Below are 57671 nucleotides of genomic sequence, written 5' to 3' on the forward strand. Positions count from 1 at the left end.
CTTACGTCTACTCTCTAAATATAGTAAACCTAATGTAAGAACAAAAATTGCTCCTACAATGCCAAGTATCGGTGCAGCATAAATATTCGTTTTAAAAAATGTTGTAGGTATTACATTTTGAATTTGTGGTGATCCAGGTAGCGCATCCATTGTAAACGTTACTGCTCCAAGAACAATCGTTCCAGGGATTAAACGCTTTGGAATATTAGCTTGTCGAAACAACTTAGCTGCGAACGGATAAACAGCAAACACTACTACATACACACTAACACCACTATACGTTAAAATAGCCCCCATTAATACAATCGCTAATATAGTACGTTTTTCACCAACTAACTCAATAATCGTTTTTGCGATAGAATCTGCAATTCCTGACATTTCCACTACTTTTCCAAATATTGCTCCTAATAAAAACACAGGAAAATATAACTTTATAAATCCAACCATTTTCTCCATAAAGATATTAGAAAAGAAAGGTAATACATAACTAGGTTCTGTCAAAAATACTGCAAATAATGCAAATATCGGTGCGAATAAAATAACAGAAAAGCCTCTGTATGCTACGAACATAAGTAAACTTAGTGCTAATAATATAATAACTAACTCCAATTTTACCCCTCCATTAAACAGAATATTCTAAAATTTATTGATAAACTTCTACTAATCTTTTAATTCTGACATCCCTCCTCTTATTCATACAATTTTTTCATGCTAAAAATGTCTAATTATAAATATTCGATTACATATGAAAAATCCCTTTAAACAGAAACGAATTCCTCATCATACGTTATAAAGGGATTGTTAGTACCTATATTTACTGATTTATTAAAATTTTCCCTACACAAAAATGATACAGTTCTTCAACATCTTTCACTATGTAAGTCGCACTAACTTCAGTCAGTTCTTTCTCACAGCCATAGCCATATAAAACACCAATTGAAACAATTCCATTCTGATTCGCACCTATTATATCGTGCTTTCTATCACCAATCATTATCATTTCTTCTTTATTTAGTTCTTCATTTGTTTGTAAAATATGAGCAATTATTTCTTCTTTTTTTATTCTCGTACCATCTAAATTACTTCCAATGATATCTTCGAAATAATTCGTTAATTGAAAATGCTCTATAACTTGTTTCGCAAATACAGTGGGCTTTGAAGTAGCTACGAATATGCGATTTCCTGAACTTTTTAATTGTTGCAAGAGCTTCAGAATCCCCTCGTATACATTATTTTCAAACAATCCACGCTGCTTTAAATACTCACGGAAGTAAAAAACTGCACGTTCAACCTCTCCTTCACTCATATTATATCTCTCTACGAATGATTGCTGAATAGGAGGACCTATAAATGAATCTAACTCACTTATATGTACTTCTTCAATTCCTACTTTTTTTAACGCATACAAAACCGAATTTACAATCCCTTCTTTCGGATCCGTTAAAGTTCCATCTAAATCAAATAGAAATGTTTTATACATGTTTCATTCCTCCACTTAATTTGCTGTATAAATAACTGCTAACATCTCTTCCACTTCTCCTTATTATACTATCATTATCTATTTTTTCGAAAAATCAATTTCCATATGTCACATACTTTCAGTTACAAAATACGATAGATATGATAAAGTAAAAAAGTTACAATTATTTTAATAGAAACTGGTGAAACAAATGTCAATTACGTTAATTTTTATAATGGCTTTCACAATTGTAATCCACGCAGTTGAAACAAGCTCTTATAGTATTCGATTAGCGGGGGTTCGTTTAAAGAAGATTGCTGTCGCATTATCCGTCGTAGGAATCGTATTACTCATTTCAAGAACGTCAAACTTACTACAAGCCTTTTTACTTGGCGGGATTGTGGACGAAGCAAAACTAGATCCTTCTATTGATTTAGAGCATATTATACGTCTTGTACTATTATCTGCTTCTATCGGTACATTGCTTGCGATTATACTGTATCCAACTTTGACAAAACTATTTGGATATGTCATTCAAAACTTTGAAACAGACGGTTCTTTCATTCGAATGATGAAAACGAATAACATTCAAAAATTAAAGTACACAAAAAAATATGTCCGCTTTCCAAAGTTAGAAATGATTCATAGACTGCGTATCGGTGGTATTCCAAAGCGTATTATGCTTATTAACATGTTTGCTACTGCTATTTATACAGCGGGAGTTCTTTCCGCACTATATGCTTCTTTTTTAATTCCAGCTTTCGCAACAAAAGCCACTACAGCTTCCGGTCTTATTAATGGTTTTGCTACTATTTTATTAACAGTGCTACTAGATCCACGTATTGCTCTTTTAACAGAGCGAGCTCTTCAATCAGAAGAAGGTGCTGAAGCAATGAGTAAAATGTATGCTTGGCTAATGATTTCTAGACTTTTTGGTACATTACTAGCTCAACTGTTATTCATACCAGGTGCTTACTGGATTACATGGATTATAAAGCTTATGAATTAAATTTACTCTCTAAAAAAAAGCAGGTGAGATAACAAATGACTATACAAACAGAACAAGATATCATTCGCTTAATAGAAAACGACGAATGGATGATGAATGTATTACAAATGGCAAAATCACTAGAGTTACCTGATTGGTGGGTTTGTGCCGGCTTTGTTCGTTCTAAAATTTGGGATACTTTACATGACTATGAAGCTAAAACGGCTATGCCTGATGTTGATGTGATTTATTATGATAGTCTACATCAAGATGAGATATACGAACAATCATTAGAAACGAAATTAATGAATATTGATGCTACTATCCCTTGGTCTGTAAAAAATCAAGCTCGTATGCATGTAGTGAATAATATGCCACCATATTCTTCTTCTGTTAATGCTATTTCTAAATTCCCTGAAACAGCAACGGCTTTAGGAGTTACACTTGATGAACTAAACAATGTTATATTAACAGCCCCATGTGGTATTGAAGATGTCCTTTCGTTACAAGTGAGACCAACAGCTCATTTTCTTAAATCGAAAGAACGATTACATATGTACAAAAACAGAGTTATAAAAAAGAATTGGCAAAGTAAGTGGCCTAACATCACAATCACATATCCAGAAATTTAGAAAGAGTGCCTCTCATTTATAGAAGCACCCTTTTCTTCATTTCAAAAAATGTATGACTGTTTCTGCAAATCTATCTGCTTCCTCATAATGAGGTGAATGACCGCTCTCTTCAAATACGATATACTTGCCGTTTCGGGCATCTTTATTAAATGTTTTGATTTGTTCTTCACACGTTACTACATCATGTTTTCCTACTATTAATAACATTAGATTTTGTACATCTTTTATTTTTGATAATAATGATGTATGACATGCTCCCTCTAATTTTAATCTATCAAAGTGCATTTTGGAGCGATTTGAAAATATTTCCCACTCTTCATCACTGTATAAACTCTCATCTGTCCTATCTTCCTTATTATTGTAAATCTCCATTCTTTTTTCTTCTAATTCAGCGCTTAATCTTATATAAGCTTCTAACAACTCTTCTGAACTAGCATCGCTAGATGAATAAGCAAAGCACTCTTTTGCTACTTCTTCTTTTCCATACTTTTTTAATAAATGCCCTGTCTTTTGCAACAAAGCTCTACTTGTTAATGCAAAATCAAAAGTTGGTCCTTCAAATATTATTTTCTCTATTGAACTTGGATATATCGACGCATAAAGCAATGCTACATATCCACCGAAAGAATGTCCAATTATAGACCACTTCTCAATTTGTAATACTTTTTTTAATTCCTCACAGTCTTCAATCAAATCATTTAATCCAAAAGCTTCGTCTTCAGTAATTTTTTCTGAACGACCAACACCTCTTTGATCTATCATAATTACATGTAGAGAATCTTTTAAACGTTCCGCTTGATGAAATGAAAAATCATAACAACTCTCTCCTGGTCCACCATGCAAGTATAAGACTGGCTTATTTTTAGGATTTCCATGTGTTTCAACGTATAGCTTTTTCCTTCTAATATTCATATACTCTCCTGTTTCTATCAAATTCGCCATAAACATCACCATCTTCTTTTTTTACTGAATATTATAACATTTATTGTTAAATAATCCCTATTACATTTAAAAAGACGATAATGATTGCGAGCGGTGCTACAAATCGAAGTAAAAATGCCCAACAAGTAAATACTTTCTTTCCATAATTTCCACCTACAAAAAACTCTGCTTCTAGTACCTTCTTTTCCATTTTGAATGAAACGAAAATACTAATAAATAGTGCTCCAAGTGGCATTAATATATTACTAGATAAGAAGTCTACTGCATCAAAAATATTCTTTCCGAAAATCGTAATATCACTCCATACTCCAAATGATAACGCTGATGGTATACCTACTAAGAAAATGCCGAAACCGATCAGCCATGATAATTTCGTTCTCTTTTCTTGTTCACCATTTGCTAATGCTGAAACAACAGTTTCTAGTAGAGAAAATGCCGATGTTAATGTCGCAAATGTAAATAGTGCAAGGAATACTGTTAAGAAAAATCCACCGAATGGGATTTGACTAAATACAGATGGTAATACGATAAATAGTAATCCAGGTCCTTCTGTCGGCTCCATTCCTAATGAAAATACGGCCGGAAAAATGGCAAGACCTGCAAATAAAGAAACAAATAAATTCAATCCAACAATTGTTATTGCTGATTTTGGTAAACTTTCTTTTTTATTTAAATAGGAACTATAGGTAACCATAATTGAAATCCCGATACTAATTGCAAAGAATGATTGCCCCATTGCGAACAAAATACTTTCCGAAGTAATCTTTGAGAAATCTGGTTGTAAGAAAAACTTCACACCTTTCATAGCATCATCAAGTGTTAACGAACGAATAATAAGAGCGACAAATAAAACGAACAATGCTGGCAACATATATTTACTTGCTTTTTCAATTCCGTTTTGTACACCCTTTGATACAACCCATATCGTAATGAACATAAAAGCGAAATGTCCCATAATAGCCCAAGTGGGATTCCCAATTGTTTCAGTAAATAATGCTCCGTAATTTTGTCCCGGTGCAATTAGTTGTCCAGTAATTCCTCTGAATAAATAAATTAACACCCATCCACCTACAACACTATAAAATGAAAGTAGTATAAAACACGTTCCAACACCAAGGCGTCCAATCCAGTGCCACCCTGTATTTGGTGCAATACTTTTAAATGCGCCAACTGCTTGTTTCTGCGTACTACGTCCAATCATAAATTCAGCTATAAGTAGTGGTAATCCAATTAATATAGTAAATAATATAAAGATTAAAAAGAATGCTCCTCCCCCGCTCTTCCCGGCGATATAAGGAAACTTCCATATTGCGCCAAGTCCAATTGCTGATCCTGCTGCAGCCATTATAAAACCTAATTTCGAAGTCCATTGCTCCGTTTGTTTCATCTCATTTTCCTCCTAATTAAATCTTTTTATATAGATAAATAAATTTTATAGACCTATCCAAATAAACCCTCCACTTCTTTTTCCATATAATAAAAAAATGGCCTAGCATCTCTATATAAAGAGACGCTAAGCCATTTACTTAACGCGGTACCACCCTTATTGATTCCATTATGAATCCACCTTAGTAGTAATCGTTTGATTACAAACCTAATATCGAAGGTTAACCGTTAAGATTTACTAAGAATGTGATTCCGTTCCACCTTACTGCTCCTAGGCGAGTTCAGGATGTCATTTGACTATGTCGCACCAACCCATAGCTCTCTGTACAAATACATGACCTTACTACTCCTATTCAACACATTGTAATATTTAGAATATATTTTCTTTTGAAATTAATATGAAGTATATCGGTTATATTTGTAACTGTCAAGGGGTATATTAATTTTTTGTCGAAATGGTTCATATTGATAACTCACTTTTACTAAGCTTATTAGCAAAAGAAAGAGTCTATATTTTCATCTTTTCAAACGAACTATAAAAAGAATCTTCGCGATAATCGCGAAGATTCTTTTTACGGTATAAGACGAGTACAATCTCTCGGAAAAGCACTCGCCTCTCGTACATTTGTTAATTCTAATAGTTTATATACAATCCTTTCTAACCCAATTCCGAAACCTCCATGCGGGGGACAACCGTATCGGAATGTATTTAAATAAGATTGAAATTTCTCTGGGTGTAATCCTTTTTCTTTAAACGAAGCGAGTAACATTTCATAATTATGAATTCGCTGTGCCCCTGACGTTATTTCTAACCCTTTATATAATAAGTCGAATGAATCAGTAATAGCTGGATTCTCTTTATTTTGCATCGTATACATCGGTCTCGCTTCTTTCGGATAATGTGTAATGAAAACAAATTCACTATTATATGTTTCCTTTACATATTTCCCTAGTAACTTTTCACCTTCTGTATCTAAATCCCCTACAGGAGATTCTTTACGATACTTACTTTTCAAAATTTCTTGTGCTTCTAACAATGTAATTTTAGGTATTTCAGTAATAACAGGTACTTCTATTTGTAATAGTTGTAGTTCTATTTCACATTTTTTCGCTACTTGTTGAAACATATATCGTAAAACATCCGTTTCTAGTTGCATCACTTCATAAAAATCATGAATAAAACCAAGTTCTACGTCTAACGATATATATTCATTCAAATGACGGGAAGAATTATGATGTTCCGCTCTATATACAGGTGCAATTTCAAAAACTCGTTCTAACCCACCTGCCACCATCATTTGCTTATAGAACTGTGGTGATTGTGCTAAATAAGCTTCTTTTTGGAAGTATGGAAGCTTAAAAACATTTGCTCCTCCTTCTGCCCCTTGCGAAACAATTTTCGGCGTAAAGATCCGTGTGAAATCGTTCTCTATAAGAATTTCACTAAAGCTCTGAACGAGTGTAGATTTCACTTTAAAAATCGCTGCGGTTCGCTCATGCCTTAATGATATTACTCGCTCATTAAGTAGTTGATCTAAGCCCACTTGTAACTTCTTTTTATTTATTTCAAATGGAAGTGGTTCTGCACCGTTTATTACTTTCACTTCATGAGCAAGTACTTCAACACCCAATTCTGTTTTCGACGTCTCGACTATTTCACCGATTACATGGACAACACTTTCTACATCAACTTTATATCCAGCCAATCCATTCTCTAATACACATTGAATTACTCCTGTTCTGTCCCGTAATAATAAAAAACTAACATTTCCAAGATGCCGAATTTTTTTTACCCATCCTTGAAGTAATACAACCTTTCCACTTTGTTCCATACATTCTTTTGTGAGTGAACGCTTCATTATTGAATTCATTATTTTTCCCTCCAGTAATTTTATATTTGTTTACGTTATTGTTGTCATCGTCATCATCCACGGTCACTCACCCCCTTTCAAAGAATACAAAAATCCGCCCCTATAAATAGGGACGGATTTTTTTCCGCGGTACCACCCAAATTGTCATACTGACCATCTTAGCCCTGATAACGGTAGGTACCGTTTGCTTTTACTAATAATCACGTTCAAAGCAACACTCACAGGTGTCTTTCCATCATGCGGTATCACAACCTTCTCAGCAACCGGCTGCTCTCTGTAGACCTTTGCACCATGTACTTTTCCTGATCATCACTTTTTATATTTACAGAGTATTCTAACTTCTCTCTTTATAAAATGCAAGAATTTTTTTGAAACATTCTGATTTTCTAACTCCTAACTGCTTCTAAAACGGGAAAAGTTAATTTTGTAATACATATTCTTATGTATCAAATCCGAAATTACACATCTAATATTTTCCTAATTTTTACATAAAAACCGTATTTTTCACGCATATTAATAAACAAATTTAAAGCGAGGTGTGCATATGCAAAAAGCAATTAGTTTCTTTCTCCTATTGTTTTGCCTAATTGTAGTAAACGAAACATACGCCTATTCACCAAAATCTTTACCAATCTCTCAAAACTCTGGTCAATGGCTAGTGAATATTGATAAACCGAAAAAAACAAACAAAAATATGCTTCAAGCTAAAAAAAATGAATTTCAAACATATCATTTTTCAGTAAAGAATATCGGGAATAGTGAAGTATATAACGTAAACGTCGAAGTATTCCGCAACGAACTAAATAAGAAAACGAAATATGAACTCTTTTCCCTAAAGGAAAGTCGTTTAGCAAGTGGAAAAACTGGATTTGAACACGCTAATTTACCTGTTGCTACAAAAGCGGATGAGGTTGATGTTATTATTACATGGCAAGAACACCCATTCCGATTGATGCGAAATGGTCAAAAAGTTGAATCTAGAAAATTTAAAGAACATTTTGTTTTTAAAGAAGCTAAAAAGTAAATGGGATACGGATATATTCACACTATCATTGATATAGCTTTATTTACTAGTACCAGTTCGTAAGCAAATTAAAAAGTCGTGGCTTATAATGCCACGACTTTTTATATTAATTCGTACTAATGCCTCTCGCTGCCCAAATACGATCGATATCAGCAGCATGTTGTCCGCCATATAAAAGAGCATCTGCTTGCTTAATCGCTTTTGCTCCATCACTGAATTTAGAGTTTGGTGTTAATGACCAGTGTGATTGTAAAATGATTTTTGTTGCTACATCACGGCCAAAAGCTTGTGCCATTTCGTATTGACCTTGTGCCCAAATTTCACCATCATCATGCACTTCATTCGTTATATCTTTCGGATATACTTTATTCGTATCTAATCGGCGTAAGCATGTTGGATCTGAACTAGAGTAAGCTGTCGCATCCCATTCTCCAACACATGCTTTTCCGTATCCTGTAGTCGATACTGCATCTTCATATGTAGCACCTAAGAAGTCGCCAAATCCTTCTCCCATCGCTCCGCCTTCTGCTGAACTACCAAAGCCAGGAACTTGGTTATCTTGAATCGAATGCCCATACTCATGTGCGATAATACCAGCATCTTCTGCATCATCAACACCGCCAGTACCGAAAGTTAAAGCTTTTGTTGATGGAGAATAGAATGAATTATCATCAGTTGTACCATTAACATTCACTTTTATCGAACGGTTATTAATATTTTTAAAACCTAACCCTTGAATGTAACGCTGTAATGTATCGATATGATAATACGACATCACATCTTCAAAGCTATCATTTGCACGTGTATAGTTAAATTGTAAATTCGTAGATTTTGTTTTCGCTTTTGAAGAAATCGTTACATATTCTCCAATTAAAAATCCTGTTCCATCTAAACCTTTTAACGTAACAGTTTTCAGTTGGTTCGTTAGAGCTGTTGAATCTGCATCGTTATTATCTTTTAAGCCTACTTTACTACCGCTAGATACTACTGGGTTAGGTAAAAATACTTTTCCTGATCCTTCAGCTTTTCGGTTTATATCAACCTTTTTAATTAACTTTCCATTTTCTGCATCAATAAATGTTTCCCATGCACCAAATGGATTATTAGAATGGACTACAACTTTATATACTGGACGAGCCATTCCTTCTTCAACAATATATCCGAATTCTTTCTCTGTAGGAGCCCATAAGTTTTGCTCACTTGCTTCTCCAACATACGCCATTGATTTTTGTATTGCATCTTTTTCACTAATTTTTGTCGTTACTTCCTTCACACCTGTAACAGGCTGATAATCAGAAACAGCGAGTACTCCCTTTCCTTCTCCGTTAAGAGTAACTGTAATTTGTTTTGAAAATACAGGAGCACCGTTAACAACTTGTTGGAACCTAACATATGAAGCTACTGACGTTTCTGTTGTAGAAATATATTGCAAGTCTGAAAGGTCTGCCTTCAATCCATACTGCGCAGCATTTTCTTTTAAATATTCAGTTGCTTTTTTCTGTGGCGAATAAGCTTCTAACTTTACTTGCTGTTGTTTTTCCAATGCCGAAACCGTAGAAATCGTCCCCATTACTAACGGCACAGTCATTGCCATTGCCACCATTTTTTTATTAAACATAGAACCACTCCCCCTAATAAAGTAGCTCAACCTTATCCCGTTACCACTCAGCAATCATTCTCCACAAAATGGAGGGATAAAAATTGAATCTAGGAGTAATTCTCTATGGACAATTCTATTACCTTTCCATTTGAGGTAAGTGAAATTTTCTCAATATTTATGTGTAAAGTGAAAACAATACTGTAGAAATATATTTCTACAGTATTGTTTTCGGTACGCTATGAAAAAAGAAAATTGCTAGTAATCCTATCGAATGTATAGTCAAATAAATTCTAATCATACAAAAAAGGAAGTTGGAATCATTCCAACTTCCTTTTTTCTTTAATTAGCCGCACTTAATTTAATTCTAAGTTTTGTCTCACCTAAAGAAAGTTCATCGTCTTCGTTCGTTAAGTGACCAAATGTAAATTGTTTAACGAGTAAGTTTTCTTCCAATAAATCTTTATGGTTCGTTAACGTTCGCTGTAGCTCTACTTCTGTATCGAGAATAACATCGACTCGTAAATTAACTGGTAAATTCAACTGTTTACGATATTCTTGAACCGCACGAATGAATTCACGCGCTACTCCTTCTTGTAACAATTCTTCCGTTACATTCGTATCTAACATAACTGTGTATTGTCCGTTAGTCGTATTAGAAAATCCTGATTTTGCAACTTTCTCAACTAACACATCTTCAGCAGTTACAACTACTTCTTCTCTTGGTGTTGCTTCGTAAACTGCTCTTCCTGTTGATACAAAGTTTTGCACTTCTTCTTGTGATAATTGTTTTAGCCAACCATTCACTGCATTCACATTTTTACCGAACTTCGGCCCCGCTGTTTTAAAATTAAGCTTCAATTGATATGATGTGTATTTTGTTTCATCGAGTTCAACATGGAACGCTTTTACATTTAACTCATCCATAACGATATCACGATAAGATTCCCAATCCATATCATTCTCGTTATGCTCAAGTAATACAAGTTCTGCTAGCGGCTGTTTTACTTTTAAAGAATGCTGATTACGGTTACTTCTTCCAAGTTCAACAACTTGTAAAACAGCATCCATTTCCGCTTCTAATTTCGGCTGAAGTAGTAATTCATTTACAACTGGATAATCAGCTAAATGAACACTACTTCCTTCTAAATTAAGATGAATGTCTTCCGCGACAAACGGTGTGAATGGTGCAATTAATTTACTAATTGTTACAAGTACTTCATGAAGTGTCTCATACGCAGCAGCTTTTTCAGCGTTCATACCAGATTCCCAGAAACGATTACGTGAGCGTCTTACATACCAGTTACTCACTTCATCTACAAGTGCTGCAATTTCACGAGCTGCATTCGTAAATTGATAATCATCAAGTGCTGTTCTCACTTTTTTCGTTGTACTATGCAATCTTGATAATACCCATTCGTCTAATTTCGTAAGCTTTACATTATACGTTTCTTTCGGATTATACTCATCTAAATTTGCATATAAAACGTAGAAGCTATACACATTGACTAATGTATCTACAAATTTAGATTTCGCTTCCAGTACTGTTCTTTCAGAAAAACGCTTCGCATTCCACGGGGCACTATCAACAAGTAAAGCCCATCTTAGCGCATCTGCACCAAACTTATCTACTAAATCAACTGGGTCTAGTGCATTCCCTTTACTTTTAGACATTTTCTGTCCTTCTTCATCTAAGACATGCCCTAATGATAACACTCGTTTATACGGTACTTTTCCTGTATACAGTGCTGAGACTGCTAATAAACTATAAAACCAGCCGCGTGTTTGATCAATTCCTTCTGCAATAACATCCGCTGGAAACTGCTCTTCAAATAACTCTTTATTTTCAAATGGGTAATGATATTGTGCAAATGGCATAGAACCACTATCAAACCAAACATCAATTACTTCTGGTGTACGATTCATTGTTCCTCCGCATTTCCCGCAGCAGACTTGCACTTCATCTACATAAGGCTTATGCAATTCCAAATCTTCTGGTGTTTCGTTCGTACTATGCTTTCTTAATTCAGCAATGCTTTTCGGTGCGAACTGATGATTACAACTTTCACATTCCCATACGTTTAATGGCGTTCCCCAATATCTATTTCGGCTAATATTCCAGTCCACCATATTTTCTAAAAACTTACCAAATCGTCCATGTTTCATATGATCCGGATACCAAGTAACAGAATCATTATTTTGTAAAAATGTATCTTTAATTGCAGTTGTTCGGATTAACCAACTTTCTCCTGCATAATAAAGTAGTGGTGAATCACAACGCCAGCAATGCGGATAGCTATGTTCATATTTTTCTTTATGATACAGTAAACCTTCCTTCGCTAAATAACGAACGATATCCACGTCACAATCTTTTACAAATTTTCCTTTCAAAAATGGTACTGCTTCTGTATACTCACCTTTTTCATCTACAACGTGCAAGAATGACAATCCTTCACTTTGAACGACTCTATAATCATCCTCTCCATATGCTGGAGCAATATGAACAAGTCCTGTACCACTATCTGCTGTTACAAAATCTGCTGCGATAACGCGGTAACCATTTGTAACTTCTTTCATCGGAAATGGGGCTGCATAAGATGTGTTTAATAATTCTTCGCCTTTATGAACAGATAATACTTCATAATTCTCTTTTAATACTTCTTGTACACGTTCTTTCGCAACAATGTATACATGACTTTCTTGTTTTGCTTTAACGTATTCCATATTTGGATGGACAGCAAGCGCAACGTTTGCTGGAAGTGTCCAAGGTGTTGTGGTCCAACCTAAGAAATACTCATTTTCACTATCTTTCACTTTAAACTTCACAGTTGCACTTAAATCTTTTACTGTTTTATACCCTTGTGCAACCTCATGTGAGCTCAATGAGGTTTGGCAGCTTGGGCAGTATGGTGAAACTCTATGTCCTTTATATAACAATCCTTTTTCATGGATTGTCCCCAATATATGCCATACACTTTCGATATATGGATTCTTTAAAGTTACATATGGATCATCCATATCTACCCAATAACCAATACTTTCAGTGAATTCACGCCACTGCTTCTCATATGTGAAAACACTCTCTTTACACTTTTGAATAAATGGTTCAATGCCATATTCTTCGATCTCATGTTTACCAGAAATACCAAGTTGCTTCTCAACGCCTAATTCTACAGGTAAACCATGTGTATCCCATCCCGCTTTTCTTAACACTTTATAACCAGCCATCGTTTTATATCTTGCTACTAAGTCTTTAATTGTTCGTCCAAGTGCATGACCTACATGCGGTAGTCCGTTCGCCGTTGGTGGTCCTTCATAAAATACGAAAGACTGTGCGCCTTCTCGATTCTGAATTGATTGTTCGAAAATATTTTGTTCGTTCCACTGTTTGCGAATTCGCATTTCTCTTCCTACAGCTGATTCTTTTACATCTACTTTTTCCATATACAATCACTCCTTTGAATATTTTAAAGCACACAAAAAACCCGTCCCTATAAAGTAGGGACGGGTTTACCCGCGATACCACCCTAATTCTATTAGCTTTTTCACTAATAGCACTTAGCAACGTACTATCATACGTGTTCTTTGTAACGGTAGACATCCGTCCGGGCTTACTTACTTTCAGCCTCGGCTCCTCGGAGATGATTTTCAAATAACGTCTGCACACCGGCTTTCAGCAATATACCGGCTCTCTGGAGAACAGCTCACTATTTTACTCTTTCTCGTCTTCAGATTTGTATACTTTGTTAAAAGTTATTTTATGCCATTTAGCAACTAATTGTCAACTAATTCAAAATATATCCTTATCTTTTTCCCCTATTCTTATACAATTACTTTTCAAATTCTCGCAATGCTGCTAAATTTTCATCATCCTCAATAAGTTCAGCAAAGAATCCCGATTCATCCTCACGAAGGACAAATTCAAGCTCTTCCTTCGCCTCTTCATTTCTATTTAACTGTGCTAAATAACAAGCTCGATCATATCTTGCTAACAAATCACTCGCGTCAATTATTAATACTTCATTTGTTATTTTTTCTGCCTTTATCGTTTGGCCGGCACCATGATATGAAGATGCTAAAGAAAGAAGAATTGCTGTTTCATTTGGATGATGTATAGAAGCATTTTCTAATACATGAATTGCCTCTTCAAACCTTTCTTGACTTTGATATATTTCTCCTAAAGCAAGAAATGCTCTACTTACGAACGGTGTTTGCTCCGTTAATTGTAAGGTAATCTTTTCTGCTTTTCTTTCTTCCCCTGCTTTAAAGAATACTTGTGCTTGCAGAAGAAGAGTATCATAATCATCTGGTAGTTCTCGAACCATTTGCTTCGTTAATTCCAAAGCATCTCTTAACATATCTTCTTCCTCGCACTCAACGAAAAGATTTACAAGTTGCTTCGCTACTTCATAATCCCATTTATTTTCTAGTGAGGTGTGCAGAATCTCTATCGCTTCTTTATTCATCTCTACATTCTCATAAAATAGCGCAAATCGCTGTGCTGCCATACTATTTTTCGGATTTAACTTTAAAGAGATTTCATATAAATCAATTATCATAGTAACCATTGAAATTTCTTTCGCACGATTTTTCATACGATAAAAAGCTCTCGTAATGATAGATCGTTTCGGCTGTTCATGCAGCTGGCGTTCAATCCATATTTCCGTAACCGCAGCTGCAGCATACATGAATGCTGTACTTCTTTCTGCTTTTTTCACCTTTAACGTATGAAGAAAATCTCGTATGTTAGACAATTTTTTATGTTGCTCTACTGCTTTTACATAAACATCAAATATACGTTCATTATCAAAATCTTTTTGTATTACTTTCATTGCAACTTCAATTGCTTTTACATTTCTTTTTTTCACTAATACTTTTGCATAATGATATAGAACTTCTATATGCTCACCATCTAATTGTAGCGCGTATTCAATCTGTGCTTGTTCTTTATCTATTTCATTCATCGCACCATGCACATATGCAATCGCATCTAAACGCCATATTTCAGGTACTTCTTCCGCTAATTGTTCTAGTTCAGTCAACAATTCTTCCTGAAGATTCATATCTACTGAAAGCTGTGCCAAATATTCCATATTAATATGCAACGGCTCTTCTTTCATCGCCTGAACCATATGACTTTGTTCTTTAAAACGGTTTTCTTCTTTTTCGTATATTTCCGCAAGCTGTAAATGTACACCTACGAAATTCCCATCAAGCTCTAAACATGTTTCATACGCTTGTTTTGCTTCCGTCAATTGTCCTAATGCCATAAGTGTTTCACCAATTCGGTAATACGGTAATGCCGTTTCCTTTTGTTCTATCGCCTTACTATATCTTTTCATCGCTTGGCCGTACTGTCCAATAGATTCATATAAAATACCTGCATAACAACCGTACTCACTTACTTCATTTCTTTCTTTGTGTAACGTTCTTAAAAACGCTATACCTCGTTGTACAAATTCCGTTCCTTTAATTCGATTCACATATTCATCTAACGCACTTGCTACATTATAATCACTTTTCTTTATACCATTTTCTAACTTAGATAGCGCTACTTTAAACCCTTCTTCATTTCCACCAAGTTCAATTTCAGCATCCCATAAAACCATTCCTGCATTCATGAGGAAATCTTGGCTCTTTTCAATTTGCTTCTCAAGACCAAGAATATATTCTTTTGCTTCCTTGTATTGTTCTCTTGCCATATAAACTTGTGTAAGTCCGAAGTGAGAATAAACATCCTCATCATTTTCTTCTAAAGCACGCTTATACAATACTTCTGCTTCTTCCAAGCTATCATTTTGAAAATGATAGTCACCTAATTTTACGTAAAGAGATGCTTTATCATCACAATTCTCAATACCGTTTAATAAAATTTCTTTCGTACTTTCCTCATCCTTCAAATCAGATTCGTATATTTCCGAAAGTTTTGTATAAATGTAAGGTGCATTACTATCCAAATGAATCGCTACTTTAAGCCCTTTTATTGCTAAATATAATTTTCCTAGTTGATGTGCACATCTCGCTCGTTCATACCATACATGTGCTTCATATTTATATTCTTTTAACAAGTCATTAAAGATTTCATATGCTTCTTCATATCTTTCTAAATCTATTAATATTATACCGTGATTCGTTAAAGTAAACCTTTCAGGACTACGCTCTAACGCAACTTGAGAGTATTGCAATGCTTTTTCAGATTGATCAATATACATATAGGATAAAGCGAGAAAACTCCAAGCAATAGGCTGATCTGCGTCTAATTGTAACGATGAACGAAAGCTTGAAATTGCTTCTATATAACTTTCCTGCTCAAAAGCATATCTTCCATTTATCAAATGATATAATGCACGATTATTTTTCTTCTCAACGCTTGTCAGCATTTGCTCGGCTTTGTCTACTTCCTGAAGACGAATAAAACACTGTGCACCATGCAATTTAACAAAGTCCGAGTTCGGAAACTTTTCCATTAACTTATCGATACAATATAAAATAAATTCTTTATCTACTTCAACATCTAAGTGCTTTATCGTATATAACCACGTATTTGGATTATCACTCGTTTCTTTTAAAAATTGTACTAAGTTACTAATTCCCTCTTTGTCATGTTCATCTAAATGATCCGTAAGAGAAAAAATAGATTTAAAATAACGATTTTCTTCTTCACTTAGAAACGCTAGTTGCTCCTTCTTTTCTTTCGGAACAAACGTGATTGCTAAACAGCCTGTATAACGATATTTTTCTTGTAATTTACTATATTCCACAAGAACTGGTTCTATAAAGTTTGGATCTTGAACATAGAAAGCTTGCAATGTATCATCATATCCAGATAGAACTTGTACGTGTGAAGCATGCTCAATATCTATACTTAATAAAACAGGAATTCCTTCGTCAATCAGTCTCTTATAATTCTCTTCATTCCCTTTAAAATAACGATATTCATAACCTAATTCTTCTAAATAAGAAACAGTATCTGAAAACTTCGAACCTGTCATATCAAAAATAAACTCTGCTATTTCATCTTGTGTACGTTTCTCTCCCCATATACGCAACATCATCTCTAAACTTGTCGGAACACAATAATTATCCTTTTGTACAATAGGAACTATCGGCAAGTGAACCTTTTTTCCATCCGGATTTTTTTCTAAATTATGATATAAAGATTCTTTTAAACTCTTTTCTTCTCTTAATAGCTTTTGTAAATCTGCAAACTTATTCATTTTGTACAACGCTTCTGCACGTAAATGTACAAAGTAAGTATTATAGGCATGATATGGCAGCTGAGTATTTATGTTATCTATTACCGCTAACATTTCTTCATATTGCTCTAAATCTAATAAATACTTTACCTTCTCAAAATGAAAATATGGTACTTGTGGAAACTTTACAATCGCATCATCAATTAACTGTATTGCACGTTTTTGTTCCCCTTTATTCGCATACAATTGTGATAATAAATAGGTAGATAACTCTTCACAATCTTCATGCTGTATGCCAGCAATAAATTGTTCTTCCGCTTTCTCCCATTCACCTGTATGCATATAAACGTAGCCCCATTTATCAAAGACTGCACGTGTACTGTACTCCTCTGCTTTTTTCATATACATTAGCGCTTCTTCGTTTCGTTTCATTTCTAAAAGACATCGTACTAACGTAAAATATGTTTTCGCTAAAAAATCTGCATCTATTTCTTCTTTACCTAACTCTTCTAAAGAAGATTTTAACAACTGCTCTGCTTCAAGAATTTTTCGCTCATCAATTAACTCATCACAATATAAAGAGAGCGTTCTCATACTTGGGAATTTTTTATAAGCGTAGCGAATGAGAAATGAACTGTATTGGTGCATAAGCCCTTCATCAGTAAGGCGAATTAATATATCAAACTCCTTATGCGAAGGAATATTGGCAAGCCAATTCTTCACATAGGATAAAGTATTCGTTTCTTTTATATATGCAATTTCATTATTTATTTCCTGTAATCCGTCTACAAATCTCTTATCTTTCAAACACGCTTCTAACTGCTTAAAATCTAGCATGCATTCACCTCGAATTTATATTTAAACTGCTACTTGCTTAGATTTTACACACCATATAGTATGTATTCAACTAAAATCTCTTATAATGGATGGTATTAATTAATATTATTCAAATTTATAACAAAATATAGTAAAAACGATTGCTTTTCTCTGTATTTTGTTTGATTATATGGAATAACGTAACATGCAGTTTTGATCTTGTAAAAGCTGAACTTAGTACATAAAATTATATCGCCGATAATTCAAATATATCAGCGATTATATGTCGAATACCGACTTATCGACATTAAACGACAATTCTTATATATCATACCTTTTAACATACTATGTCACCAAATGTAATTTTCATATTCGGAGCGTACACTAAAGAAGAATGCACATGAAATATTTTGTAAAATCGGAGTTCAGCTTCATATTGAGCTAGCGCATTATCATATGTTAATCCTCTGTCTATTAAACATTCTATAAATTGCTGCTTATCACCCGGATTGCCTGCAATCCCCTCTTCTTTTAATGATTGATACAAATCGTTTTTATCATTGTGATGCATATTTGAATCTAAAAAGTTCACTTTATCGCTTACTCTACACTCAATATTTTTCACACCTAATTCACTTAAATATATCGGTATTTTCATGCCTATATTGCCATCTTTACCATTTCTTTTCGTATCACTTTCAAATAATTTCTGCAAAACACCTAACTGAATAAATTCTGATTGTTTCTCCCCATCTAAAGAGTATGAAGACATATTTGATATCCAATGTGGTTCAAAACAGATTATTTTTCCGCCCTTTTTAATTGAATGTATCATTTTTTGTAGCATCGTTTTTGGCGAACTCATATGTAATAAGAAAGCATGACAGATTGCTATATCGTATTTATCGTTCAGTTCAATTTCTGTAGCATCTTCCTCAATAAATTCTGATTCATACGGGAGGGAACGAAACAACTCTCTCGCTTCAGCTATTAATGCTTCTCCGCTATCAATGCCTGTATATGTTGATCCACCTGGAAGTAACGGCAACAAAACTAACCCTAAATAACCATATCCACAGCCATAATCAACAACATGTACTGGATCAGAAATCTTCCAAACTGAATTCACTAGAAAACTTACATAATCGCTATTGTAATATAAATCTCTCGTGTTTTTTAAATACGCTAGTTTACTGTTCCAATCGTATGTTTCCAACGTCTAACGCCTCCTTTTATATACACCCCTTACAATTCTCCATTTAACAAAAACATTCCTACATTTTAATTCCCCCAGAAATTAGTTTAATAAAGTGAGATTACTACTTACATGGCTCCTATACCAAATAAAAAGGCATACATATCTGTAATGATACATACACCTTTTATGCTACATCTCCTCAGGTGCCTCCACCCCAAGTAAACGTAATCCTTCTTTTAGTACAACCGTCACAGCATAAACCAATGCGAGTCTGCTGTCTTTTTCTTCGCTCTCTTCTAATATACGAACATTACCGTAATATTTATTGAATGATTGTGCTACATCTAATACATATTTCGAAATGATTGATGGCTCATTTTTATTGAAAGCTGCTTCAATTACTTGAGGGAATTTATTAAGTAATTTTACGACACTCCAGCTATGATCATCTTTTAAAGCAAACGTACATGTTTCAAATTCTACACTTTCTTTTCTTAAAATAGAGCAAGCACGTGCATGTGTGTACTGTACGTACGGGCCTGTTTCTCCTTCAAATTTCAGCATGTTTTCTAATGAGAATTCAATATTGTGCATACGCTCATTTTTTAAATCGTGGAAAATAACTGCCCCTACACCGACTTGCTTTGCTACTTCTTCTTTCTGTTTTAAGTTTGGGTTTTTCTCTTCAATATTTTGTTTTGCAAGTTCAATTGCTTCCTCAAGTACTTCTTCGAGTAAAATAACTCTTCCTTTACGTGTCGACATTTTCTTACCATCTTTTAAAATGAAGCCAAACGGTACGTGTTCCATACCATCAACCCAAGTATAGCCAAGTTTTTTTAATACAGTGAAAAATTGATTGAAATGTAAGCTTTGTTCTGGACCAACAACATATAGCGCTTTATCAAACCCATAAGTGTTTTGACGATATAAAGCTGCTGTTAAGTCACGCGTTGCATAAATCGTCGCACCATCTGATTTTCTAATTAAGCAGGGCGGCATTCCTTCTTCTTCTAAATTAACGACTAATGCGCCTTCTGATTCTTCAAGCAAATCATGCTCTTCTAAAATCCCAATAAAATCTTCCATTAAGTTATTATAAAATGCTTCTCCTTGAAAATTAGTAAATTCAACACCGAGAAGTTCATAAATGCGAGAAAATTCTTTAAGGGACTCATGACGGAACCAATTCCAAAGCTCTACCGCTTCTTCATCACCTTCTTCTAATTTCTTAAACCAAGCACGTCCTTCTTCTTCTAGTTCTTCGTCGTCTTTTACCTCTTCATGGAATTGGACATATAACTTAAATAGCTCACGTATTGGATCTTCTTTAACTACTGCTTCATTTCCCCATTTTTTATAAGCCGTAATTAACTTTCCAAACTGTGTTCCCCAATCTCCTATATAATTAATCCCTACAACTTCATAGCCACATTTTTCAGCGATATGTTTCAGCGAATTTCCTATCATTGTAGAACGTAAATGCCCCATCGAAAAAGGTTTCGCGATATTAGGAGAGGAATAATCAATTACTACTGTTTTTTCACAGCCAAAGTGGTTTTGACCGAACTCTTCTTTCTCCGCTAAAACTGTTTTTAATACTGCATCACTTACAGTTTCACGATTGAAAAATACATTTACATAAGGACCAACGGCTTCTACTTTCATAAAAAACGGATTATTTAATTTCTCAGCAACTTCCTTTGCGATAAGAGCTGGTGCTTTTTTATATTGCTTCGCTAATGAAAAGCATGGGAACGCTGCATCTCCAAATTCATCTTGTTTCGGTGTTTCAATTAAATCTAAAATTTGTTTTTGCGTTAATTCATTCGTGAAAATATTAGATAAACTTTCCGCAAACTGCATTTTATAATCCATGATACAACCTCCTTATTTTTTAAAACACAAAAAACTCGTCTCTAAAAAAGAGACGAGTTTTAACCCGTGGTACCACCCTTGTTGTTCGTTACGAACCACTTTCCCGTTTATAACGAGGACAGGGGGCCTCGGCTTTCTCTACTATTCGTTCAAGAAGCATCTCCGAAGTGCGCTTCATCTTTTTCTTCCGTACTAGGCTCACACCATCCCTAGCTCGCTTTCCTTCTAAAAAAGACTACTCTCTTCATCACAGACAGTATATTTAATTAATTATTGCTTATTATACATCTTTTCAAACAATTAGCAAGGGTCAATTACACCAAAGTGAAACTTAGCACTTTTTCTTTTGTATACATAAAAATTGTGTTTTTCAAATCTAGAACTACGAAAATGATCTTTTAAAACGACACGTTTTCTCGCCACTCGTTTTGCCTCCGCAATTGTTTCGTCAGTAATATCATGATACAAAGCGAAGTGTTTTAATCCTTTAATTCCGTCGGATTCTATGACAGTTTCTTCAAACATCGGATCAAGGTAAACGACATCGTAACTATTGTCTTCACATTGCGCTAAAAATGAAAAATGCTCCGTTTGCTTTACTTGAATTCTTTGCATTGCTTCATCAATTTCAGAAACGGATGAAGACCATGTTTTCAAACCATTTTCCATAATATAAGCCATATACTCATTGCCTTCAAGTCCTGTTACTTTTCCGCTTTCACCAACAACATAACTAGCTACAATACTATCTGATGCCATCCCGAGCGTACAATCTAACACTGTCATTCCTCTCTCTAATTGCGTGGCTTGTACAAACGGATCGTGTTCTCCACGCATTAACCTTTTTACACGAAACATCGCTGAGTTCGGATGAAAGAAAAACGATTCTTCCGTACCTTTCGGATAAATAGCTAATCGGTTCTTCCCTACGACAAGCACATCTTGTTCATACTGCTCATGCAGCTTATGTACTGGTATGTCATTACGTTTAACGAATGAACGATTTAATTCTGCGGCTACCTGCTTTGCATAATCTGTCATTTCTTTATTCGTTCTTCCTGCTGTTGTTACGATCATTGTTTCACCTCTATATAAAGAAAAGAGGGAGATTTACTCTCCCCCTTCTTTAGCAATTCTTTTCGAAAGCTTGCTCTAAGTTCGTAATAATTTCGTCCATAGTTGCACCTTCAATTTCATGACGGTGAATGAAGTGAACAACTTCTTTTCCATTTAATAATGCCATAGATGGTGAAGATGGAGGGATTTCTCCGAAGTATTCACGCATTTTTGCGGTAGCATCTTTATCTTGACCTGCGAATACAGTTACAAGATGATCAGGTTGTTTTTCAGCACGAACAACCGCTTGACCTGCTGATGGACGTGCTAAACCAGCTGCACAACCACAAACAGAGTTTACAACTACTAAAGTTGTACCTGATGTATTTTCCATAAATTCTGTTACAGCTTCTTCTGTAGTTAACTCTTCAAACCCAGAACGCACTAACTCTTGGCGCATTGGGATTACCATTTGGCGCATGTATTCTTCATAAGCATTTGACATCTTGTAATCTCTCCTTCAACTTTCATTCCAAATTCATCATATCACGCTCTATTACTAGGTGCAAAAGAAAGATTACGATGATTTCATTTTTTTGTAGGGATTTCACAAACCCCACCGCGGCAATGTCCAACTGGGACAAGTTTTCTATTGTTAGCGATATAATCGTATACTTTACTTCCAAAACCAAGTACGATAGATAGCTTTATAAAAGGAACGGCAAACCAATAAGATGGTACGGCCTTTGCTAATACATCTATGCTCTGAATGCCGTCATACCACTTATTATTTTTAAAAATATACAGTCTTTGTTCCATCTTACTTTGTAGTTCTTGAGAAAGCTCATACTTCTCAACTACATCTTCATCTCGAAATGAAACAAATTTCATCTTACCTTTTTTATCTAATTTTTTCGTACGTTCTGCAACCGCCGTACACATCGGACACCAACTATCATAGAAAACAATCATATATTATTCCCCTTTACGAGACTCTGTCATTTGTTTCCATACAGAACCTTTTGCTTCTTCTCCGCCTTCAATACGCTCTAATGCTAGACGCGCTTGCATCGCTACTTCAAACTCTGGATCATCTTGCGCTGCTTTTAATGCTGGAATTGCACTTTCATCTCCAAGCTCAAATAAGAACATAGCTGCACGCCAGCGTACTAATTTACTTGAATCTTTCAGAGATTTAATCATAACGAACATCGCTGCTGGATCACCTACGTCTGACAAGCAATCGCCTGCTGTACGGCGAACACTTACTGAACGATCTAATAACGCTTTATATAATAATGGCAATACTCCATCACCTTTTACCATACCTAAATACGCAGTTGCTAAACGGCGGATCGAAACTTTTTCATCATCTAACGCCATCTTCAACACTGGAATATCTTCTTCAGTAGGATCCATTTGTTCTAATGCTGCAAAACGGTTTTTCCAGTCAGAATCTTTCATCATCTCTTCTGTTACTTTATATGGCTCACGCTTTTGAATCGTTACTTCAACAGCACCTGCTTGATTTAATAATTCTTTAACCGTTTCATTTACACGTTCTTCTGAATAAGCAGCAACAATCTCTTCCACTACTTCTTTCCCGATTTCTTCAAAGTTACCGTAACGTGTACTTTGTTCCACCCATTTACGCTCTTTTACAACGTTTGGTGCAGACATTTGCACTTTCATAATTGATTCTTTAAAACGATCTGGTAAACCAACACGTTCTTCCGTCGTTCCATCTGTTAACTTTACTTGCATTGGAATTGTAAAGAACATTTGAACAAACACTTTCACTTCTCCAAAATGAGCAAGTTGTTGTTCTTCACTTTCTTCCACTACTTCTTCGCCGAAAACAGCACGAACTTGTTGTAATAAAACTTTCCAGTCATACTTCGCATTTCGCTCCACTGCTAAAAAGTCGGCTACATGATATACACCTTTAATGCCTTCAATTTTCAAAATTTCTTGCACTTGCATTGGCGCTTGTTCTTTATTTTCATTTGTATAATTATTACGCGCTCCTGATGGTAATACTTCATTCAAAATAACTTTCATTGTATTTGGACTTGGCGTCGGTTCAATTGCTTTAATCTTCACGTAAAAAACTCTCCTTTATTGCATGTTCTTAGCTGTATTGTAACATGTTATCACTCTATACTCCTACTCGGATGCTTAATTTTACTAATTCCTTTTCTACATTTCTGAAAAGCTTTATTCATTCTATTTTCACCTAATCTTTCCAAAACTATAGTTAAAAGTCTAATTGACAATTACATAAAAAGAAATTAACCTTAACTCATAAAATGACCTTGGTCATTTTATGAGTTAAGTCATTTTATGAGTTAAGTCATTTATAAGTGGAGGGATAACAAATGAATAATGTCATAATTATTGGTGGCGGTATCGCTGGACTTTGTGCAGCAATTTCCCTACAAAAAATAGGATTAGATGTAAAAGTATATGACAAAAAAACTGAACCCACTGTTGCTGGTGCAGGTATTATCATTGCCCCAAATGCAATGCAAGCACTGGAATTATACGAAATTTCTGAGAAAATCAAAAAATTCGGCAACGAAAGTGACGGTTTTAACCTTGTATCCGAAAAAGGAACTACTTTCAATAAATTAATTATTCCAACTTGCTATCCAAAAATGTACTCCATTCATAGAAAATATTTACATCAATTATTACTTTCTGAACTAAAAGAGGATACTGTCGAATGGGGAAAAGAATGCGTAAAAATAGAACAGAATGAAGAAAACGCCTTAAAAATAGTATTTCAAGATGGTAGTGAAGCACTCGGCAATATACTCATTGCGGCTGATGGTATTCATTCTGTCGTTCGAAAACAAGTAACACAAGGCGATAATTACCGTTATGCAGGCTATACGTGTTGGCGCGGCGTAACTCCTACTAATAACCTTTCTTTAACAAACGATTTTATTGAAACTTGGGGAACAAACGGTAGATTTGGTATCGTCCCTCTTCCCAACAATGAAGTATACTGGTATGCACTCATAAACGCTAAAGCTAGAGATTCAAAATACAAAGCTTACACAACAGCAGATTTATATAATCACTTCAAAAATTATCATAATCCCATTCCAGCTATTTTAAAAAACGCATCTGACGTTAATATGATTCATCGTGATATTGTAGACATCACTCCAATGAAACAATTTTTTGACAAACGCATCGTATTTATTGGAGATGCTGCCCATGCACTTACTCCGAATTTAGGTCAAGGTGCTTGTCAAGCAATTGAAGATGCGATTATTCTGGCTGAATGTATCGAAAATAATGCTCATTATCGTCAAGCATTTATAGAATACGAACAAAAAAGAAGAGATAGAATTGAAAAAATCTCAACCACTGCGTGGACAGTTGGAAAAATGGCGCAAATAGAAAGTAAACCTTTAACTATAATAAGAAATGAAGTAATGAAACGTATTCCAAAATGGATTTCTGAAAGGCAAGCACACGAACTATATAGTTTTCGTTTATAACAAGAAACTATAAACAGAATTCTTTCTATCTTGCTTTCGATTATATAGAGCTTTATAAAACAATAAACTGAATTCTGACGTAAGATTCTATTTGAGATTATCTATTAAACAGCTATAATTGTTTGTGTTAGGAGTAGATAAAATGCTAAGAGAAACGAGAAAAAAAGAGTTAAAAGAACTTATATTCCTAAAGGCAATACAGCTCTTCCAAGAACGTGGGTACGAAAACGTAACGGTTCAAGATATTACTACTGCATGTGGTATTGCAAAAGGAACTTTCTTCAACTATTTTCCGAAAAAAGAAAACATATTATTATTTTTAGGTGATTCTCAGATTGACCTATGGAATGAAAGTTTAAAAACGTATAAAAATATGGAACATCCAAAAGAAAAAATCAAACTTGTTTTAGGAGATTTACTGGATCGATTTACTGGACATGGTGATTTCATGAAGCATGCCGTCTTTGAGATTATAAAGTCAAACTACTTAGTAGAAAATGAATTAAAAAGTATACAACAGCTACAAGAAGGTTTGTCTTCAATTATTACCGAAGCGAAAGAGGCAGGAACATTAAACAGTCAATGGGATGTAAATATTATCACTTCTACTATTATGAGTACTTATTTTTATACACTAATGTCCCATTCCCAATTACATGCTAATGAAACAAATGCAAAAAATATACTCTATCAACAGTTGGATGTTGTTTGGGGAGGTATCACTCAAAAATAATAGAGGGCTATTAACCCCCTCTATTATTTTTGATACTCTTTACTTCTTATCATGATGCCCCCTCCCGCCTTCTCTCCAAAAAGGTAATACTCTCAATCACAACTTCAGTTCTATATATTCTCTTGCCTTGTTCATCATCGTAATTACTCGTCTGAATACGCCCTGTAATCCCAACAAGTGACCCCTTCTTACAATATTCAGTTACATTCTCAGCCGATTTTCGCCAAACGACACAATTAATAAAATCGACTTGTTGTTCACCTAAACTATTTCGAAATCCTCTATTCACCGCAATACATATTCTTGCATAAGCGACGCCTTGTTTTGTGTAGTATAATTCTGGCTCCTTTGTCAATCTACCGATTAATACAACTCGATTCATCATAAGTTATACCACCTCACATATTTTTCTTCATTGTAAGGAGAAGTATTTGAATAGTAAAAAGCACAAAATGATATATCCGTAAGTAAAAAGTATTATTTTAGACCCTACAAAACAAAAAAAGAAACCATACATAGTTCAAACATGTATGGTTTCAAAATTTATTACACTTCAGTACAAGATATGTAATATCCTCCGCGAGCCATCTTTATTTCAGCACGGTACATTACATTTTCTAAGTAGAACGTAATCGGTTTAACTTTACTCTCAAATTTTAGTCTCTCATTGCATTCAGTTGCATATCCTTCAATCACTGAAGTAATAACTTCTGATGATGGATACGTTAAAGTTTCATCTAGTTCTATGAAAAAACTTTTAGAAAATAGTTTTTTCATAATCCCTTTCTTCTCTTTCATCATATTCCATCTCCTTCAATTCAAGTTGATAACATCCATATTATACCATACATTCAATATATCTTTGAAAATAAAAAAATCCTGCATTTTTCATGCAGGATTTTTTTATTAGTCATTTTTCGTAAAGTAAGAAACAAAACGAAGAATTTCTAAGTATAACCATACTAATGTAAGCATTAGTCCCATCGCAGTATACCACTCCATATATTTCGGAGCTTGACTACGTACACCATTTTCGATTAAATCGAAATCTAGTAATAAGTTTAATGCAGCAACTACGATAACAACTGCACTAATAATAATACCGATTGTACCACCTTGGTGAATGTATGGAACAGTTACACCAAACATATTTAGTAGGAATACGACTAAATACATAACCATAATTCCAAGTGTTGCTGCCATAACGCCTGTACGGAATTTATCCGTTACTTTTACTACGCGTGTTGCATATAACACTAACATTGCAAATAGAATTGAGATTGTTAGTAATACAGCATTTAAAACGATAGAATCGCCAAATTTCATTGTATAAACTGCTGAAATACTTCCTAACACAACCCCTTCTACCGCTGCATAGATTGGTGCACCAAAAGGTGAAATACGCGGGAAGAACATAGACGCAAATGCGATGATTGCCGCAACGATTAAAGCACCAATTAATACTGGCATCTTCATCGTCCCCTGCATCATTTGTATGTATGAATAGACAGACGTTGCAAGTAGCAAGATAAGCATAATGAACGTTTTGCCTACTGTTCCGCCAATCGTCATCGCAGAAGCGCTTGCTCCCTCTTTACGGAATGCCTCTTTTTTCAACATTGGATTAGATGTTCTCATTTTTTCCCTCCTAAAATAGGTTCTACCAATAGTGTAAAGTTTTTCTCTTTACTTTTCAATATATGCAGCTTGTTTTTATTTTAATCCTTCAACGATGTCTGATAGTTCACTCCATCTTTCCATCTTTTTTTCTAGCTCTTCTTCTGTTTTCTGCTGTGCTTCAGATAATTCTTGTGCCTTTGTGAAGTCAGATCCAACTTTCGCAAGTTCTTCCCCAATTGACTCAATTTTCTCTTCAAGTTCGGCAATTGTATCTTCAATCGTTTCCCATTCACGCTGCTCATTGTATGAAAGTTTACGTTTACGTTGTTGTTTTGGAGCTTCTTCTACTACTTTTTTCTCTTTTTGAACTTCCGCTTTCTCCATAAGTTCTCTCGTTTTTTCCATTTCTAAATAATCTGTATAACTACCTAGGAACTCACGCACTTCGCCTCCGCCAGTAAAGATGAACAGTTCATCTACTACCTTATCTAAGAAGTAACGGTCATGCGATACAGTTAAAACGACACCTGGGAAATCTTCTAAATAATCTTCTAGTACTGTTAATGTTTGTGTATCTAGATCGTTCGTAGGTTCATCAAGTAAAAGTACGTTTGGTTCTCCCATTAAAATACGTAATAAATATAAACGTCTTCTTTCACCACCAGATAGTTTACCAAGCGGTGTACCATGTGAATGAGTCGGGAATAAGAAACGTTCTAACATTTGAGATGCACCAATTACTTTTCCATCTGTTGTATGAATAACTTCTGCAATCTCTTTAATGTATTCAATCATACGCTGATTTAAATTCATCTCTTCATTTTCTTGCGTATAATAAGCAACTTTTACAGTTTGTCCTACTTCAACTTCACCACTATCAGGAGATAACTTACCTGCAAGCATATTTAATAGAGAAGATTTCCCGCTTCCGTTCGCCCCAATAATTCCAATACGATCACCTGGTTTCACAATATGATTAAAATTATGTAATACCGTCTTATCGCCAAATTTTTTCGTTACATCTTTTAACTCAAGTACTTTCTTTCCTAGACGACTTCCACTTAGTGCAATATCAACTGACTGTTTTGCAGCTGGTCCTTCTTGTTCCTTTAGCTCATCAAAACGCTGAATACGCGCCTTTTGTTTCGTAGAACGGGCTTTTGCACCACGACGAATCCAAGCAAGTTCACGACGATATAAATTTTGGCGTTTGGATTCTTGTGCCAATTCTTGCTCTTCGCGAAGTGCTTTCGCTTCTAAAAATGTACTATAGTTTCCTTCGTAGCTATATAATTTACCATTATCTAATTCAAAAATACGGTTCGTCACACGATCTAAGAAATAACGATCATGGGTTACAAGTAATACCGCACCTGTATATCTTGCTAAATATTCTTCTAACCATTCAACTGTCTCATGGTCAAGATGGTTCGTAGGCTCGTCTAAAATTAATAAATCAGGTGTTTCAATAAAACATTGTGCCATTGCGATACGTTTTTTCTGTCCACCAGATAAATTTCCAACAATTGCAGTGAAATCTGTAATTCCTAATTTCGTTAGAAGAGATTTCGCATTTGCATTTGCTTCCCATGCACTCATTGCATCCATACGTTGCTGCACTGCAAATAATTGTTCCTGTACTTTTTCATTACTTGGATCTTTTTCAATATTTAATAGCGCTTTTTCATAATCACGAAGAAGACGAATTAAAGGTGTATCACCATGGAACACTTGCTCTAATACTGTTAGTTTTTCATCAAAATCTGGTTGCTGTGATAAATAACTAATTGTATACCCACGTGAATGCGTCATATCACCTGTATCAGGAGTTTCTAATCCTGCAATAATTTTTAATAATGTCGATTTACCAGTTCCGTTTACACCAATAATTCCGACACGTTGTCCTTCTGTAATACTACATGATAATCCATCAAATAACGGCTTTTCCCCATATGATTTTGATAAGTTCTCCACAGTTAACATTTTCATATTTGTGCATTCCACTCTTTCATAAATTGTTCAATAAACTGTTCCATATAACGATGACGAATTTCAGCCTCTTGTTTTGCTGCATTCGTATTCATTAAATCTTTTAATTTCAAAAGTTTTTCATAAAAATGATTTAAAGATGGATCATTATTTTTTCTATATTCTTCTTTCGTCATTTCTTCACGCGGCGGAATAGTTGGGTCATACATTAATCTCCCTTTCGCCCCACCATATGCAAATGTACGAGCAATTCCTATTGCACCAAGAGCATCTAAACGATCCGCATCTTGAACAATTTTCCCTTCAAGTGACTCTACTGTGCCGCCATGGCCACCTTTATAAGACATATTGGCGATGATATGAAGAATATGTTTACTTTCCTCTTCTTCAACCCGTAGCTCTTCTAACCAATCAGAAACTTTTTTCATTCCTGCTTCTTCACTTTCATTTAGCTTTTCATCTGCCACATCGTGAAGTAATGCTGCCATTTCAATTATAAAACGATTTCCACCTTCTTGCTCAGATAAAGAAATCGCCATTTTATGTACACGTTCAATATGATACCAATCATGCCCACTCGCATCTTTTTCTAAAATATGTTTTACAAAAGTAATTGTTTTTTGAATTTTTTCTTGTTTTGTCATTTTATCTTCACCCAGTTACTTATTGTAACACGCCCGCATTTTTTCATCACATATTTTCTTGTCCGCCCATACACTAGGTGGTAGGCATCATCATGAAGGAGGAATAAACATGTTCTATAATAATCAACCGCCTTATCCAAGGCAACCATTGTATCCTCAACAACAAGAACAGAGATACACAGAACAATACGAAGAACAAGAGTTACAACAGCAAGAACCACAATATGACGAAAACCCATATGCAACAACGCAAAACCAAGAAACTGAATTTCAACAAAATCCATATGACGCACGTCCAAATTATGAATATCCTCAAAATCCATATGCAGCACCACAAAACCCATACACAACTCAACCACAACAACCGCAATACCAACAACAAATGTATCAACCAAACTACGACGCACGTGTCTCACCACCTAAACCACCAACAATAGATCCAACTCAACCACAAATTTTACCGCCTGGACCAACATTAGACATTACACAACCACAAATATTGCCACCTGGACCAATTACTGAACCAACACAACAACAAATTCAACAAGTTGTCGGTACACAGTTTTTACCTTTCAAGAAACCCGTACTAGATTTCGTAAAACCATGGGTAGATTACGGTTTAAATGAAGCAAAACATACATCACATGAACACGCATTAACAGAAGTTGCTGCGATTATGTTTTTAGTTGGTAAAGGCTTCAATCCGACGATTGCACATTATATCGTTGAATCTTGGGAGAAGAATGAGCAGTTTTAGGGTTGTTTATTTGATAAAATATAAAAAACACAAAAGTGCCAAACCCCTTATACCACAAGGGTTTTGGCACTTTTTAATATCTAAAACAAATTTTATTGAAATAATTATTTTTATAGATTTTCATACTTTTTTATATAGTACGTGAACAAAATGTGAGCAAATATGTGAACATATACAGTACAAAATTACACCTTTGTATACACATTTTTAGAAACATCTTACGTTTATCAAACAATAACCAAAAGACGTACCTGCAACCTCATCATATAAATAATAGATATTAAAAAGAGGACACTATAAGCGCCCTCTTCCTTAGGTTTTAAATATGTTCTCCATGATCCATAAACACTTCAATTGCTTCGTTTTGTGGTATGTCTTTTACATTAGTAAGACCAAAAGTAAAAACAGCGGATAACATCATCATTAATAAGATTGCTTTTTTCATTTTAGCGCCCTTCTTTCTATGCTCTTTTTGTCTGCATCTAAAGCGATGTGCAAATACTTGCTTGCTTTTCTGTGATTTTCTGAACCATAGAATATTTCACCTAAAAGAGAAGCATATTCTTTTACCCAATCATATAATTCTTCTTTTTCAAAATACGAAATACCTTCTATAACCACATTTTCTAATTCTTCTTGCGGTACATAGTTATGTACTGCTTTTAAAATTCGGAAATGATGACGATAACATAAGTCGCTAATCTTATAGCCATTCTCAATATATTCATTAGCGATATGACTATAACCTAACTTAAAATGTTCTCTTGCTAAAAGAAACATAGTTTTAGCGTTATTTTCTAATGAATCCTCTAAGTGTTTAATTGCTAACTCTGGCATGTTTTGACTTGCGTATAAAAGTCCTAAATTATGCTTAACTCGTTTAATAAGAAGTTCATCATTAGATTTTTGGAAGGTACCTAGTGCTGAAAGTAAATATTCCTCTGCACTTTCGAATTCATTTAGTCGAATGTGTGCCATTCCTAAAGTATTTAAGCATGCTGCAGTTTTTAATTCATACCCTGGACTAATTGAAAATACTTCATTCGCCTTTGTAGCAAATTGAACTGCTAAGATCGGTTTTAATACGTGATAGTAATGGACTGCAAGCCAATAATTAAATTCAGCTTTTTCAATTTCATCATGCATGTACTCTAAAAACGTTTCAGCTTTTTCAAATTGCATTCTTGCTTCACTATGGTTTGCTTTATTAATAGCATAAATTGCTTTAAATAAATGATGATAGTACTCTAAAAATGTTTCTGTAGACTCTGGTAAAGGCTCGATTTTGTCCAGAATATCTTTTGTACTATCCATATCCCGAATTAGCAGTTTATACCGTGCATTCAATAAAGCGTAGTAGACTAATATCGTTTGGTCTTCCTTAATATTATTGATTTTATTTGCAATATCTTCTTTTATTTTCTGAGACTGTAATACACGTTGTGAAATCATAGCTTGATACCAGTCGTTTAATAATTTTGTGATTTCTTCTTTAGAAATAATGTCAACACTCATCTACTTCTACCCCCTTTTGTTAAATGTTATCATGACATGCTTGTTTGCATAAATAAGTTTTTGAATATTCTAACTTGAAAAAATTATTTTTGAATATTCATGTTAACAAAATGGTCCCTTTTCAAACCCCAAAAAAGAACGCACGTTTGTTTGTAGTGGAGTTAAAAAAACAAAAGTGAGGTATTACATCATGGAATATAACGGCTTTCCTGTAGTACGTGGAAGAGGTATGGTGAAATGGAATCCGTTTGCTTCAATACCGGAGCAATACGAGGAAATACATAGAATGTTTGAGGAACAATATAAAGTACCTAAACCTTTTTTAACACAAGATACTATGGAACGAATAGAAAGAGCGTTAATGCAATCTTTTCACGAGGAAGAAGAAATACATACCTCATACTATCGTGATGGAATGGTGCAAGACATGTACATAAATGTATTACATATTGAACCGATGACGAAAACTATATATTGTACAGATGCTTTTGGTTTGAATACTAAGTTTAAGTTTGATGAATTGGTGAATATAAATTAAAAGAAGCCGCCCGACAGGACTGAAGTGCACCCCAATTGTTAGACACAGCCTAACAATTGGGGTGCACTTCACATATATAGGTGGCTTTTGTACGACAAAAAAGAGCTCTGCTATACAGCAGAGCAAAAGAAAAATATATAACCCTATAAAAATAATACAAATTATTGATACTTTCAAAAGACGAAATTTAAATTTCCATCACAATAATACCTATGTTTAAGTATGAAACATTCTACCTTCACTATAGCTATGAATATTCTTATTTTAGAATTCCATAGTATCCAAATAGCTCTTTGAGAGATACCTCAATACCGAACTTCTTCAAAGAATCTTTTCTTTGTTCAAAGAGAAGTTCTAAAACTTTTTTCTTCTCTTTGTCTCTTCCATAATGAATCAACCTATGACAGTTCGGACATATACTAACTATATTTCCAACAACATCTAAACTATTTTCAAAATCAATTCATTTATACGATTAATTGTGTAAGAATTATGATGTGTGATTTCTCCTAATTCCTTGTACTGCCTTACGCTTTTTTTCCATTTCACAATTACAACATTATTTTTTTGTAACTGTTTAAATTGCTCTTATTTTTCAAAGTTTTCAAAATTCATATCAATTCCCCTTTGTATGAAAATGAAATTTCTATAATAAAACTTTATAAGCTTTATATATCCATTCTTCATCTTTGTCTTCTTCCACATAAAAGATTTCTATTTTTATTTCCATACCATTTTCCATTAAAACGTGCGCTTCATATTTCCTATCTACATAACTAGCACAATCAATATTGTCTGCTACTATTTCTCTCCATTTATCAGGTAAACTATCATAAAAACGTTCAATGGCCGCTACTAAAACTAAATCTTCTAAATGAGCAGTTTTAGAGTTGTTTATTTTTAAAAACACCAAAAATGCCAAATCCCTTATATCACAAAGGATTTGGCATTTTTAAGTATCTAGAATACGCGCTAAATTTAAGGAGAAATTAACAGACATGAGTCCGGTATAATGCCGTGTCCACACCCAAGGATCGGTTACATAAAATAACGTATCTAACCTGGGAAGTCTATTAGTCTTTTCCCCTTATAGTAACACTCTCTTCTACTAAGACCTTTTCTTTCTAGGGCCTACAATTAATTTAATCGCTGTTCTCTCTTCATTATTGATAGAAATCTCTTGAAACGCTGGAACAAAAGCTAAGTCAATACCACTTGGAGCGACGAACCCTCTTGCAATCGCAATTGCTTTAATCGCTTGATTTATAGCTCCAGCCCCAATCGCTTGAATTTCCACATTACCACTTGTTCTTAGTACACCTGCTATTGCACCTGCGACTGAATTTGGGCTTGATTTTGAAGATACCTTTAATATATTTTCCATGTAAGTTGCTCCTTCTATTATTTAATCTCTCTTTCGTTACAATTTTAAATATTTTAGCGTATCTTTAATTACTATTCACACCAAAAACAAACGATGCTTCATATGTACATTTATTCTATTTTTTCTGACTTCTTCCTGCCCAGCTACACAAATAAAAACAAAAAATAAATAATCTAATATACATACGATTAAATATCATAGCTTCACCAAACGATAACATCCATACAGCAAAAGATAATATTGCTGTTTTGTCATACGAAATTAATATAGTAAAGTGAAACTTTACTCAGTGGGGGGTTTTGTTCATCCCCACCTAACTTCTTTGCTTTCGCTGAATTTTGAGGTGGGAGTCTTACTGCTCGGAAAATAGCGGGATAAACGTTTCCTCGTTACTTCAATCCATTTAGAAATCCCATTCATTTTTCTATCAAATTCTGAACCTTATCATCTTCAAAAAGTGTTAAAGGTAATACCCCAATACTACATTTCATCATTTGACCACTTTATATTCCAAATCTATCTCCTTTTATAGTACAAGCATACACGCCAATTGTGATTCATTTTCATAAACTATTATGTGTTTTACATTTATTAAGAATAGGAGGTAATATATTGGGTTCATACTATCATTCTTCAAACTCGTATAAAAAATGCTCATGCAAATCTTCTTCCAGTTCAAATAAAAAATGTTCATGTGACCATTCACATAAACGAAGCTGTCCTGCATACGGAACTTTTTGGCAAACTGAATTTATAACTGTTCCTTTTGGCAACCCTTTTCCATTTAATCACGTTGGACCTTTAGCAGGAGGCGTTTCCTTACTAAACCCTACTACTATACAATTTAGACAAGCTGGTGATTATAGAGTTTCGTTCATTTCCAGTATTAATACTACTTTAAATCCTGTATTTCCACATATCCCAGTCATAACTATATTTTTAAATAACAATCCACTTGCTAATAGTCAAGGTGACTTCGCTATTCAAATGAATACTTCATCAAATAACGAATGTCTTCAACTCGTTGGCGAAACGATTGTTACAGTGCCAGCTAATTCAACTCTTCAACTTAGAAATAATAGTGGCTTTAATCGTCAAAGTATTGTAACTTGTGACAATGGTATAAATTCAGTTGAATTAACAGTTACAAAACTAAGTTAATATTATTCCTTCACATTCAGATGCTATTTCAGCATCTTTTTTTATTGAATAACAGTTTTCTTCGACTTTTATTATCTCTCATCACGCAAAAAAAGTGCAGAATTCTTTCTAACACAAGATTTCTGCACTTTTATATTATGCTTATTTATTCTTCCTTATTTCTCTACATAAACCGACTTAACAATCGTACGATTATATGGTTTTCCTTCTTTATTCATCCCTTTTATATCCATCGTAACGTTATATACTCCCGGTTGTTTTATATCTTTCAAAGCACCTGTAAATGTATTCGTATTAACATTTTGTAATTCATTAAATTCAGAGACTAACTTACCTTCTTTATTAACGACTCTTACTGTTATGGAAAGATCCCCTTTCATTTCAGGTGCCATTGGTGATTTTTTCAGTTTATACTCAGGTTTATTTACTTTAACTTTTGTAGGTATTTGAAGAACAAATGGTGCGTCATTATTGTAATCGCTTACAACTAAATATGCATCTTTCGACTGCTTCGCCATCATTTTGATTTTCCATTCGCCTACTTCCAATTTATCAAACTTAAATGTTCTAATTGTCGCCCCATTAAAGAAAGATTCGCCTTCACCAGTAGTTATAGCGCTATCTTTATTTGCATATATTTTTCCTTTTGGAGATACCATTTGTACTTCTACATCAGAAGAAGCAGTTAGTACAGAAACTATTCCTTCCGCTTTTTTATCAACTGTAACGGTTTGCTCTATCCACTGATTTTGTGGTAATTCGCCTCCTAAAATATTTTGATTTGAAGTTGTATTTAATTGTTCTAGATTTTCATTTGAACTAGTGCTGGATGCTACTAAAGCTGGTAATTCCACATTTGTCGTACGTAAATATGGTTCGATTCGTGTAAAAACAGCTGATCCTTTTCTTATATTGTCATGATCAAATCTGGAATCTGTAAATAAATGTGTACCGTACGATAGCTTCGCACTCCATTCATTTACTAGTCCATCATTTGAACCGTACGATGATAAATATAACCCGCCCATAGATAATGCAGAAAATGTTGGCCCCCAGCTAGTCCCAGTAGCCGTATAGTAACGGTTTAATTTAGCTGCTGGGTTATTATCTATTGTTGAACGAAACTTTGCCATTTCACCTATTTGTAACGAGTACGTACCATCATCTTTTTGACCTAATATAGAAGCTAGCCACCCTGCCCACCAACTATATGACAAATCTGCTAAATTTGAGCCGTGATGCGGTGTAGCAAGTGTAATAACATTTCCAACAAATCGATTCGCATCATATTCAACTAATGCGGCTTGTGTATCAATACCACCTTTACTATGCGCTACAATATTAACTTTTTTACCGAAATGATTATATATTTCTTCAAGTTTTTGTGCTAACAGTTTTCCGTTATCCCACTGACTAGCCGAACCTTTCCCCGCAGCATCATATAATTGTATAAACACTGTTTGATAGCCTGCTTTCAAAGCATAATCATACATATCATTTATATCATGATATACTGTCTTTCCATACCAACTATCCGCATTACCATTTCTTCCTTGTACAAAGAGAATTGGTGGTTTATTCTCATCATAATTAGCAGGTTTTTGGCCTAAAAACCATTCCCCAGGTGTAAATACTTCTGTGTCAGGAAACCCCTTTCCAAGCTCTTTTACAACTTCTGCCTGTACATTTGTGCTAATCGTTGGAGCCATGATAAAAAATACAATTAGTAAGGCCACACATCTTCTCATCAGTCTCATATTACTCCCCCTATTTTTTTGAAAGAAGGTGTTCTTTATAATATTTTATATTTTCCCTTCCTTAATAATAGCTAATCTTTGATTTTAAAAAGATGTTAGCCCTATTTTTAGAAGGTTACTAGTTGTGTACCCTCTTCCTTAACTCTCGTTATTCTCTTTGTTTCTACCTCTTCCTTTTGATAGAATACGACAAAAAAGTTTCTCAATAATTGTTAACTTCGCTACATCCAGATATTTTTTAAATCATTATTGTTTATATAAAGCATACAAATCTTGAAAAAATGTTAGTAAAAAAACATTTTATTACTAGTTAGTTATTTAAAAACATAATAAAGATATGTACTTTCTTTTCATTAAATACAAAATAATTTTAAAGGACCCTATATTGTAAGGCTTTCCTACAATTAAAAATCAAACTGAAATTTCCGAATAAACAATCATATTTCCAGAAACATATATTATGATAATTTCCGCGCACTTGAATTAACCTTGTAGAAGTACTAACCTATCGGTGAGCAGAAGAAAATTCTGTAAAAAGAAAGGAGAATACTTTATGATGACCAATTTACAAAAGGAGTTTTTTGAACGCTTAAAAATTCCTGCAAAAGAAATAACATTTGATGATTTAGATGAAATCTTATTAAAAATGGGAATGATTCTCCCCTATGAAAATCTTGATATTATGGCTGGTACTATTAAAAATATCTCAAAAGATAACTTAATAGAAAAGTTACTTATTCAAAAACGAGGTGGACTTTGTTATGAATTAAACTCCTTATTGTATTATTTTTTAATTGATTGTGGGTTTCAAGTATACAAAGTAGCCGGTACTGTTTATGATCTTTACGATAATAAATGGAAGCCCGATGATGGTCATGTCATTATCATATTAAGTCATGAGAATAAAGATTATGTTGTGGATGCAGGTTTTGCATCTCATCTCCCTTTACATCCAGTCCCTTTTAAAGGAGAAGCCATCTCCTCTCAAACAGGAGAATATCGAATTCGTAAACGAAATACTCGAAAAGGTACGCATATTTTAGAAATGAGAAAAGGAGCTAACGGAGAATCTACAAGTTTCTTACAATCTGAACCTTCAAATGAATGGAAAATAGGTTATGCTTTCACTTTAGATCCAATAGATGAGAAAAAAGTGAATAACATTCAAAAAGTGATTGTAGAGCATAAAGAATCTCCTTTTAATAAAGGAGCTATCACTTGTAAATTAACTACTTATGGTCACATATCGTTAACAAATAAAAATTACACAGAAACCTTTAAAGGCACCAAAAATAAACGACCAATAGAATCTAAAGATTATGCTCGCATTCTTCGTGAATCTTTTGGAATAACGCAAGAGAAATATGTAGGAAAAACACTAGAAAGAGGTTAGTTGACTAGAAGTATTTCATAATAAAGCAGATTCTATATTTAGAATCTGCTTTATTTTATATTTTGTTATAAACTAATTTAATTTTGTTGTTACCCTTTAATTTTCAATTATATACTCATCATCATATTTATCGTATTGTAACCCTTTCCCTATCTTTGATTCTGTAACTTGATCTCTTAAAAACGGTGCAGCACCCATTTTGCTAGTTGCAATTTCAATTCCATATTTTTTCGTTAAATGAGCTAACTCTATTAAAAACCACTCTCTTCGCAATGTAACTGGAATATCAAATGTTTTTCTTTTCATATATAATAGCACCTCTTTTATTTTCATAGCTTAAAAACATCACTGGATGCACTTATTAAAACTACCTTCCACCCCTAACATCCAATGAAACATTATAGTATATGCATGTCCATTTCAAACGTGCTATCACAAATATGATATTAAAGTTTACATAATTATATTATGTAATAATAGAAGAGAAAGGCATGTCCCTTCCTCTTCTATTATAGATATTTAAATTAAGAACATCTTGGTACACCTAAAGCTAAAAATAAACCTGCTACTCCCGCAGTAATCGGTACTTTTAACGTAATAACATCGTCTACCTTCGTTACTAAAAAGTAAGCATTACCTTCTTGTAATATACAAGTTACCAACAATTGAAATTCCATTCAAATCTCCTCCTTTCAATCGATATACTATAATTTATGAAATCTCTTTCAAAAAGTAATAGTAAATATATCTATTTTCCCTTATATGCAAATAAATGTTTATAAGTCTAGTAAAAATATTAATTTTCTAAATTTATATAAAACGTGTAATATCCAATAAGTTCCTATATAATCAATAAGAAAAATCTTACAAATGGAGGTATGAAAATGGCGATTTTGAGTAATATTGGTGCAGCTTTATTTTTTATTGCTTTTATTCTTTTAATCTTATGTATCATTTCATTCTTTAAAAAAAATGGAAAAGCAAAACAATATGGACGTCCTACCGTTATTCTTTTTATGATTTCAATTATATTAATAGTGACTGGTACAACAAAATCTGAACACCCAGTCATCGAATTTTTTGCTATTTTAAGTTTCATTCTATTTATATTCTTCCTTGTACTTGCAATATTATCTGTTATTAAGAAAACAGGTGTAGCAAAAAAACAATTTATTATTACAGCCGTATTATTTGTCATTTTTGTTGCGCTATTAGGTATTTCAGCTCCTTCTTCTGAAAAAACGACAGCAACTAGTACAAAAGTTGCCTCTAACAATGAAGAACAAAAAGATAGCGAAAAGAAAAAAGAACTAGAAAAGAAAGAGGCTGACGAAAAAACTCAAAAGCAAGAAGATGAGAAGCGTCTAGCCGAGGAACAAGCTCGTAAGCAAGAAGATGAAAAACGTCTAGCCGAGGAACAAGCTCGTAAGCAAGAAGATGAAAAACGTCTAGCCGAGGAACAAGCTCGTAAGCAAGAAGATGAAAAACGTCTAGCCGAGGAACAAGCTCGTAAGCAAGAGGATGAAGAACGTCTAGCTGATGAACAGGCTCGTAAACAACAAGAAGAACAAAAACGTCAGGCTGATGAACAAGCTCGTAAGCAACAAGAAGAACAAAAACGTCAGGCTGATGAACAAGCTCGTAAGCAACAAGAAGAGCAAAAACGTCAGGCTGATGAACAAGCTCGTAAGCAACAAGAAGAGCAAAAAGCACAGCAAACTCAAACACAACCTACCTCAGGAAATACTAGTAGTGCATATTACAAAAATTGTGATGCAGTTAGAGCTGCGGGGAAAGCTCCTCTATATAAAGATCAACCAGGATATAGTCGTAAACTAGATAGAGACGGCGATGGAGTTGCATGCGAATAATAGTAATAAAAAAGAAGCTTAGTAAAAGCTTCTTTTTTTACTGTAATGCCTTACATTTAATATCCCTTTCTCTTATTTAGATGTGTTCTTAAATAAATTTCATACTATTATTCTCAAAAATGACACATAATAAGTGATTTCAATCACCACATTGATTTTCATTTATCGCTATTCTTAATTTAGTAATTACATTCAAACTTTATGGAGGCGTTCATATGAAACATACATTTACTGAAACTTCTATTGTCGGTGAGATCGTTACACAATTCCCGAAAGCTAGTGATCTTTTTAAATCATATAGAATAGATTTTTGTTGTGGTGGCAATAAACCGCTTATTGATGCAATTCATGAAAGAAATTTATCAGCTACTGAAGTGCTTACAGAGTTAAATACGCTTTATAATAATATGAAACGATTAAATGAATCTGAAATTGATTGGAAAAATGCTTCTTATCGCGAATTGATTGATTATGTTATAAATAAGCATCATCGCTATTTAAATGAAGAGTTGCCACAATTAAGTCCGTATGTGACAAAAGTATTACGTGTTCATGGGGCAAGTCAGCCTCATTTAGCTCAAATTCATAAGCTATTTCATGAACTAAAGATGGAACTAGAACAACATTTAATTAAAGAAGAAACAGAAGATTTTCCATTAATTTTAGAATTTGAACAAAATCCAACTGAAGAAAACTATGTGAAGTTACGTAAAGTAGTAGATGAGTTGGAAAATGAACATAACCACGCAGGCAACATTATTAAAGAGCTTCGTAAAGTTACAAATGACTTTACTCCTCCAGAAGGAGCTTGCGGCACTTATCGACTTGTTTACCAACGCCTTGAAGCACTAGAGTCTGATTTATTTGAGCATATTCATTTAGAAAATAACATTTTATTTCCACGTGCAATTACGAGAGTGTAAATTAAGTGCAGGACATGAGTGTAAATACTTATGTCCTGTTTTTTCATTTGGTAAAGAATATACACATCCCTCTCGAATAAGTCCGAATTTTAACAATTTGTGAATCATTGTAAAAATGTGATAAATATCACATCTCCCTCTTTTTAAATTTTCTATAATAGAAATATAATCCTTTGTTCAACACTTCACATAAAAAGGGGAAACGAAAATGAAAAAACGTTTAGTTATGATCGGAAATGGTATGGCTGGCATACGTTGTATGGAAGAAATATTAAAACATGATAGTGATTCATATGAGATTACTATTTTTGGAGATGAACCACATCCAAACTACAATCGCATTATGCTCTCTCATGTTTTACAAGGCAAAACAAATATGCAAGATATCATTATGAATGAATATAGTTGGTATGAGGAAAATGAAATAACTTTGTATACAGATGAAAGGGTTCAAAGTATTAACCGAGAAGAAAAAATAATTATCACAGAAAAAAATCGTACTCTTACATATGACAAACTAATTATCGCAACAGGTTCTAGTGCTTTTATTTTGCCCGTTGAAGGTTCTACTCTTCCTGGCGTAACAGGATTTCGAACTATTGAAGATACACAATTTATGATTGATACCGCTAATGAAAAGAAAAAGGCTGTTGTCATTGGTGGTGGATTACTTGGCTTAGAAGCTGCAAGAGGTCTTATTGATTTAGGAATGGACGTATATGTCGTTCATTTAATGCCAAGCTTAATGGAGCAACAACTAGATGCCAAAGCAGCTTCTCTATTACGCGAAGATTTAGAAGCGCAAGGCATGCAATTTCTAATGGAAAAGAAAACTGTAAAAATTCTTGGTACAGACCATGTTGAGGGCATTCAATTTGAAGATGGTGAAGTTGTAGATTGTGATTTAATCGTAATGGCTGTCGGAATACGCCCAAATACGCAAATAGCAAAAGATGCTGGTTTAATTGTAAATCGCGGTATTGTAGTCAATGACTATATGCTAACAAATGATGAATCCATTTATGCAGTTGGAGAATGTGCAGAACATGACGGTATCGCATATGGACTTGTTGCTCCTCTTTATGAACAAGGTGCGATATTAGCAAAACATATAACGAATTTACAAACTGATGGATATACGGGCAGTATCGTCGGTACACAATTAAAAGTTGCAGGTTGTGATTTATTCTCTGCTGGCCAAATTTATGAAGATGACCAAACGAAAGCAATATCCATCTTTGATGAATGTAAACGTTCCTATAAAAAAGTATTAATTCGTGACAATAAAGTCGTCGGTATCGTTTTATATGGTGACACAGCTGACGGTACCCGCCTCTTTAGCATGTTAAAGAAAGAAGAGGATATACAAGAATATACAGCCGCTTCCCTTCTCCACAAAGCTGGTGAAGAAAGTGCACTTGACGTTGCTACAATGAGTGCGGATGACACGATTTGCGGATGTAATGGTGTTACGAAAGGTACAATCGTTCACGCCATTTTAGAACAAGAGTTAACGACTTTTGAAGAAGTTAAGGGCTGTACGAAAGCCGCAGGTTCTTGTGGTAAATGCCGTCCGCTTGTGGAACAAGTTTTATCTCATACACTTGGAGATGCTTTTGATGCCTCAGCGCAATCTGCCGGTATGTGTGGATGTACAACTTTATCCCGTGATGAAGTCGTAGCGGCCATTCACGAGAAAGGCTTAAAATCTCCAAAAGAAGTACGAAATGTTCTTGGTTTTATACATGAAGAAGGCTGTTCAAAATGTCGTCCTGCTTTAAACTACTATTTACGTATGGCGATTCCAGAAGAATATGAAGATGATAAATCGTCCCGTTTCGTTAATGAAAGAATGAATGGTAACATCCAGCACGATGGTACATTCTCTGTTATTCCACGCATGTACGGAGGCGTTACAACAGCTGATGATTTAATGAAAATTGCTGAAGTTGCGAAAAAGTACGATGTTCCTCTTGTGAAAATTACAGGTGCAAGCCGAATCGGCTTATATGGTGTTAAGAAGCAAGATTTACCTAACGTATGGGCTGACTTACATATGACTTCGGGATATGCATATTCAAAATCGCTTCGTAATGTAAAATCATGTGTTGGTTCTCGCTTCTGCCGTTTCGGTACGAAAGATTCATTAGGACTTGGTATGTTGCTTGAACAATCATTAGAAATGGTAGATACACCTCATAAAATGAAGATGGGTGTAACGGGCTGTCCGCGTAACTGTGCGGAAGTACTGACGAAAGATTTTGGCGTTGTTTGTGTCGAAAATGGATACCAACTTTATATTGGCGGAAATGGTGGTACGGAAGTACGCGAAGCTGATTTTGTAATGATTGTCCCTACTGAAGATGATGTCCTTCGCATCGCTACAGCTTATATGCAATATTATCGTGAAACTGGTATTTATGGAGAGCGTACTGCCTACTGGACAGAACGTTTAGGCTTCGATCACATAAAAGAAATACTGCAAGATGCAAATATGGTCACTAAGTTAAATGAACGTTTCCAAAAAGCTCGTGGCACATATAAAGAAGCATGGGGACAAGCACTAGAAACGAAATCATTAAAAGCGATGTATGAAGTAGAAACTGTGAAATAAGGAGCTGTGATCTATATGATACAAACGAAAGAAAAAATAAAAGTTATGCGTGCGGAAGACCTTCCTATTCAAATCGGTAAAGAGGTGCAAATGAATGGTATGTCTATCGCCCTATTCCGCCTTTCAAATGGAGATATTCGAGCTGTAGAAAATCGTTGTCCTCATAAAAACGGACCGTTAGCAGAAGGAATTGTATCTGGAGAATTCGTCTTTTGTCCACTGCATGATTGGAAAATTTCATTACTAACAGGTGAAGTGCAAAAACCTGATGACGGCTGTATCCAAACATACGAAGTAGAAGTTATTGATGGTGACATTTATATAAACATGTAATTTACGAAAGGAAGCCTCCTCTGGCTTCCTTTTACATAAAAATAGAAGAGGTGCGATTATGAACGGATATGTATATTTAGTTGGTGCAGGACCAGGTGATGAAGGGCTTATTACAAAGAAAGCGATAGATTGTTTAAAGCGTGCAGATATCGTTTTATATGACCGTTTATTAAACCCTTTCTTTCTTAGTTATACAAAAGAAACATGTGAACTTATGTATTGCGGCAAAATGCCAAAGAATCATATTATGCGACAAGAAATGATTAACGCCCACCTCCTTCAATTCGCACAAGAAGGAAAAATCGTTGTCCGATTAAAGGGCGGAGATCCATCTATTTTTGGCCGCGTTGGTGAAGAAGCAGAAACTTTAGCAGCAGCGAACGTTCCATATGAAATCGTACCAGGTATTACATCTAGCATCGCCGCTAGTAGCTATGCAGGTATCCCCCTCACCCACCGTAACTACAGTAATAGCATCACTTTATTAACTGGGCATGCAAAAGGCCCTTTAACCGATCATGGAAAATATAATTCATCCTATAATAGCGACACGATCGCCTACTACATGGGTATAAAAAACTTACCTACAATTTGTGAAAACTTACTACAAGCAGGAAAGAAAAAAGATACACCAGTAGCCGTCATTGAATGGGGTACAACTGGTAAACAACGTGTAGTCACAGGGACACTGTCCACCATTGTTTCTATCGTCAAAGACGAAAATATTTCTAACCCTTCTATGACAATTGTTGGTGATGTTGTTACTTTACGGAATCAAATTGCTTGGAAAGAACGTAAACCATTGCACGGCAAGAAAGTTTTACTTGCATCTGCAACAAATAAAAAAAGCGCAATAAAGCAAATGTTACAAGAGTCCGGTGCAGAAATATATCAAATTCCAATTTTCCAAAAGAAAGAATACACATTAACCTCTGAACAAATTAATAAGATTTTTAACGTTGATCGTCTTGTATTTTGTTCCGCTGAGAGTGTAGACATCTTAGTGCAATCATGTAGTAAATATCATAAAGATATTCGCTCCTTACAGGCAGAGCTTCAGTATATGAACCTTTCTATTCAAGAAAAGCTTATGCAATATGGATTGTTAAGTAAACCTGCGCAATTTTCTTCGAATTCAACGATTTATTTAGGACGAAACATTAACCGAATTGCTGTTATTCAAGAAAAAATTGGTGCTGGTTCCTATATGATGACTCATGAGTACACAATTGATCATCGCTTCGATGAAATTCATTCCCGTATGCTTTCTGAATTCTCATGGGACAGCATTGTATTTGAAGGTCGTGCTTCTATTGATACGTTTCTAGCAGAAATAAAACGCCTAGGCTTTATCAATATTCTTACTCTCCCATTCTCGTATACCGACGTTCCAACTTTACACTATGCGAATAAAGTCGGTTTTCATAATGTAGATGAGCAATTACAAGACATGATTATGAAGAAAGATTTGGTGGTACGATGAAAGGAATTGTATATGTTGGACACGGGAGCCGCTTACAAAAAGGTAACGAACAATTCATTCACTTTATTCAATCTGTTATAAAAGAACGTAACGAACGGATTCAAAAAATAGCTTTCCTAGAACTAACGACACCTACCATTTCGGATGCAGTTACAGAAGCAATACTAGAGGGTGCAACTGCAATAATGATTGTACCTGTTTTATTATTTGCAGCAGCTCACTATAAACGTGATATTCCTTTTGAGATAGAGAAAATACAAAAGCAATATCCACATATAACATTTTCAGTTGTACAACCTTTTAGTACACATCCACATATGGTTGAACTTGTAGTAAAAAGAATACGTGAAACTATGCCAATGCAAGGTAGTAGTGTTTTACTCGTAGGGAGAGGCAGTAGTGATCCACAGCCGTTACATGAATTACAACAAATCGGAGCAGTCGTCGAACGAAAACTCAGTATGCCAGTATCGTGCTCCTTTTTAACGAAAGGAACTCCCTCTTTTACTGCTGAGCTCAAGGCTATAACATCGACTTCATCCCATGTATATGTCATGCCGTACCTTCTCTTTACCGGATTATTACTTCAAAAAATTAAATTGCATGCAAAAAAATACGATCACGTTACAACTTGTAACTGTCTTCAGTTTGATAGATACATGAAGTTAACATTATTAGAACGAATGGAGGAATGCATATATGTATAACATGTACCCTCTTATGTTTAATTTAAATAAAAAAGTGGTCGTTATAGTTGGTGGTGGTAAAATCGCATATCGAAAAGCGTCCGGATTAAAGGATACAGGCGCTTTTGTCACCGTTATCAGCCCAGAAATTTGCGAGGAAATGAAGGAACTTCCTTATATTACTTGGAAGCAAAAAGCTTTTAGTAATAATGATATTAAAGATGCTCATCTTATTTATGCAGCTACAAATCAACATGCTGTAAATATGATGGTCAAACAGGCCGCCCATGATTTCCAGTGGGTTAACGTCGTAAGTGATGGTACAAAATCATCGTTTCACACACCTGGTGTCATCCGACATGATGAATATGTTGTCACTATTTCAACTTCAGGTAAAGATCCATCGTTTACGAAGCATTTGAAGCAGGAACTAACATCTATATTTCCTAAACTTATAAACAAGCTTTCTCGTACTCATAAAATGTAATCTATCACTTAGCTAAAATAGTAATTAACTTTGAACAAACGTTTTTTAGAGGCGTTTGTTCCTTTTGCTTTAGTTTCGCTTTTTAGGATCAGACAAACAATTGGACAAGAATCTGTGAAGAAAAATAGCGGCAACAATTACGGACAAAAAAAGCAGTTGCTTGAGAGCAACTGCTTCAATACAGGTTTTATATTGGATATTCATTCAACCAAATTAGCGCTTGTTCATAATCATCAAAAAATCTCACAGATTCTTTCGTATTAGATTGTTGTAAATAATCCATTATCTCCCCCTCTTCAAGGAGAAATGCAATTGCCTTACTGTTATTCAAAATGATTTCATTGAAGAACTTCTCTTTCCATACTTTTTGAACAGAAAAATGATTTGGCGTGTATCCTTTTCTATCCACCAACAATTTGTATTTCCGCCCTTCAGAAATGAATTGCTGACAAACCTGCTCAAAACCATTAAACCATTCATACACATCATCTGTTTTTATATTTCCAACTAGATGGGTAACAATTATATCTCCTGAAACTGTTGTGCTGATATTCTGTTTACTCAACTTGGAATCCCTCCTTAGTTACAATTTTGCGGAAAAACCGCATAAAATCAATAAAGAAAAAATTCTTACTTGACACTCCCACCCCATCGCTATCAAACTAAGCTCATGTAACGTCAATTATAAGCGAAATTGTGTCTTTTTTCGCAAGTCTATATGTAGATGCTTTAAAGATTTGCATCCGAAATAAGCCCTAATGCGTTTCCTTTTTTTGAATTAAACTGCTTGATTATCAGACATGGTACAATTGTAAACGACACCCAATATATCTAAGACTGTTTTCTTCTCATATCGATGGGATTTCCGTCCATCATTTATCGCCTCAAATCTATTCGTTTTTGCACGTATATTCAAAACAAAATATATGACAAATAAATAACGACAGTTACTGTAACAATGCTGAAAAGTGTTGAAAATAAAACGATTTGTGCATGTAGTTCAGGCTCTATTTGATACTCCATAGCAATGGTTGATGTATTTCTTGAAGTAGGAAAAGAACTTGCAATAAATAATGATTGTGCAACAATACCATCAATGTTTAGTAGATAGATCATGGCAAGTGCTAATAATGGTCCTATCAGTAACCTTCCAATTAAAGCCCATGTTATGACTCGATGGAAAAAATTAAGCTTAATGTTAGATAATTGCGCTCCTAGCAATATGATTGCTATTGCAACAAAACTATTCGCAAGCTGATTAAGAGGTAGAAAGATAGAATTAGGTATTTGAATTTTAAAAGATTGAAAGAGAACCCCTAATACAAGCGCATGAAGTACAGGCAGTCTTAGAAATGATTGAATAATACTTCCGATTGTTTTTGTTGCTGATAGTAAGTTATATATCCCATATGAATAAGTTAAAAGATTCTGGAAAATCACAATAAAAATTTGAATGGAAACCCCCACTGGATTGTGACTGAAAATTAATTGACTTACTGGTAATCCATAATTACCGGAATTCATTAACGAAATACTATTTTTTAGAGCTGCACTTTCTCCTTTTTCTAACTTTAATGTTTTTGAAATGAAATGACTTACTATGATCAGACTCAAACTATAAAGCATTAAATAGTATATTATCTGGAGCAACAAACCTGTCTCTATACTAATATCATATATATTCATAAATACAGCCGCTGGCATCAAGCAATAAGTAATAAGTGTAGATAGCTGCTTTAAGTTAAATTGGAACTTCCTTTGTAAAATTGCACCAATTAGCAGCAATATTAATATTGGTAATATTACGTCTAATATAATAAAAATAATCATTTAAAACCTCATTCTACATATATTTTAGTTGGATTAAACGCTCTCTTTTCTTTAACATATCAAATATGACTCATAAAGAAAATTATAGATTATTTATACAAATTCATAACTTTATCTTATTGAACTAAACTGTATTCTTTAGTTTAAGTGTACTTTTTTCACAATATCCGTTAGCCTTACCAAAAAATCTTGCCCTAAAAAAATCTGATACTGCAGTTACTATGCGAAGAATACTTACATCAATTCCATACTTGTCGCTTGAGTCACCTAACACACCTGATACTTGTTTATCTTGAGTGGACTTATATTTTTTTCATCTAAACATCCCGATTCAATTAAATATTTGCATTCTAAAAATGAGTTCGATCTTTAGAATAGATTTAAGATTTCCTTAACTAATCTGCCCTTTAATTAAATAACTTTTGACATCTATATTTTAAAATAAAATTCCATCAACCTTCTGTTTTTCATTTTAAAAGCACATTCTTATAGAAAACAAGCGTTTGTTGAGATAGCAATAAAAACATGTTGAAGCCTATTACTAAAAGAACCATCCCAAAATACTTTGGGATGGTTCTTTTTCCTTATTAATGATTCTTTAACATCACTAACAATTTCTCTTGGCTATACATCCATACTGTAATGATTAAACAAGCAAGTGCGACTTCTGATAACGCCATAAATCCAATTGCATAATGACCTGTTAATTGGAATAGTAATGTTAAAATTAGTGGCGGGAAGAATCCTCCTAGTCCGCCTAAAGCTGAAACGAGCCCATTTACAATACCGGCTTGTTCTGAGAAGTACATTGGAACGAGTTTGAAGATTGTACCATTTCCAATCCCTGCACAAAATGCGACTAGTAGGCAACCAAATGTATACACGTTCATACTAGGCATAAATGATAAAATAATACCTGAAAGTGTTAAACCGATAAATACGAAGATTAATATTTTAAATGGATTAAACTTATCACCGAGCCAACCACCAATCGGGCGCATAATTGTTGCGAGTACAATGAATCCGGCTGTCCGCATACCTGCATCTACTTTTTCTAATCCGAAGTGAGATACTAAAAAGTTTGGTAAGTATACTGTAAATGCGACAAATGATCCGAATGTTAAAAAGTAAAAGATACATAAAAACCAAAGTTTTTCATTTTTATATACACCTTTTATTTGTTCCATTAATGGTGTATTCACCTTTTTCTCCTTACGATCACCTAATAAAAAGTTCATAAGTGCAAATGCTGCAAGTAAAACTAAATAACATTGTACTGTCGTTCTCCAACCAACTGAAGTTGCGATAACAGGTGCTAAAAACGAAGTGATTGCTGTTCCGGCGTTACCGACACCGTAAATACCATTTACAAAACCGTGGCTCTCTTTCGGAAAGTATTTTGGTAAAGAAGTTACCCCTACTGAGAATACAGCTCCACCAATTCCTACAAATAATCCACCAATAATTAAATCCATCATAGAATTGGCAACACTAATATAAAAGACAGGAAATAATAATAGAATAAAACTAATAAAGAATAATTTTCTTGCTCCGAAACGATTTGTCCAATAGCCAATTGGAATACGAAGAACAGAACCTAAAATAACCGGTACTGCTGTTACCATAGAAATTTGTCCCGCAGTTAATGGAATATCCGCTTTAATATAAGGCATTAATGATGATAAAATAACCCATACCATAAAACCGATAACTAGATTAGAAGTTTGTAAACTTAATTGAAAATTAGGACCTTTCATCCTGTTCCCTCCTATGTATGCATAGTTATATTCATTCCCTCCAGCCTAATCACGTCCTAACATGATTAGGCTGAAAAGAATCAACCACCACTTACTGGCGGAATCATTGCTATGACATCGCCAGTTTGAATGATATCATCCTCATTTGCATACTCTTCATTTATAGCGACCATTATCTCACTTGAAATTGCTACGTTGTATTTCGTAATAAGGACTTCCTTTAGTTCAGCAACCGTAATATTTTCACAACCTATGTGTAATGCTGACTTACTTACTTCTTCTTGTAAATGTGCAAATAATAGTACTTCAATCATATTCTCATCTCCTTTCCAGGCTCACCATTTGCATACGCTACCTTCTCTAACTGATCACCTATCCATGACTCACCATCTTTCCAAAACTCTTTCTTCCATATTGGAACAATTTGTTTTATACGCTCCATAATATATTCGTTCGCCTCATAGGCAGCTTTCCGGTGTGGTGTAGAAACAGCGACGACAACAGCAAGATCAGAAATTTGTAATGTACCAATGCGATGTGTAATGGCGACATTTGTCCCAGGCCACATCTCTCCTACTTCGGTGCCAATTCTCTTAAGCTGTTTCTCCGCCATTGACTTATATGCTACATACTCTAAATATAGCGTACGACGGCCTTTCGTAAATTCTCTAACAGTACCAATGAAAGTCGCAACTGCGCCACATTCACGACGAATTACTTTGTTTGTAACTTCTTCAATTGAAATAGGTGTATCAATTACTTCATAATACGTATGTGCCATCTTGCACCTCTTATCTTTGTATAAGTTAGCAATCTATTTTTCTATTATTTGTATGATCGAAGTGGTTCTTCCCACGGCCACTCACTTCCGGCGCTTGATTCTAATAACAGTACCGAGACAGTTATTCCTGCTTTAAATCCTCTCGTTCCTCCTGGCAGGACGATACATGCATTCGCCCCTGCAAGTGAAGAAATTGCACTAGATTTGTCTAAACCAACTGGTGTAGCTTGCAATGTTCCATCTACAATTTCCACTTTCCCTCGTACAAAACGAGTAAATGGGTTTGCTTTCAGAAAGTCTTTCTGTAATATTGCCTCTGTACGATATACGTGCGAATCTTTTCTATGCAAATATGTTCCAATGACTGGCCGAACATATAATTCACAACCGACATAACAAGCTGAAGGATTACCAGATAGACCAAATAATAGTTTTCCTTCTAGCTCAGCTACAGTTGTCACACTTCCTGGTCGCATCGCTATTTTGTTGAAAAGTACATTAGCTCGTAATTCCTCATAAATAGCAGGTAAATAGTCATAGTCTCCTACCGAAACGCCACCAGTTGTAATTAAAATATCGACTTCTTTTATCGCTTTTTTCACAGTGTTATAACACGTCTCAAAATCGTCAGCGAATTGTCCATAATACTGTACAACTCCGCCCGCTCGTTCAACTTGAGCAGCTATCATATAGGAGTTACTATTTCGAATCTTCCCTGGCTTTAATTGTTCATGTACTTCAAGCAGTTCGCTTCCTGTCGTTACAATTCCGATAACCGGCTGTTTTACAACGTAAACGGTACTATAACCAAACGTAGAAAGAAGCGCCACTACTCCAGGATTAATAACAGTCCCTTTTTTCACAAGGATGGTATTTTGTTTTACATCTTCACCTTTAAAAGAAATGTTATCCCCAGCAATAAAGGAGCGTTTCAATTTCATATAAGTCTTTTCACTTTCTTCAAATCCTTCAGTTAGCTCTAACATAACAACTGCATTACATCCGGCTGGAATTGCGGCACCTGTCATAATACGGACAGTTTGAAATGGTTTCACTTCTTCTGGAAAAACAAAACCTGCTCCAATTTCGCCAATCACTTCAAACTGAATGGGGTTACTACTACTCGCTTCTTTTGTATCTTCTGCTCGAATCGCAAACCCGTCGTATGGAGAGCGATCAAAGTGAGGGACATCATGATCTGCAATAACATCTTCTCCAAGAATTCTTCCGTAACTTTCTATAAGAGAAACCTTTTCTATTTCACCTTGATGAGCGTATTTCATTACACGTGCCACTGCTTCTGCCACCGGAATTGGTATACGTTTTTCTAACATTCTTTTTCACCTCGTTTTAATAAGGGGCAACGCTCTTTCTGTTCATCCTATATATTTTGCGTATAATCGTTTTGCTATTTTCACATCATTTGTTCCATGAATAAATGCCCTACCGTCTGTAAATAAAACGAAACGATATTCATCAATTAGAAATGATAGTAAGTAAGGCGTTTTTTGGACATGTACACTTTTTTGTAATCGTTTTTGAATTTCGTTTAAATTAAGATCTCTCTTTATTCCTGAACGGATTTGAACTGTATTCCGTCCGCATAGCACTTCCGTTTTCATCTGCGCTTCAAATGCTAGACTTGGATACGTTCGTGATTTCCCACAAGATGGACATGTACTTTTTTTCTGTCTATTTACTTTTAATGAAAGATATTGATTGTTCCAAATATCAAATGATAACATCGTTCCTCTTAACGACTCATAATCATCCACCAATATTTTCATCGCCTCTGTTACTTGGTGAGCAACGACCATTTGTACAGCTGGCTGAATGATTCCGGCTGTATCGCATGTTGCACCGCCCATAGGATGATCCATTAGACAGCGAAAACATGGTGTTTTCCCAGGAAGAATTGTATACGTTACACCGTAACTTCCAATGCATCCACCATATATCCAAGGTATATTTTCTTTTTGTGAAATGTCATTTATAAGTAGGCGCGTATCGAAATTGTCAGTCGCATCTATGATGAGATCCACTTCTTTTGTTAACTCTTCTATTTCTTGCATTGTGACATCCGTTACAACTGGTACAATTTTTACTTCAGAATTAATCTTCCTTACATGTTCTGCCGCTGCAATTGCTTTCGGTTTGCATTGCTGCGCATCTTCTTCTATGTATAACTGTTGCCGCTGTAAATTACTCCATTCCACGTAGTCACGGTCAGCGATTGTCAATTTCCCAATTCCCATCCTAACGAGTGTTTCTGCATTCGCAGCTCCTAATGCACCTGCACCAATTAGGAGCACATGCTTTTCTCTTATTTTTCTTTGTCCTATTTCACCAATTCCAGAAAACAATATTTGCCTTGCATATCGCTCTTGCATAGGGAATCCTCCTCTCACTATCCGCCAATGTAGGACATTTCAACTTTTGGACGTTGATTTGTACTTTCCGCCGTTCTTTCATCTGAATATCGATCTGTTCTATATCGCCATGTATGTTGTAAAATTTTTAATAGTGATGCATCAGAAATATTTCCTCGAAGAAGCGTTCGCAAATCCGTTCCTTTCGTTCCAAATAGACACGTGAAAAACTTGCCATCTGCCGAGATACGAGCTCTCGTACAAGAAGAACAAAATGACTCAGATACTGAAGTAATAAACCCAACTTCTGCATCGCTCCCTACATATCGATACAATTTCGCAACTTCTCCAAAGTAACGAGGCTGAGCGGGCTCAACTGGATATACGCGATTAATCTTCTCTATTAATTGTTCCTTCGTAATAACTTGTTCAAAGTTCCAGTCGTTTGTACTGCCCACATCCATAAACTCTATAAAACGGAGCTGAATGTCTTGTTCTTTAAAATAACGAGCCATACGAAGAATTTGACTATCATTCATTCCTTTTTTTACGACCATATTTACCTTTACTTCTAATCCAGCAGCCTTTGCTGCTTCAATTCCTTTCAGTACAGGTTTTGTATTTACATTTCGTCCATTAATTTTTTTGAAGACATAATCCTCTATCGCATCTAAACTAATATTTACACGTTTTAATCCCGCTTCTTTTAACGCCTTTGCTTGTTTTGCTAAATGAATACCGTTTGTTGTGAGTCCAATATCTTTTAAGCCTTCTAGCTTTGCAAGTCTTGCAATTAACATCGGTAAGTCTTTACGCAATAACGGTTCACCGCCAGTAAGCCTAATTTTATTGACTCCCAGACTTATAAATAATCTCGCTAATCTTTCTATTTCATCAAACGTTAATAAAAGCTCTTCCTGTAAAAAAGCGTAATCAGGTCCGAACACTTCAGCAGGCATACAGTATGTACACCTAAAATTACAACGATCAATAACTGAAATACGTAAATCTTGAAGTGGACGTTCTAAAGAATCTTTCATGTTCTCGTGCATCTATATCCCTTCTTTTCTGCTGTAATCCTTAGTAAGCTTTCATTTTTTTATTTGCCTTCATTATAAAAAAGAAGCTACATATTCAATGTGACTTTTCTCACATTACTTTCCCCATTCAAAAATTCTTCACAAATCCGTTCGAATTTTGTTCACATCTTTAATCTCATCCACTTTGTCTATTGAATTTTTCAAACTAAAAATTGAAAATCACTTCCCCTTACGGTCATTGAAATTTCAATGTATTTTTAAAATAGCTCTTGCATTTTCATCATACTTACACTCAAAATAGGAAATGTATTGCTTATAAGAAGAAAGGTGATCACTGTGGCAAACAGTATGACATTATCTCAAGATTTAAAAGAATTACTTGCATCTGTTGAATATAAAATGCAAATTAAAAAAGGTAGTTTTATTTTTCAAGAAGGTATGGAGGCAACAGAGCTCTATATCATCCACTCAGGAAAAGTACAAATTAGTAAATTAAGTGCTGACGGGCAAGAATTAACACTCCGTATTTGTTCGGCATACGACATTATTGGAGAATTAACATTATTCACGGACAATGCGAAGTATTTATTAAATTCAAAATGCCTTGAAGATGTTGAAGTAGGGGTTATAAAGCGTGAAACCTTAGAAAAAGCATTGCTCCAAAAACCCGCACTTGTATTTGAATTTATGAAATGGATTAGTGAACATTTAAGAAGAATGCAAACGAAGTTCCGAGATTTAGTATTACACGGCAAAAAAGGTGCCCTGTATTCTACTCTTATACGAATGACAAATAGTTACGGTGTATTAAAAGAAAATGGGATTCTCATCGATTTACCATTAACGAATCAAGAACTTGCTAATTTCTGTGCAACTTCACGTGAAAGTGTAAATCGAATGTTAAATGAATTAAAAAAGCAAGGTACAATTTCTATTCATAAAGGAAAGATTACAATCCACGATTTACAATTTTTAAAATGTGAAATTGCTTGTGAAGATTGCTCTGCCTCTGTTTGTAGCATTGATTAGCATCTTATTTAGATGCTAATCTTTTTTCAATTTAAGCTACTTATTAACGGTTATTCCCTATATAAACAAAAACGAGGCCTTCCATATTAGACCTCGTTTCGTTTTAACCATTAGCTCCTATCCGTTTACAGCAGTATTATTTTTTCAACTCATTAGGAATACGTCTTCTGTAAATTACATAACTACGGCTTACATATTTAATTGGGGCACTAAATACATGTACAAGTCTTGTAAATGGCCATACTGCGAATAAACCCATTCCTGCAAGAATATGAATTTTAAACCATACTGGTACTTCCATCATATATTCAACTTTCGGTTGGAGAATAAAGAGACTTCGGAACCAAGGGCCAATCGTTGTACGATAATCAAATCCTTTTGAATCTATATTTAAAAATGTTGAAGAAAGTCCTGCTAGCATTACGATAAGTAATAAAATAAGCGCAATATAATCTCCCTTTGTACTCGTTGCAATGATACGCTTTACTGTTACACGGCGGTACGTTAATATAATTAAACCGATAATAGAAGCAATACCTGCCGGAAGCCCAAAACTAATTGCTACTACATGATACATATGCTCAGAAATACCTATTGAACGATATACAGCTTCTGGAATTAAAATCCCCATAACATGGCCGCCAATTACGAACATGATCCCAAAGTGGAATAATAGACTTCCGACCCGGAGCATCTTCTTTTCTAATAGTTCACTAGATTTTGATGTCCATCCAAATTGATCATAGTTGTATCTAAAAATATGTCCACCGATAAAGATCGCAAAAATGATATAGGGAAACAATACCCAAAGAAATTGATCCATCATTTTGACAACGCTCCTTTCTAATTTGTCTGTACACCCCATGTTTCGATAGCGAGTAGCACAGACGCAAGAATTGGTTCATACATACTACCCGCTTCTTTTAATTGAACATGTAATGCTTGTATATTTTCCGTGTATTTACTCATAATTGGTTCACTGTCTTGCTCATTTGCATTTGCAAAAAACTCAAGTAAAAGTGGTAAATAGTCAGGTAGTTCTTTATCTGTTACGCTAAAACCTGATTTTTTATAATGTTGTTTTAACTCTAGTAATTCAATACCTCTTTCTCTTTGTTCACCAGTGTTCATATAAGTAAGATACATATTTGTTTTCTTCCCAAAATCGAATGTATATACGTAACTATCAATGAGTTGATCATTCGTTTTATCTAGCGCTTGCTTTATAAAGCCTGTAAGTGACGCTTTAACGTCTTCCTGTTCTATTGTTTCAACCTCTTCTTGCAATTCAGTTAAAGCTTCTCTCCACCCTAGTTCGGGATAGGAGAGAAGAAAAGAAGAACAAGAAAAAGCTGTTTGTAAACTTTGTTTCATAATTTTCTGCCCCCTTTATTTAAGAAATTGTCATACAAGAGCCTGGAC

Annotated in this window: 54 protein-coding genes, 1 pseudogene and 4 other annotated features (2 of these 59 running past the window's edge); of the genes and pseudogenes, 17 read left to right on the forward strand and 38 right to left on the reverse strand. The window is 34.6% G+C overall.

Annotated elements, in window-relative coordinates:
• Both N2V92_RS24260 and N2V92_RS24265 read right to left on the reverse strand, forming a co-directional pair.
• A protein-coding gene (locus N2V92_RS24260) for a GntP family permease (protein WP_016077784.1) crosses the window boundary here: on the reverse strand, window positions 1–609 show its beginning. The gene continues 831 nt to the left of window position 1, outside the view; 609 of the gene's 1440 nt are visible here — the first part of the coding sequence; it begins with the start codon at window positions 607–609; the stop codon falls past the left edge of the window.
• Window positions 610–814: 205 nt separating this feature from the next.
• On the reverse strand, window positions 815–1480 hold the full coding sequence (locus N2V92_RS24265; protein ID WP_016077785.1) for an HAD family hydrolase: 666 nt from the start codon (window positions 1478–1480) through the stop codon (window positions 815–817).
• Window positions 1481–1670: 190 nt separating this feature from the next.
• Between N2V92_RS24265 and N2V92_RS24270 the strand changes: the two genes are divergently transcribed.
• Both N2V92_RS24270 and N2V92_RS24275 read left to right on the forward strand, forming a co-directional pair.
• Window positions 1671–2468, forward strand: a complete 798-nt coding sequence (locus tag N2V92_RS24270; protein WP_000028911.1) for a lipid II flippase Amj family protein — start codon at window positions 1671–1673, stop codon at window positions 2466–2468.
• 35 nt (window positions 2469–2503) lie between these two features.
• Window positions 2504–3079 (forward strand): nucleotidyltransferase family protein, encoded by a 576-nt coding sequence (locus tag N2V92_RS24275; RefSeq protein WP_016077786.1) that lies wholly within the window; start codon window positions 2504–2506, stop codon window positions 3077–3079.
• A 36-nt stretch (window positions 3080–3115) separates the two neighbouring features.
• Here N2V92_RS24275 and N2V92_RS24280 read toward each other — a convergent pair whose 3' ends face one another.
• The 3 genes from N2V92_RS24280 to aspS form a co-directional block, all read right to left on the reverse strand.
• Window positions 3116–4021 carry an alpha/beta fold hydrolase gene (locus N2V92_RS24280; protein WP_033668866.1) on the reverse strand — a complete coding sequence of 302 codons (906 nt, stop codon included), beginning with the start codon at window positions 4019–4021 and terminating at the stop codon, window positions 3116–3118.
• Window positions 4022–4067: 46 nt separating this feature from the next.
• Entirely contained in the window at window positions 4068–5408 is a 1341-nt protein-coding gene (locus N2V92_RS24285) for a sodium-dependent transporter (protein ID WP_016077788.1), read from the reverse strand.
• Between the two features lie 116 nt (window positions 5409–5524).
• Window positions 5525–5773: a binding site (T-box leader), on the reverse strand.
• A gap of 206 nt (window positions 5774–5979) precedes the next feature.
• Complete coding sequence (aspS, locus tag N2V92_RS24290; RefSeq protein WP_001084710.1) at window positions 5980–7278, reverse strand: aspartate--tRNA(Asn) ligase; 1299 nt, start codon at window positions 7276–7278, stop codon at window positions 5980–5982.
• 105 nt (window positions 7279–7383) lie between these two features.
• Window positions 7384–7597 (reverse strand) — a binding site (T-box leader).
• A gap of 225 nt (window positions 7598–7822) precedes the next feature.
• Here aspS and N2V92_RS24295 point away from each other — a divergent pair.
• The gene (locus tag N2V92_RS24295) at window positions 7823–8302 is read left to right on the forward strand and encodes a hypothetical protein (RefSeq protein WP_016077789.1); all 480 of its coding nucleotides are present in this window, start codon (window positions 7823–7825) and stop codon (window positions 8300–8302) included.
• A gap of 106 nt (window positions 8303–8408) precedes the next feature.
• Here N2V92_RS24295 and N2V92_RS24300 read toward each other — a convergent pair whose 3' ends face one another.
• The 9 genes from N2V92_RS24300 to N2V92_RS24340 all read right to left on the reverse strand — a co-directional run bounded on the left by N2V92_RS24300 (window position 8409) and on the right by N2V92_RS24340 (window position 24146).
• Complete coding sequence (locus tag N2V92_RS24300) at window positions 8409–9920, reverse strand: M36 family metallopeptidase (protein WP_000482263.1); 1512 nt, start codon at window positions 9918–9920, stop codon at window positions 8409–8411.
• Between the two features lie 321 nt (window positions 9921–10241).
• On the reverse strand, window positions 10242–13343 hold the full coding sequence (gene ileS, locus N2V92_RS24305) for an isoleucine--tRNA ligase (protein WP_016077790.1): 3102 nt from the start codon (window positions 13341–13343) through the stop codon (window positions 10242–10244).
• A 53-nt stretch (window positions 13344–13396) separates the two neighbouring features.
• Window positions 13397–13637, reverse strand: a binding site (T-box leader).
• Between the two features lie 92 nt (window positions 13638–13729).
• On the reverse strand, window positions 13730–17932 hold the full coding sequence (locus N2V92_RS24310; protein ID WP_016077791.1) for a bacteriocin-processing peptidase family protein: 4203 nt from the start codon (window positions 17930–17932) through the stop codon (window positions 13730–13732).
• Window positions 17933–18248: 316 nt separating this feature from the next.
• On the reverse strand, window positions 18249–19127 hold the full coding sequence (locus N2V92_RS24315; RefSeq protein WP_016077792.1) for a class I SAM-dependent methyltransferase: 879 nt from the start codon (window positions 19125–19127) through the stop codon (window positions 18249–18251).
• 171 nt (window positions 19128–19298) lie between these two features.
• Entirely contained in the window at window positions 19299–20987 is a 1689-nt protein-coding gene (gene argS / locus N2V92_RS24320; RefSeq protein ID WP_016077793.1) for an arginine--tRNA ligase, read from the reverse strand.
• A 45-nt stretch (window positions 20988–21032) separates the two neighbouring features.
• Window positions 21033–21247 (reverse strand) — a binding site (T-box leader).
• A gap of 40 nt (window positions 21248–21287) precedes the next feature.
• Entirely contained in the window at window positions 21288–22064 is a 777-nt protein-coding gene (locus N2V92_RS24325; protein WP_016077794.1) for a class I SAM-dependent methyltransferase, read from the reverse strand.
• A gap of 49 nt (window positions 22065–22113) precedes the next feature.
• Window positions 22114–22548 carry a BrxA/BrxB family bacilliredoxin gene (locus N2V92_RS24330; RefSeq protein ID WP_000063708.1) on the reverse strand — a complete coding sequence of 145 codons (435 nt, stop codon included), beginning with the start codon at window positions 22546–22548 and terminating at the stop codon, window positions 22114–22116.
• Between the two features lie 83 nt (window positions 22549–22631).
• Window positions 22632–23015, reverse strand: coding sequence for a thiol-disulfide oxidoreductase DCC family protein (locus tag N2V92_RS24335; protein WP_000634874.1), 384 nt, complete (start codon window positions 23013–23015; stop codon window positions 22632–22634).
• A gap of 3 nt (window positions 23016–23018) precedes the next feature.
• Complete coding sequence (locus N2V92_RS24340; RefSeq protein ID WP_000692582.1) at window positions 23019–24146, reverse strand: conserved virulence factor C family protein; 1128 nt, start codon at window positions 24144–24146, stop codon at window positions 23019–23021.
• 275 nt (window positions 24147–24421) lie between these two features.
• On the opposite strand from N2V92_RS24340, the gene N2V92_RS24345 reads away from it, so the two are divergent.
• Window positions 24422–25555, forward strand: a complete 1134-nt coding sequence (locus tag N2V92_RS24345) for an FAD-dependent oxidoreductase (RefSeq protein WP_016077796.1) — start codon at window positions 24422–24424, stop codon at window positions 25553–25555.
• A 142-nt stretch (window positions 25556–25697) separates the two neighbouring features.
• Window positions 25698–26288, forward strand: a complete 591-nt coding sequence (locus N2V92_RS24350; protein WP_016077797.1) for a TetR/AcrR family transcriptional regulator — start codon at window positions 25698–25700, stop codon at window positions 26286–26288.
• A gap of 49 nt (window positions 26289–26337) precedes the next feature.
• Here the strand turns inward: N2V92_RS24350 and N2V92_RS24355 are convergent, their stop codons facing one another.
• The 5 genes from N2V92_RS24355 to N2V92_RS24375 form a co-directional block, all read right to left on the reverse strand.
• Window positions 26338–26673, reverse strand: coding sequence for a single-stranded DNA-binding protein (locus N2V92_RS24355; RefSeq protein ID WP_000982013.1), 336 nt, complete (start codon window positions 26671–26673; stop codon window positions 26338–26340).
• Window positions 26674–26834: 161 nt separating this feature from the next.
• Entirely contained in the window at window positions 26835–27089 is a 255-nt protein-coding gene (locus N2V92_RS24360; protein ID WP_016077798.1) for a DUF4318 domain-containing protein, read from the reverse strand.
• A gap of 105 nt (window positions 27090–27194) precedes the next feature.
• Complete coding sequence (locus tag N2V92_RS24365; RefSeq protein WP_001260655.1) at window positions 27195–27926, reverse strand: Bax inhibitor-1/YccA family protein; 732 nt, start codon at window positions 27924–27926, stop codon at window positions 27195–27197.
• Between the two features lie 75 nt (window positions 27927–28001).
• Window positions 28002–29897, reverse strand: a complete 1896-nt coding sequence (locus N2V92_RS24370; RefSeq protein WP_000783164.1) for an ABC-F family ATP-binding cassette domain-containing protein — start codon at window positions 29895–29897, stop codon at window positions 28002–28004.
• Entirely contained in the window at window positions 29894–30541 is a 648-nt protein-coding gene (locus N2V92_RS24375; RefSeq protein ID WP_000165966.1) for an HD domain-containing protein, read from the reverse strand. The genes N2V92_RS24370 and N2V92_RS24375 overlap by 4 nt, the downstream gene beginning before the upstream one ends.
• Window positions 30542–30650: 109 nt before the next feature.
• Between N2V92_RS24375 and N2V92_RS24380 the strand changes: the two genes are divergently transcribed.
• Window positions 30651–31298, forward strand: a complete 648-nt coding sequence (locus tag N2V92_RS24380; protein ID WP_170264789.1) for a hypothetical protein — start codon at window positions 30651–30653, stop codon at window positions 31296–31298.
• Window positions 31299–31617: 319 nt separating this feature from the next.
• On the opposite strand, the gene N2V92_RS24385 is transcribed toward N2V92_RS24380, so the two are convergent.
• Window positions 31618–31743 (reverse strand): hypothetical protein, encoded by a 126-nt coding sequence (locus N2V92_RS24385; protein ID WP_000709202.1) that lies wholly within the window; start codon window positions 31741–31743, stop codon window positions 31618–31620.
• Complete coding sequence (locus N2V92_RS24390; protein WP_000109855.1) at window positions 31740–32813, reverse strand: response regulator aspartate phosphatase; 1074 nt, start codon at window positions 32811–32813, stop codon at window positions 31740–31742. Before N2V92_RS24390 ends, N2V92_RS24385 begins: the two co-directional genes overlap by 4 nt.
• A gap of 190 nt (window positions 32814–33003) precedes the next feature.
• On the opposite strand from N2V92_RS24390, the gene N2V92_RS24395 reads away from it, so the two are divergent.
• On the forward strand, window positions 33004–33351 hold the full coding sequence (locus tag N2V92_RS24395; protein WP_000456183.1) for a YolD-like family protein: 348 nt from the start codon (window positions 33004–33006) through the stop codon (window positions 33349–33351).
• A 259-nt stretch (window positions 33352–33610) separates the two neighbouring features.
• Here the strand turns inward: N2V92_RS24395 and N2V92_RS24400 are convergent.
• The 3 genes and pseudogenes from N2V92_RS24400 to N2V92_RS24410 all read right to left on the reverse strand — a co-directional run.
• A pseudogene (locus N2V92_RS24400) lies at window positions 33611–33811 on the reverse strand (HNH endonuclease); the annotation flags it as partial.
• Window positions 33812–33997: 186 nt separating this feature from the next.
• Window positions 33998–34261: a hypothetical protein gene (locus N2V92_RS24405; RefSeq protein WP_003277991.1), complete on the reverse strand. Its 264-nt coding sequence runs from the start codon at window positions 34259–34261 to the stop codon at window positions 33998–34000.
• Between the two features lie 198 nt (window positions 34262–34459).
• The gene (locus tag N2V92_RS24410) at window positions 34460–34735 is read right to left on the reverse strand and encodes a stage V sporulation protein S (RefSeq protein WP_000427801.1); all 276 of its coding nucleotides are present in this window, start codon (window positions 34733–34735) and stop codon (window positions 34460–34462) included.
• A gap of 612 nt (window positions 34736–35347) precedes the next feature.
• Between N2V92_RS24410 and N2V92_RS24415 the strand changes: the two genes are divergently transcribed.
• Window positions 35348–35896, forward strand: coding sequence for a hypothetical protein (locus N2V92_RS24415; RefSeq protein WP_000536156.1), 549 nt, complete (start codon window positions 35348–35350; stop codon window positions 35894–35896).
• Window positions 35897–36051: 155 nt separating this feature from the next.
• Here N2V92_RS24415 and N2V92_RS24420 read toward each other — a convergent pair whose 3' ends face one another.
• On the reverse strand, window positions 36052–37653 hold the full coding sequence (locus N2V92_RS24420; RefSeq protein ID WP_016077800.1) for an esterase/lipase family protein: 1602 nt from the start codon (window positions 37651–37653) through the stop codon (window positions 36052–36054).
• A 553-nt stretch (window positions 37654–38206) separates the two neighbouring features.
• Between N2V92_RS24420 and N2V92_RS24425 the strand changes: the two genes are divergently transcribed.
• The gene (locus N2V92_RS24425; protein ID WP_000988895.1) at window positions 38207–39046 is read left to right on the forward strand and encodes an arylamine N-acetyltransferase family protein; all 840 of its coding nucleotides are present in this window, start codon (window positions 38207–38209) and stop codon (window positions 39044–39046) included.
• Between the two features lie 96 nt (window positions 39047–39142).
• Here N2V92_RS24425 and N2V92_RS24430 read toward each other — a convergent pair whose 3' ends face one another.
• A complete protein-coding gene (locus tag N2V92_RS24430; protein WP_000824195.1) occupies window positions 39143–39352 on the reverse strand; it encodes a hypothetical protein in 210 nt (69 codons plus the stop codon).
• A 218-nt stretch (window positions 39353–39570) separates the two neighbouring features.
• Window positions 39571–39723 carry an exosporium protein ExsG gene (gene exsG, locus N2V92_RS24435; protein ID WP_000395679.1) on the reverse strand — a complete coding sequence of 51 codons (153 nt, stop codon included), beginning with the start codon at window positions 39721–39723 and terminating at the stop codon, window positions 39571–39573.
• Window positions 39724–39930: 207 nt separating this feature from the next.
• On the opposite strand from exsG, the gene N2V92_RS24440 reads away from it, so the two are divergent.
• The 7 genes from N2V92_RS24440 to N2V92_RS24470 all read left to right on the forward strand — a co-directional run bounded on the left by N2V92_RS24440 (window position 39931) and on the right by N2V92_RS24470 (window position 47443).
• The gene (locus tag N2V92_RS24440) at window positions 39931–40917 is read left to right on the forward strand and encodes an excalibur calcium-binding domain-containing protein (protein WP_042597943.1); all 987 of its coding nucleotides are present in this window, start codon (window positions 39931–39933) and stop codon (window positions 40915–40917) included.
• A gap of 215 nt (window positions 40918–41132) precedes the next feature.
• Window positions 41133–41840 (forward strand): iron-sulfur cluster repair di-iron protein, encoded by a 708-nt coding sequence (gene ric, locus N2V92_RS24445; protein ID WP_000683171.1) that lies wholly within the window; start codon window positions 41133–41135, stop codon window positions 41838–41840.
• A 208-nt stretch (window positions 41841–42048) separates the two neighbouring features.
• Window positions 42049–44454 (forward strand): NADPH-nitrite reductase large subunit, encoded by a 2406-nt coding sequence (gene nirB / locus N2V92_RS24450; RefSeq protein ID WP_000746933.1) that lies wholly within the window; start codon window positions 42049–42051, stop codon window positions 44452–44454.
• A gap of 15 nt (window positions 44455–44469) precedes the next feature.
• Window positions 44470–44787, forward strand: coding sequence for a nitrite reductase small subunit NirD (gene nirD / locus N2V92_RS24455; RefSeq protein WP_000616697.1), 318 nt, complete (start codon window positions 44470–44472; stop codon window positions 44785–44787).
• A 58-nt stretch (window positions 44788–44845) separates the two neighbouring features.
• Window positions 44846–46270 carry a uroporphyrin-III C-methyltransferase gene (locus N2V92_RS24460; protein WP_001014927.1) on the forward strand — a complete coding sequence of 475 codons (1425 nt, stop codon included), beginning with the start codon at window positions 44846–44848 and terminating at the stop codon, window positions 46268–46270.
• Entirely contained in the window at window positions 46267–46977 is a 711-nt protein-coding gene (locus N2V92_RS24465; protein ID WP_000676489.1) for a sirohydrochlorin chelatase, read from the forward strand. Before N2V92_RS24460 ends, N2V92_RS24465 begins: the two co-directional genes overlap by 4 nt.
• The gene (locus N2V92_RS24470; protein WP_000282583.1) at window positions 46970–47443 is read left to right on the forward strand and encodes a precorrin-2 dehydrogenase; all 474 of its coding nucleotides are present in this window, start codon (window positions 46970–46972) and stop codon (window positions 47441–47443) included. The genes N2V92_RS24465 and N2V92_RS24470 overlap by 8 nt, the downstream gene beginning before the upstream one ends.
• 187 nt (window positions 47444–47630) lie before the next feature.
• Here the strand turns inward: N2V92_RS24470 and N2V92_RS24475 are convergent, their stop codons facing one another.
• From N2V92_RS24475 to moaA, 8 genes are all read right to left on the reverse strand, one after another.
• Window positions 47631–48008: a hypothetical protein gene (locus N2V92_RS24475; protein ID WP_000043368.1), complete on the reverse strand. Its 378-nt coding sequence runs from the start codon at window positions 48006–48008 to the stop codon at window positions 47631–47633.
• 347 nt (window positions 48009–48355) lie between these two features.
• Window positions 48356–49273: an AEC family transporter gene (locus N2V92_RS24480; RefSeq protein ID WP_000583193.1), complete on the reverse strand. Its 918-nt coding sequence runs from the start codon at window positions 49271–49273 to the stop codon at window positions 48356–48358.
• A 587-nt stretch (window positions 49274–49860) separates the two neighbouring features.
• On the reverse strand, window positions 49861–51030 hold the full coding sequence (gene narK / locus N2V92_RS24485; protein WP_000678170.1) for a nitrate transporter NarK: 1170 nt from the start codon (window positions 51028–51030) through the stop codon (window positions 49861–49863).
• 80 nt (window positions 51031–51110) lie between these two features.
• Window positions 51111–51344, reverse strand: coding sequence for a molybdopterin converting factor subunit 1 (gene moaD, locus N2V92_RS24490; RefSeq protein WP_000573687.1), 234 nt, complete (start codon window positions 51342–51344; stop codon window positions 51111–51113).
• Window positions 51341–51811, reverse strand: coding sequence for a molybdenum cofactor biosynthesis protein MoaE (locus N2V92_RS24495; RefSeq protein WP_000951544.1), 471 nt, complete (start codon window positions 51809–51811; stop codon window positions 51341–51343). The genes moaD and N2V92_RS24495 overlap by 4 nt, the downstream gene beginning before the upstream one ends.
• 44 nt (window positions 51812–51855) lie before the next feature.
• The gene (locus N2V92_RS24500) at window positions 51856–53145 is read right to left on the reverse strand and encodes a molybdopterin molybdotransferase MoeA (protein WP_000890797.1); all 1290 of its coding nucleotides are present in this window, start codon (window positions 53143–53145) and stop codon (window positions 51856–51858) included.
• A gap of 42 nt (window positions 53146–53187) precedes the next feature.
• Entirely contained in the window at window positions 53188–54201 is a 1014-nt protein-coding gene (locus N2V92_RS24505) for a molybdopterin-synthase adenylyltransferase MoeB (protein WP_001158062.1), read from the reverse strand.
• A 17-nt stretch (window positions 54202–54218) separates the two neighbouring features.
• A complete protein-coding gene (gene moaA / locus N2V92_RS24510; RefSeq protein ID WP_000545009.1) occupies window positions 54219–55232 on the reverse strand; it encodes a GTP 3',8-cyclase MoaA in 1014 nt (337 codons plus the stop codon).
• Between the two features lie 324 nt (window positions 55233–55556).
• Here moaA and N2V92_RS24515 point away from each other — a divergent pair, with 324 nt between their 5' ends.
• Window positions 55557–56249 carry a Crp/Fnr family transcriptional regulator gene (locus tag N2V92_RS24515; RefSeq protein WP_000013863.1) on the forward strand — a complete coding sequence of 231 codons (693 nt, stop codon included), beginning with the start codon at window positions 55557–55559 and terminating at the stop codon, window positions 56247–56249.
• 136 nt (window positions 56250–56385) lie between these two features.
• On the opposite strand, the gene narI is transcribed toward N2V92_RS24515, so the two are convergent.
• The 3 genes in view from narI to narH are tightly spaced (at most 19 nt apart) and all read right to left on the reverse strand, a layout consistent with a single transcriptional unit that may run on beyond the window.
• Window positions 56386–57075: a respiratory nitrate reductase subunit gamma gene (gene narI / locus N2V92_RS24520; protein ID WP_000969224.1), complete on the reverse strand. Its 690-nt coding sequence runs from the start codon at window positions 57073–57075 to the stop codon at window positions 56386–56388.
• Window positions 57076–57092: 17 nt separating this feature from the next.
• Complete coding sequence (narJ, locus tag N2V92_RS24525) at window positions 57093–57623, reverse strand: nitrate reductase molybdenum cofactor assembly chaperone (protein ID WP_000814227.1); 531 nt, start codon at window positions 57621–57623, stop codon at window positions 57093–57095.
• A 19-nt stretch (window positions 57624–57642) separates the two neighbouring features.
• Window positions 57643–57671: the 3' end of a nitrate reductase subunit beta gene (gene narH, locus N2V92_RS24530; protein WP_000692656.1), read on the reverse strand. 1447 nt of this gene lie beyond the right edge of the window; the window shows 29 of its 1476 coding nt (coding positions 1448–1476); its start codon lies off the right edge, out of view — the gene reads right to left on this strand; its stop codon occupies window positions 57643–57645.

Origin of the sequence: Bacillus sp. CH_48 (assembly GCF_038008465.1) — a bacterium.
Lineage (GTDB): Bacteria > Bacillota > Bacilli > Bacillales > Bacillaceae_G > Bacillus_A > Bacillus_A thuringiensis_S.

Bases quoted from the DNA above. Each gene is read 5' to 3' on its own strand.
- N2V92_RS24265 (WP_016077785.1), bottom strand. From the start codon at position 1,480: ATGTATAAAACATTTCTATTTGATTTAGATGGAACTTTAACGGATCCG.
- N2V92_RS24270 (WP_000028911.1), top strand. From the start codon at position 1,671: ATGTCAATTACGTTAATTTTTATAATGGCTTTCACAATTGTAATCCAC.
- N2V92_RS24275 (WP_016077786.1), top strand. From the start codon at position 2,504: ATGACTATACAAACAGAACAAGATATCATTCGCTTAATAGAAAACGAC.
- N2V92_RS24280 (WP_033668866.1), bottom strand. From the start codon at position 4,021: ATGGCGAATTTGATAGAAACAGGAGAGTATATGAATATTAGAAGGAAA.
- N2V92_RS24285 (WP_016077788.1), bottom strand. From the start codon at position 5,408: ATGAAACAAACGGAGCAATGGACTTCGAAATTAGGTTTTATAATGGCT.
- aspS (WP_001084710.1), bottom strand. From the start codon at position 7,278: ATGAATTCAATAATGAAGCGTTCACTCACAAAAGAATGTATGGAACAA.
- N2V92_RS24295 (WP_016077789.1), top strand. From the start codon at position 7,823: ATGCAAAAAGCAATTAGTTTCTTTCTCCTATTGTTTTGCCTAATTGTA.
- N2V92_RS24300 (WP_000482263.1), bottom strand. From the start codon at position 9,920: ATGTTTAATAAAAAAATGGTGGCAATGGCAATGACTGTGCCGTTAGTA.
- ileS (WP_016077790.1), bottom strand. From the start codon at position 13,343: ATGGAAAAAGTAGATGTAAAAGAATCAGCTGTAGGAAGAGAAATGCGA.
- N2V92_RS24310 (WP_016077791.1), bottom strand. From the start codon at position 17,932: ATGCTAGATTTTAAGCAGTTAGAAGCGTGTTTGAAAGATAAGAGATTT.
- argS (WP_016077793.1), bottom strand. From the start codon at position 20,987: ATGGATTATAAAATGCAGTTTGCGGAAAGTTTATCTAATATTTTCACG.
- N2V92_RS24325 (WP_016077794.1), bottom strand. From the start codon at position 22,064: ATGATCGTAACAACAGCAGGAAGAACGAATAAAGAAATGACAGATTAT.
- N2V92_RS24330 (WP_000063708.1), bottom strand. From the start codon at position 22,548: ATGTCAAATGCTTATGAAGAATACATGCGCCAAATGGTAATCCCAATG.
- N2V92_RS24335 (WP_000634874.1), bottom strand. From the start codon at position 23,015: ATGATTGTTTTCTATGATAGTTGGTGTCCGATGTGTACGGCGGTTGCA.
- N2V92_RS24345 (WP_016077796.1), top strand. From the start codon at position 24,422: ATGAATAATGTCATAATTATTGGTGGCGGTATCGCTGGACTTTGTGCA.
- N2V92_RS24350 (WP_016077797.1), top strand. From the start codon at position 25,698: ATGCTAAGAGAAACGAGAAAAAAAGAGTTAAAAGAACTTATATTCCTA.
- N2V92_RS24355 (WP_000982013.1), bottom strand. From the start codon at position 26,673: ATGATGAATCGAGTTGTATTAATCGGTAGATTGACAAAGGAGCCAGAA.
- N2V92_RS24360 (WP_016077798.1), bottom strand. From the start codon at position 27,089: ATGATGAAAGAGAAGAAAGGGATTATGAAAAAACTATTTTCTAAAAGT.
- N2V92_RS24365 (WP_001260655.1), bottom strand. From the start codon at position 27,926: ATGAGAACATCTAATCCAATGTTGAAAAAAGAGGCATTCCGTAAAGAG.
- N2V92_RS24370 (WP_000783164.1), bottom strand. From the start codon at position 29,897: ATGAAAATGTTAACTGTGGAGAACTTATCAAAATCATATGGGGAAAAG.
- N2V92_RS24375 (WP_000165966.1), bottom strand. From the start codon at position 30,541: ATGACAAAACAAGAAAAAATTCAAAAAACAATTACTTTTGTAAAACAT.
- N2V92_RS24380 (WP_170264789.1), top strand. From the start codon at position 30,651: ATGTTCTATAATAATCAACCGCCTTATCCAAGGCAACCATTGTATCCT.
- N2V92_RS24385 (WP_000709202.1), bottom strand. From the start codon at position 31,743: ATGAAAAAAGCAATCTTATTAATGATGATGTTATCCGCTGTTTTTACT.
- N2V92_RS24390 (WP_000109855.1), bottom strand. From the start codon at position 32,813: ATGAGTGTTGACATTATTTCTAAAGAAGAAATCACAAAATTATTAAAC.
- N2V92_RS24395 (WP_000456183.1), top strand. From the start codon at position 33,004: ATGGAATATAACGGCTTTCCTGTAGTACGTGGAAGAGGTATGGTGAAA.
- N2V92_RS24410 (WP_000427801.1), bottom strand. From the start codon at position 34,735: ATGGAAAATATATTAAAGGTATCTTCAAAATCAAGCCCAAATTCAGTC.
- N2V92_RS24420 (WP_016077800.1), bottom strand. From the start codon at position 37,653: ATGAGACTGATGAGAAGATGTGTGGCCTTACTAATTGTATTTTTTATC.
- N2V92_RS24425 (WP_000988895.1), top strand. From the start codon at position 38,207: ATGATGACCAATTTACAAAAGGAGTTTTTTGAACGCTTAAAAATTCCT.
- N2V92_RS24430 (WP_000824195.1), bottom strand. From the start codon at position 39,352: ATGAAAAGAAAAACATTTGATATTCCAGTTACATTGCGAAGAGAGTGG.
- exsG (WP_000395679.1), bottom strand. From the start codon at position 39,723: ATGGAATTTCAATTGTTGGTAACTTGTATATTACAAGAAGGTAATGCT.
- N2V92_RS24440 (WP_042597943.1), top strand. From the start codon at position 39,931: ATGGCGATTTTGAGTAATATTGGTGCAGCTTTATTTTTTATTGCTTTT.
- ric (WP_000683171.1), top strand. From the start codon at position 41,133: ATGAAACATACATTTACTGAAACTTCTATTGTCGGTGAGATCGTTACA.
- nirB (WP_000746933.1), top strand. From the start codon at position 42,049: ATGAAAAAACGTTTAGTTATGATCGGAAATGGTATGGCTGGCATACGT.
- nirD (WP_000616697.1), top strand. From the start codon at position 44,470: ATGATACAAACGAAAGAAAAAATAAAAGTTATGCGTGCGGAAGACCTT.
- N2V92_RS24460 (WP_001014927.1), top strand. From the start codon at position 44,846: ATGAACGGATATGTATATTTAGTTGGTGCAGGACCAGGTGATGAAGGG.
- N2V92_RS24465 (WP_000676489.1), top strand. From the start codon at position 46,267: ATGAAAGGAATTGTATATGTTGGACACGGGAGCCGCTTACAAAAAGGT.
- N2V92_RS24470 (WP_000282583.1), top strand. From the start codon at position 46,970: ATGTATAACATGTACCCTCTTATGTTTAATTTAAATAAAAAAGTGGTC.
- N2V92_RS24480 (WP_000583193.1), bottom strand. From the start codon at position 49,273: ATGATTATTTTTATTATATTAGACGTAATATTACCAATATTAATATTG.
- narK (WP_000678170.1), bottom strand. From the start codon at position 51,030: ATGAAAGGTCCTAATTTTCAATTAAGTTTACAAACTTCTAATCTAGTT.
- moaD (WP_000573687.1), bottom strand. From the start codon at position 51,344: ATGATTGAAGTACTATTATTTGCACATTTACAAGAAGAAGTAAGTAAG.
- N2V92_RS24495 (WP_000951544.1), bottom strand. From the start codon at position 51,811: ATGGCACATACGTATTATGAAGTAATTGATACACCTATTTCAATTGAA.
- N2V92_RS24500 (WP_000890797.1), bottom strand. From the start codon at position 53,145: ATGTTAGAAAAACGTATACCAATTCCGGTGGCAGAAGCAGTGGCACGT.
- N2V92_RS24505 (WP_001158062.1), bottom strand. From the start codon at position 54,201: ATGCAAGAGCGATATGCAAGGCAAATATTGTTTTCTGGAATTGGTGAA.
- moaA (WP_000545009.1), bottom strand. From the start codon at position 55,232: ATGCACGAGAACATGAAAGATTCTTTAGAACGTCCACTTCAAGATTTA.
- narI (WP_000969224.1), bottom strand. From the start codon at position 57,075: ATGATGGATCAATTTCTTTGGGTATTGTTTCCCTATATCATTTTTGCG.
- narJ (WP_000814227.1), bottom strand. From the start codon at position 57,623: ATGAAACAAAGTTTACAAACAGCTTTTTCTTGTTCTTCTTTTCTTCTC.